Origin of the sequence: Agathobaculum sp. Marseille-P7918 (assembly GCF_900625105.1) — a bacterium.
GTDB lineage: Bacteria > Bacillota > Clostridia > Oscillospirales > Butyricicoccaceae > Agathobaculum.
The window spans coordinates 115,343-173,013 of sequence record NZ_UYYD01000003.1 but is presented as its reverse complement, the minus strand read 5'-3'; the positions used below and the strand labels follow the sequence as shown (position 1 = coordinate 173,013).

Sequence of the window (57,671 nt, the reverse complement as noted above, 5' to 3'; positions counted from 1 at the left end):
GGGCTGATCGCGCTCGACCCGCAAAACAACATCACCGCCATGAACCGCTCGGCGCAAACCATCCTCGGTCTGGCGCCCGGCAACTGGTTCCTCGGCATGCCGATCCGCGAAGTGCTGCGCTCGCCGCAGATTGTGCGGCTGATCAACCGGCCGGACAATTATATTGATGAGATCATTGAATACCATCAGACCCACCTTTCCTTTAAAAAGATCACCATTTACCTGCGCGATGAAGTGGTCGGCTATGTGCTCACCTTTCTCAACGCCAACCAGATCCAGGAAGCCGAGGGCAAACTGCGCGGCAAGATCTATCACAAGGGGCATACGGCCAAATATACCTTTGATACCATCATCGGGGAAAGCCCCGCCATCCGGGAATGTGTGCGCCGCGCCAACGCCTATGCGCAGACCAACTCCAACATCGTCATCTTCGGCGAAAGCGGCACGGGCAAGGAACTGTTCAGCCAGTCCATCCACAATGCCAGCGCGCGGCGCGAGCAGCCCTTTGTCGCGGTCAACTGCGCGGCGATCCCGGAAAACCTGCTGGAAAGCGAGCTATTCGGCTATGTCGGCGGCGCCTTCACCGGCGCGAGCAAGGAAGGAAAGCCCGGTCTGTTCGAGCTGGCGCACAACGGCACCATTTTCCTCGATGAGATCTCGGAAATGCCGCTGGCGCTGCAAAGCCGCCTGCTGCGTGTCATCCAGGAACGCGAAATCATGCGAATCGGCCACGACAAAGTCATTCCGATCGACGTGCGCGTCATCGCCGCCAGCAACCGCAACCTGTATGAGCAGGTCCGCAAGGGCTTGTTCCGCGAGGACCTGTACTACCGGCTGGACGTGCTCGACCTGACCATCCCGCCGCTGCGGCAACGCGGCCACGACATTTCCCTGCTCGCCCATGCATTTTTGAATGAATTCGGCATTGCCCAAAACCGAACCCCGCTTCGGCTGACCGACGCCGCCGCGCGCTGTCTGGAGCAGCAGCCCTGGCAGGGCAACATCCGCGAACTGCGCAACTTCTGCGAACGGCTGAGCGTGCTTTGCAGCGACCGCGACCTGCTGGACGCGGACGACCTGCCTGCATTTTTGCCCAACCACGCTGCATTTGTCGCGGCACCGGCCGCTGCCCCTGCGCCTGCCGGCGAACTTCTGCCGGACAACGATCTCGACCGCATTCTGGCCGCGCTGGAAGCTGCGGGCGGCAACAAAACTGCCGCCGCGCAGGCGCTCGGCATGAGCCGCGTTACGCTTTGGCGTCAGCTGAAAAAGCTGGAAGAAGAGCAGCCGCCCAAAAGATGAGCCGCCCTGACGAGGCTATTTCCGACCGCCGTTTCAACCGTTGCACCGAAACTGTTTCTCCAATTTGAAACATTTGGATATTCTCCCGCACCTGCGCAATATTTTTCGTCAATTTGCAGAAAATAACCGCTGATTTTTGTAAGGAACGCTCCTTTTGCGCCGTCTCCCCTCTCCTTGGCAAGCATCTTGCTTTTGTATAGGGGTGTAACAACATTGCATCCACGGCTTGAAAGGAGAAATACATATGCTCAACTACAAAACCGGTGTGGTCGGCGCGGGACGCGTCGGCGCAGGCATGGCAACGCTGATGGCGGGACACGGCTGCGAGGTCACGATTGTCGGGCTGGACGAGGACGATCTTCAGCGCTGCCGCGGGATTCTGGAGGGCAATCTGGACGAACTGGTGCAGCAGGGGCTAGCCACGGAGAAAAACCGCGCCGCGATCCTGCGCCGCTTCACCCTGACCACCGACACCACAGCTTTAAAGGGCTGCATGTTCGTGCTCGAAGCGGCATTTGAAAACCTGGATGTCAAAAAAGGTATTTACCGCCAGGTGGAAGCCGTTGTCTCGCCGGACACGCTCATGGCGTCCACCACATCGGCCATCTCGGTCGAACTGCTGACCGCCGACATGGCGCATCCCGAGCGTTTTGCCGTCACCCATCCGTTCCAGCCCGCGCACATGCTGCCGCTGGTCGAGCTGGTCGGCGGCCCGAACACCGCCCCTGAAACGATCGACCGGCTGCACGCCTTCCTTGAGGAACTTGATCGCGAGGTCGTCACGCTGCACAAAAGCGTGCCCGGCTTCATCATCAACCGTCTGGCGCAGGCGCTGTTCCGCGAATCGCTCTATCTGGTGGAACAGGGCGTGGTTTCGGTCGCGGATGTGGATAAAGCTATCAAATATGCCGTCGGCATGCGCTATGCATCCATCGGTTTGCTCGAATACTTTGACGACGTCGGCTTCAGTCTGGAACGCGACATCGCGCAGACCGTGTATCCCGACCTGTGCAGCACCCGCGCCATCCAGCAGATCGTGCTGGACGGACTGGCGTCCGGCAAAACCGGCCGCAGCGTCGGCCTTGGTTTGTACGACTGGTCGAAGAAGGACGACGCCGACTATCTGCGCCGCAAGGCCGCGCCGTACTATGCCTGCTTCCATTGGGATATGCCGGAAGCGTAACAAAAGAAAGAAGGATATGTCATGCGTAAAATCGTCATTTTGGACGGCTATACCGAAAATCCGGGCGATCTGTCCTGGGCGCCGTTGGAAGCGCTGGGCGAAGTGACGGTATACGACCGAACCTCCGCCGAGCAGATCATCCCCCGCATCGGGGACGCGGAAATCGTCATCGTAAACAAAACGCCGCTGCGCGAAGCGACGCTCGACGCCTGTCCCTCGATCCGGTACATCGGCGTGCTGGCGACCGGGTACGATGTGGTCGATGTGCAGGCCGCTCGCGCGCGCGGCATCCCGGTGACCAACGTCCCCTCCTACGGGACGGCCGCGGTCGGGCAGTACGCGATCGCCATGCTGCTCGAGATCTGCCACCATGTCGCCCATCACGCACAGGCCGTGCACGACGGGCGCTGGGCTTCCAATCCGGACTGGTGTTTCTGGGATTATCCGCTCATTGAGCTGGACGGCAAAACGCTGGGCGTGATCGGCTTCGGCCGCATTGGCCGTCAGACCGCGCGCATCGCCAAAGCCATGGGCATGCGCATCCTCGCGCACGACAGCTTCCCCTGCGACGAAGGCCGCGCGATCGGCGAATACGTTTCGCTCGACGAGCTGTACGCGCAGAGCGATGTGATCGCGCTGCACTGCCCGCTGTTTCCCGAAACACGCGGCATGATCTGCAAGGAAAGCATCGCCAAAATGAAGGACGGCGTCATCCTGCTCAACAACTCGCGCGGTCCGCTCATCAACGAACAGGATCTGGCGGACGCGCTTGAAAGCGGCAAGGTATACGCCGCCGGACTGGACGTGGTCTCCGTCGAGCCGATTCGGGACGACAATCCACTGCTGCACGCGAAAAACTGCCTGATTACCCCACACATCAGCTGGGCGCCCAAAGAAAGCCGCGCACGCATCATGGACATGGCAGCGGAAAACCTGTCCCAGTGGCTGGCGGGCACACCGATCCACGTTGTAAACTGACAAAGGAGGAACTGCGATGAGCCTGCGCACCGATGCGGAAACCATTTATCAGACAGCCATCCGCGCGTCCCTGCCCGACCGCGCCGTGCAGGATGCGCTGGCTGACTGGCAGCCGCCCGCGGGACGCACCATCCTGCTTGCAATCGGCAAAGCCGCGTGGCGCATGGCGCGGGCTGTGCAGCAAGTGCTCGGCAGCCGGATCGCTGCCGGTCTGGTTGTCACCAAATATCATCACAGCGAAGGCCCGCTCGGCGATCTGGAGATCATGGAATCCGGCCATCCCGTGCCGGACGAAAACTCGGTGCGCGCAGCACAGCGCGCGCTCGAGATGACGCAAGGCCTGACCACGCAGGACACCGTACTGCTGCTGATCTCGGGCGGCGGCTCGGCGCTGCTCGAACTGCCGCGGATCGGACTGGATGAAATGCAGCACATCACACAGGCGCTGCTCGCCTCGGGCGCGGATATCACGGAAATGAACGCCGTGCGCAAGCGGTTGAGTCTGGTCAAAGGCGGCCGGCTGGCAGAACACTGCGCGCCCGCCCATGTGGAAGCGCTGCTGCTCAGCGACGTGCTGGGCGACCGGCCGGACGCCATCGCCTCGGGCCTGAGCGCGGTGGACCGCAACGCCGCAGGCTCCGCGCTGCCGATTGCCGAGCGGTACGGGCTGCCGCTTTCCGCGCAGGCGCGCAGCTGCCTTGCGCAGCCGCTGCCGCAGGCGCTGCCCCATGTGCACAACCGCGTGATCGGCGGCGTATCCGTCCTGTGCCGCCATGCGGCCGAAGCCTGCGCCGCGCTTGGCTACCGGCCCGTGATTCTGACCGAGTCGCTCTGCTGCACGGCGCGCGACGCGGGCGTATTCCTGTCCAACATCGCGCAGCATTACGCGGGGCGCGGCGAAAAGCGCGCTTTCCTTGCGGGCGGTGAAACCGTGGTGCGTCTGACCGGCCACGGCAAGGGCGGCCGCAACCAAGAACTTGCGCTCGCCGCCGCGGAAGGCCTGCGCGGCCTTGCCGGCGCGGCGGTGTTCTCGGTTGGCTCGGACGGCACCGACGGCCCGACCGACGCCGCCGGCGGCTATACCGACGGAACCACCTACGATACGCTGCGCGCACAAGGCATTTCGATCCCGCAGGTATTGGCGGAAAACGACGCGTATCACGCGCTGGCGGCCTGCGGCGGCCTGATTCAAACCGGCGCCACCGGCACCAATGTCAACGACCTTTCGGTTCTGCTGATAGAAGCATGACACCCCTCATCAAAGCCCCGACGCACCGATCCGGTTTTCGGCGCGCCGGGGCTTTTTCTGTCGCCTGAAAAATTTTGGATTATATGCGCGGATAAATTGTCATCCTTTGTGAAATATCGTATAATAGGGACAAGACGATCGGCTTCCCCGCCGCGTGCGTCGCACGGGTCGGCCTTTGCTTGGAAAATAACAAGGAGGATATCCATGAACACCATCAATCCCCAGAGCTGGAAGGCGGATCTGCCCGCTTTCCGCGAAAAGACCGCGGCGTTTTACGCAGGCGAGATCAAAGTCGGCGAATATAAGGGCTTTTCCGGCTACTACGGCAGCTATGCCCAGAAGGGCGGCAAGGCCAGCATGCTGCGTCTGCGCATGCCCGCCGGCCGCGTCACCCGCGACAAGCTGGCGTTTGTCGCACAGATGATCCGCACCTACGCCGTATCGCGCGTACACTTCACCACCTGCCAGACCATCCAGCTGCACGACCTCGGACAGGACACGGTATGCGCCATCATGGAGCAGGCGCTCGACGCCGGCATCGTGACCATGGGCGGCGGCGGTGACTTCCCGCGCAACGTCATGTGCTCCCCGCTCTCCGGCGTGCAGGCGGACGAGTATTTCGACACCCTGCCGTGGGCGGAAGCCGCTGGCAACTACTTGCTGGGCTTTATCAAGGCGGAGAAGATGCCGCGCAAGCTCAAGGTCTGTTTCTCCAACTCCCCGGCCAACCAGACGCACGCGACCTACCGCGACCTCGGCTTTGTTGCCCGTGCGGACGGCAAGTTTGACGTATACAGCGCCGGCGGTCTGGGCAACAACCCGCGTTTCGGCGTCAAGGTAGCCGAAGCGGTCGAGCCGACCAAGATCCTTTATTATATCAAGGCCATGTGGCTGACCTTCCGCACCTACGGCAACTACGAAAACCGCGGCAAGGCGCGCACCCGCTACATGCAGGAAGCGCTGGGCGGACCGGAAAACTATGCCAAGGCGTATCGCGAAAAGCTGGACGAGGTGTTTGCCTCGGGCGAGGATCTGACGCTGTCGGTCGAGCCGCAGCAAATCACCAAAACCGGCGACGGCACGACGGCCAGCGGCCCGCGCGTCCTCACGCAGAAGCAGCCCGGCCTGTACACGGTGGTCTGGCACCCGCTCGGCGGCCAGCCCGCCCCCGAAACGCTCTGCGCGCTGAGCGATCTGCTGGCCGATATGCAGGACGCGGAACTGCGCCTTGCGCCGGACGAGACCGCTTATATCATCAACCTGACCGGCGCGGAAGCGGAAAAAGTGCTGGCCGCCACCGCGGACGGCGCCCGCACGCTGTTTGAGACCTCGGTCAGCTGTATCGGCGGCACGATCTGTCAGGTCGGCATGCGCGACTCGCACGGTCTGCTCGCCGCGTGCATCAATGCGGTGCGCGAAGCGGATCTGCCGGACGGCGCGCTGCCCCAGATGCATGTTTCCGGCTGCGCGTCCTCGTGCGGCACGCACCAGACCGGCTCGATCGGCTTCCGCGGCGCGTCCAAACTGGTGGACGGCAAGCCGCAGTCCGCGTTCACGCTGTTTGTCGGCGGCTGCGACGCACAGGGCAAGGAAATGATGGGCCGCGAGCTGGGCAACATTCTGGAAAGCAAAGTGCCCGCCTTCCTGGTCGAGCTGGGCAAGACGGTGGCCGCTTCCGGCATGGACTTCGCCGCCTGGCGCGAAGCCAACCCCGACGGCATCGACCAAATCGCCGCGCCCTATCTGGCCTGATTGCAAATAAGACACAAAAAAATGCGTTTCCGTAACGGAAACGCATTTTTTATTGCCCGGTCAGTCTATATTCTGGGAACAGATGATGGAAATGCTGGTGCCGATCTGATCCTCCTGCGGACGGACGCCCTTGTGCAGCAGATCGCGCAGCAGCATCAGCGGCAGATACCCCTGCCGGTACATATCCTGCGTGATGGTGAAATCCAGACTGCCCTCCTGCAGCAGCAGCTTGGTGCGCGCGGACAAATCGTGCGCCACCACGCGGATGCGGTCGGTCATGCCCGCCTGCCGCAGCGCATCGGTGCAGCCGGTCACGCTGCGGTTGACCATGTAGATCGCCGCCAGATCGGGCATATCGTGCAGCGCCTGCCGCACCTTGTCGCAGGTCAGGCGGTAATTGTTATAGGTCTCGGTGATCTCAATCTGCGCAGCGGCAAAACCTAGCTCGTGCATGCGCGCACAAAACCCGTCCAGCCGCGTGCGGTGGCCATGGTATTCCAGATTGCCCACCATCGCCAGAATGTGCGCATCATGCGGCACGCACTTGCTGAGCAGCTCGGCTGCGATTCGGCCGCTCTTGGTGTAATCCTGCCCGACAAAGCACAGCCGACGGCTGGCCGGCAGATCGGAATTGAGCGTGATGCACGGAATCCCGCGATCCGCCAGCTCCCCCACCTTGGTTTCGATCAGGATATCGTTGAGCGCGCACAAGGCAATCCCCTGCGCGCCCCACTCTACCAGCGCGTCCAAATGCTCAATGCACTCGACCGGCAAGTCGGTCTCACACACGCACACGCGGATCTCCACATGGTACGGCGCCAGCTCCCGCCTCGCGTCCGCAATGCCCGCGGATACCTCGGTTTTGAACGGACCGGTCCAGTTCGGCAGCAAAACCCCCAGCCGAAGCGGCGGATAGTCTTTGGATTCCTCCTTCGGCCGCGCCTGCCGCACCGGCACATAGCCGGTTTCCTCGATTGCCTGGAGGATGCGCGCGCGCACCTCCGCGCTGACATAGGAACGATTGTTCAGCACCCGGTCCACCGTACCGCGCGAAACCCCTGCCCGCTCGGCCACGGTCTGTATGGTTGGACGTTTTTCTCTCATACCGTCTCACCTGTCGATAAAAATTTCAGTGGATTCATTATAGCACACACTCTGTGCGTTCTGCAAAGGAAATTGGGCTTTCGCACATCATTTTTACATTGTATGTGCTTTTGCACATATCGGGCATATGAACTTATTTTTCTCATTTCAATCTGTTTTCTCCTGCTATTCGATAATTACAGCATTTTTATAACAGTAATCCCTCGTTTTTCGCTGTGTTTTTGTTGTGAAAAACCAACAACACACCCTTTCAAATCTCTCCACCCCTTGCACTTTTTACATTTTTCCATTTTATCGAAACAAATATTGAGATAATTAACCAAATTCATCACTTTCTCGTGCATTTCTCTCTGCACCATTCATTGCCTCACAAATTGACCATTGACTTTTTTCCCCTTTCTCGATACAATAAGCACGCAAACGGCACAGAGCACATAAATGCACACACCAAAAGAGAAAGGATGAAAGACATGACAAAGAAAAATTGGTTTGCAGCTCTGCTGGCAGGTTCGCTCGCACTGACCCTGACCGCGTGCGGCGGCGACGCCAACGAGGCGGCCAACGGCGATTCCGCGGAAACGCCCTACGAGATCAGCATGATCCTCAAGACCAACGCATCCGAGTTCTGGCAGATCATTCAGGCCGGCGCGGAAGCCTATGAGGAAGAGCATCCCGATCTGGTCAAGCTGTCCATCAAAGGCCCTCCGGGAGAGACCTTCTATGAAGAGCAGCTGAACATGATCACCACCGACATTTCCGTAGACTCCTACGACGGTTATCTGATCGCGCCGCTGCAATCCGAAGCCGTGGCCACCGCCATCGCGGGCACGGATAAGCCGGTCGTCGCTTTTGACACCGATATCAACTCGGACAAATGCCTGAGCTTCATCGGCACCGGCAATAAGGAAGCCGCAAAGGAAGGCGCAAAGGCCGCGGTCGAAGCGGCCAAGGCTGCCGGCTGGGACGAAATCAAGTGCATTGAGATCGCCGGCGTACAGGGCGACGCCACCAACACCGCCCGCATGGAAGGCTACCGCGAAGGCATCACCGAAGCCGGCGGCGAGTTCCTGGACGACGAAGTCCAGTACGCCAACGCGACGGCAGACCTCGCTGTTACCTCGATGGAAGCGATCATGAACAAATTCCCCGAGGGCGTCGCGATCATCTGCTCGAACAACGACGACATGGCGTTGGCCGCCGCGCGCACCGCAGCCGACAATCCGGCTTACGCCAACACCATTTTCCTCGGCTTTGACGGTCAGCAGTCCGCCGTGCAGGCCGTTCTCGACGGCGAGCTGACCATGACCGCCGCGCAGAACAACTACGACATCGGCTACAAGGCTGTTGAGACCATGGTGAAGATCCTGCAGGGCGAGGAGTACGACGAAGTCGTCGATACCGGTACCGAGATCATCACCAAGGAAAACGCACAGGATCGTCTGGACCGCTTCGCGGAATGGATGGCCTGAGCGACAAAGTCCTGAATCCCTGATTGTTTATTCTCCTATTCCCCAATTTCCCTATTCAGATACCTCTCACTCTCTTTCATTTCAGAACGCTCCAACGTTCCAAATCAAATCTCAGCACTCTCAACTTTTTGAAACGCTCCAACGTTTTCATTTTACATTCTTCATGATAACCCAATTGCATTCCCCAAAGGAGGACTCTCCATGAAAGTAGGTATTATCGGCGCGGGCCGCATCGGCAAGGTCCATGCCAAGAACATTTCCATGTTTGTGCCGGAGATGGAAATCAAGACCATCGCCGACCCGTTTATGAACGAGCAGACCGAAGCATTTGCCAAGCAGTGCGGCATCCCGAACTGCACCAAGGATGCAAACGACATCCTGAACGATCCCGAAATCGAGGCCGTTCTGATCTGCTCCTCGACCGACACGCACTCCAAGTACATCATCGAAGCTGCGCACGCCGGCAAGCACATCTTCTGTGAAAAGCCGATCGACTACGATCTGGCCAAGGTGCATGCGGCGATCGACGCAGCCAAGCAGGCCGGCGTCAAGCTGCAGATCGGCTTCTGCCGCCGCTTTGACCACAACCATCGCGCGGTTTACGACATGGTGCGCGAAGGCAAGGTCGGCAAGGTCAACATCGTCAAGATCTCTTCCCGCGATCCCGAGCCCCCGTCCATTGACTATGTCAAGGTTTCCGGCGGCATCTTCTACGACATGATGATCCACGACTTCGATATGGCGCGCTTCCTCGCGGGCAGCGAAGTCACCGAGGTCAATGCCATCGGTTCCGTGCTGGTCGATCCCGGCATCGGCGAGGCGGGCGACGTGGACACCGCGCTGGTCACCCTCAAGTTTGCCAACGGCGCCATCGGCGTGATCGACAACAGCCGCAAGGCGGTTTACGGTTACGACCAGCGCGTCGAGGTTTTCGGCTCGGAAGGCTGCGCCGAGGACCAGAACGACACCCCGAACACCGCAGTCCTGTCCACGGCGGACGGCGCAGTGCACGGCACGGCATACAAGGTCATGTGGGACCGCTACACCGGCGCATTCGTGGCCGAGATGCAGGCATTTGCCGATGCAGTCGTAAATGATAAGGAGACTCCGGTTACCGGCGAAGACGGTCTGTATCCGGTTCTGATGGCGACTGCCGCTACCAAGTCCCTGCACGAGGGCCGTCCGGTCAAGATTTCCGAAATTGAATAATGAAACCGCGGGTGGTATGATGGTATTGACAACACCATCACCACCCGCACACCACCCATCAGGAGGACTGATCACAATGGCACTGAGAAAATGCGCGTGCATCGACACGCTGTACACCGAACTGGACTGGCTGGACCGCTTCCAGGCGGCCAAGGACGACGGTTTTGAAGCCGTAGAATTCTGGGACTGGCGCATCCGCGATCTGGATGCAACCCGTGAAGCAGCGGAAAAGGCCGGCATCGCGATTTCGGGTTTCAACGGCGACGCGGACTATTCTCTCGTCGATCCGACCCACAAGCAAAAATACATCGATTATCTGAAGCAGTCGATCGCCGCCGCGAAAAAGGTCGGCGCTGCCAGCGTGACCATTCACTCCAACGCGCTCGGCGAAGGCGGCATCGTGGTGGATCACTATGACAACCTGTCGCACACGGTCAAGCTGTGCTCGATGTACGACATGCTGCTCGACTGCGCCAAGCTCGCGGAGGCCGAGGGCATCAACCTCAACCTCGAGGCGCTCAACATCACGACCGACCACGTCGGCAACTTCCTCGCGACCACCCAGATGGGCGCGGAAATCGTCCGCCTGATCGGCTCGCCGCGGCTCAAGCTACTGTATGATGTATACCACATGCAGATCAACGAAGGCTGCATCTGCGACACGATCACCAAGTACGGCGACACCTTCGGCCACATCCATGTGGCGGACGCGCCCGGCCGTCACGAGCCGGGCACGGGCGAGATCAACTACAAAAAGGTGATCTCCCACCTCGAAGCCTGCGGCTACACCGGCCGCGTCGGCTACGAGCTGTTCCCGCTGACCGACACCAAAACCGCGGTCAAGGCGATCATGGAAAACTGCTGAAAACGAATCAAAAGGCTCCGCTTTTCGCGGAGCCTTTGCTTTCCCCCTGCCCGGCCTGCGCTGCCGGACGGGAAAAGGCCGGGGCGATTGCCCCGGCCTTTTTTATTGCCGTCTTGCTTACTTTGCCAGAATGCCGGACAGAAGCTGAAAGGCCTCTGCGCGGATGATCAGGTTGTTCAGACGGAGCGTGCTGTCTTCGTAGCCGTTCATCTTGCCCTGCGCAACCAGGCCTGCGATCGAGGACTGTGCCCAGGACGGGATGGTGTCGGCATCCGAGAACTTATCCAGCACGGACAGGTCGTCCGACGAGATCTTTGCCGCGCGGGCAATCATGACCGCTACTTCTGCACGGGTTGCGTTATCGCAGCCGTTCATGTAGCCCTTTTCATCGCCCTGCATGATGCCGGCGTTCTTCGCCGCCTGCAGCACGCCTGCCGCCCATGCGGAAGAATTGTCCGCCGGGTCGAGCTTCGCGTCCGCTACCGGCTGGATATCCAGCGCATTGACCAGCAGGGAGGCAACTTCTTCGCGCGTGATGCGGTCTTCCGGCCGCACGCTGCCGTCGCCGTCGCCCTTGATGATGCCCATGTCGATCAACTTCTGGATGGTCTCCGCCGCCCAGTAACCGGACGGAACGTCCCAACCGAGTGTGCCGCTGGGCTGTACCGGATCGACCGGCTTGCCTTCGTCGGCCGTACCGGAGTAATCGTCAAAGTCCGCGGACAGAGCGCGGTAGACATCCGCAGACTGATGGCCTGCGCCGTCGGTGAAGGTGCCCTTCTTCCAATCCGCCCAGGTGTTCCACGAAGTCTCGTTGCCGGCCTTGAGCGTATAGGTGTTCAGCACAGGCAGATAGCTTGCATCCGTGCCCAGATCCGAGGTGAACTTGGTGACGATGCGCATGTAAGCGCCCTCGCCCGCGCCGGTCAGGTCGATCGTGCCGGTGCCGTTTGCCAGCGCATACTGCTTGGAAGCGGAAGCGGTCTTGCCGTCCTGCGAGAACTCAACCGTGGCTTCGATCTTCGCGTCGCCCTCGATCTTCGCGTCATACGCCAGCGATTCGGGCGCGCCGGATACCTTGACCCATTCGGTGGTGTGCGTGCCGGTCTGCACGATGTTGGACGGGTCGAAATCCAGCCAGAGCACCATCTGGTTGCTCTTCGGGCCGGCTGCCGTCGGATTGTCGTGTACGGATGCAACTTCGCTCTCGGTCAGCTTGGTCTGATACAGGCGGGCCTGCGAGATCTCGCCCGCGAGCATGGTGCGGTCAATGCCGCGGCCGCGGTTGGTCAGCAGTGCGCCGGTGTAAGAGAAGCCAATGTAAGTGGAAGCGCCCGGCCAGTTCTTGATCTCGGAATCGAACGCCGGTGCGTCGATATGGCCGGAGTGATACTTGTTCTGGTACGAGTCGCCGCCGGTCGTGCGGTCAAAGCCGCCGACGTACTGCACCCACTCGCCCTTCTTGATGCCCGCGTTGTCGTCCGCGTCATCGTCGTTCCAGAAGAACTCGCCGTTGTCGTTGTCAAAGCCGATGCCGACCGTGACCTTGCCGGTCGCGCGCACCGCCATGCGGTACAGATAGTTGGTGCCCCAGCCGATCGACACACCCTTGGTCATCAGCGGGTTGTGGTCTCGTCCGGTCGGGGTCAGCGTGTCGATGCCGGTGCCCGGGCAGTTCGGGAGCTTGGCCCAAACCATGCCGGTGATGCCGTCGTCGATCGTGAAGTTGCCGTTATCCGGGATCTCCACATAGTCCTTGTCGCCGTCGAGGATGATCGTGCCCTTGCCGTTTTCATCCGTGCCGAGCGTGGGCGCGCCGTGCAGATAGCCGTTGTTGCCCATGCCGGACTTATCCTTGACCATCGGCATGCCCTGGATCGAGCCTTCGATGGACACGGTCTGCACCGCGGAATCGCCGATGCGGACCTTGAAATCGCCGGCCTTTTCAAACTGATAGGTGAACTCGCAGGTCTTAACGCCGCCTGCCTCGATGCTGTACTGCTTGCTCTCGATCGCCTTGTCGTCGATGTAGAGCGTTGCGGTCGCGGTGCCGGCTTCGTTGCCGATGTTGGTCACGTCCGCCTTGATGTGCAGCACGTCGCTGTTGATATCGCTGATCTCACCGTCGCCCATCTTGGTGCGGACGTTGGTGTACGAGAAGGTCGCGGGGCGGAAATTGACCTGCACGGTCTGGGTCTTGCCGCCGACCTTGAGGGTATGCGTGCCGGTCGTGGTCAGCTTGACCGTGCCGCGCAGTTCAATGGACTCGCCCGGATCGATCGTTTTGACGCCGTTGGACTCCACGCGCACCGGCTCGCCCGAGGTGGACACGCCGCTGTCGCTGACCAGCTCGCCGTAGATATACTTCATGGTGCCGTTGTCGTCCACCGGGATGACCGCTGCCGCAAGGCCCTTGCCGTCGTTCTTGACGGTTGCGGAGATCTCAATGTCGCTGTTGCAGGGCACCGGGCCGGACTGGATGGACACATCCGAGTACGACAGCTGCTGCTTGGCAACCGCAGTGACGGTCGTGCCGACGACCTTGCCCTCGGCCATATTGGACGTGGTCAGCACATCGCCCTTGATGGAGTGGGTCATGTAGCTGCCCTTGGCGCTGACCGCACGGGAATCCTGATGGGTCAGGTAGATCGTGCCTGCGCCTACGGTCGGGTCATCGGATACCGCGCGGGCGTAGCTGTGCGTATGGCCCGCGAGCATCATGTCAACGTGGCCCGCTTCCGCAACCGATGCGATATGCATCTTGGTGTACGGGTCGGAGATCGGGTGATGCATGACCAGAATGCGGAATTTCTTATCCTGATTCTTGGCCAGATCGTCCTTCAGCCACTGCACGGACTTTTCGATCTTGTCCGCGGTCGCGGCGTCCATCTTTCCGCCCGAAGTCTCTGCGTTCATCTGGAACAGCGCCCACGGGTTGCTGTCCATCAGATCGAAATGGATGTCGCCGTAATCAAAGGCGATGTTGCCCTCGACCACCGAACCGTATTCCTCGGTCTGGGTGTCGATGACATACATGTCAAAATAATCGCTGAAGTCGTGGTTGCCGCAGGCGTACACAACCGGATAGTTGTGAATGAACTCGCCGCTGTTGAACCAGAACGCATACTGCTCCTTCTGCGTGCCGGTGCCTTCCACCATGTCGCCGCCATGGATGATGAAGGCCGGATCATAATCGGCAACCGCCTTGTCAAAGGTGCTCTTGGTGTCGAACTTGTGCGTATCCGTGATCGAGATATAGCGCACTTCCTCCGGATTTTCCTCCAGCGTGCGGAAGGTGCCCTTGCAGCTCTCGCCGCCTGCCAGCGCTACCTCGTAGTAATACCGCGCGCCCGGCTTCAAATCGGTGAATTTGTAGCGGAAAATGTTGGTCTGCGCGCCGCCATATGACGGTGCGGACGGATCACGCTCCACCGTGATCGGCTCGCCCAGCGCATTGGCGTCCGTGCCCCAACGGATGGTGGTCGCGTCGCCGGTATCCGTCTCCCACACGGCTACCATGCTGGTCGTCTTGGGCGCGAGCAGATATGGCCCGATGACGAATTTGGCGTCCTCCGCTGCGAATGCGGTCGGCAGCATGGCCGCCACCATCACGATGGCCAGCAGCAAACTGAGCAGCCGCTTGGATTGACTGAGTCGTCGCTTCATAATTCTCTCTCCTTTTCCTTGATTTTCTCCGGAAGCCTTGTCTTCCGGGTCAAATGATTTATCAATAATATCTGAAAAGAAAGGGATTTGCAACTCGATTCTTGTGCACTTTTCCGCCGTGCATTTTCAGAAACACGCGGTATTGCACAGGTTGTTCCACTGGAACGCCTAAGGAATGTTGTGCATTACTGCCAGCGCTTTGTGTCGTTTTTGTGTACTTTACAAGAATTTAACATTTCGCCAAAAATTTTTTCTCATCCCACCTTTCGCGCGCATTCACTTGATGACCGCGAGCAGCTCGCCCGCCTTAACCGCGCCGTTTTCCTTGGCCAGCAGCTTGTCCACACGGCCCGCGATGCGCGCCACGACCGAGGTTTCCATCTTCATCGCCTCAATGATGAGCAGCACCTGATTCTGCTCGACCGTATCGCCCTCGTGTACCAGCACACGGGAAACCATGCCCGGCATGGGTGCGCCGACCTGTCCCTTATCCTGCGGGTCAGCCAACTGCACCAGATCCGCGACCGTATGCGCCTGCGGGTCATGGACCGCGACTTCACGGCGCATGCCGTTGAGCTCAAACAGCACGCTGCGCGTCCCGTCCTCGTTCCGGTCGCCCAGGCCGAGATACTTGACCACCAGCGTCTTGCCGTCCTCGATCGTGATCTGGTTGGTTTCGCCGAGCGCCATGCCGTTGAAGAACACATGGCTGCCCATGCGGGTGATATAGCCGTATTCCTTGCGGTGGCGGCAGAATTCCTCGACCACCTTGGGGTATAGGCACCACGACAGCACCGTGCGGTTGTTCGCATGCGGCTGGAACCGCTCGACCGACCGGCGTGCCTCGTCGAAATCCACGGGCGGCAGCAGCGCGCCCGGACGGCAGGTGATCGGTTCTTCGCCCTTGAGCACCAGCTTTTGCAGCTCAGGTGGGAAACCACCCTCCGGCTGGCCCATCATGCCCTTGAAATAAGAGACAACCGAGTCCGGGAAGGTCAGCGCCTCGCCCTTTTCCAGAATATTTTCCGGTGTCAAGCGGTTCTGCACCATGAAAATCGCCAGATCGCCCACCATTTTGGAGGACGGCGTCACCTTGACGATATCGCCCAGCATGAGGTTGACCCGCTTGTACATCTCGCGCACGTCCTCAAACTGGCTGCCGAGGCCGAGCGCCTCAACCTGCGACTGCAAATTCGTGTACTGCCCGCCGGGCATCTCATAGCGATAAATATCGGTCGAGGGCGCCTTGAGCCCGCCGTCAAACGACGCATAACGCAGGCGCACATCCGCCCAATAATCGCTCAGATACTGCAATTTCTCCGAATCCAGACCGGTGTCGCGCTCCTGTCCGTGCAGCGCGGCAACGACAGCGTTCATGGACGGCTGGCTGGTCATGGAGGACAGCGAGTCGATCGCGGTATCCACGATATCCACGCCCGCTTCGGCCGCGAGCAGCAGCGCCGCGACCTGATTGCCCGAGGTATCGTGCGTATGCAGGTGGATGGGCAGGCCGACCTCGTTTTTGAGCGCCGTGACCAGCTTTTTGGCTGCATAAGGCTTCAAAAGACCGGACATATCCTTGATGCACAGGATATGCGCGCCGCGTTTTTCGATCTCCTTGGCGAGGTTGACATAGTAATTCAGCGTATACTTGTCCCGCTTGGGATCGAGAATATCGCCCGTGTAGCAGATGGCCGCCTCGCACAGCTTGCCCTGCTTTAGAACCTCGTCCATCGCGACTTCCATGCCGGGCAGCCAGTTGAGCGAATCAAACACGCGGAACACGTCGATGCCGCTCTGCGCCGCCTCCTTGACGAACGCGCGCACCAGATTGTCCGGATAGTTCGCGTAGCCGACCAGACTCGAGCCGCGCAGCAGCATCTGAAACGGGATGTTGGGGATGCGCTCTCGCAGCAGCTCGAGCCGCTCCCACGGTGACTCGTGCAGGAAGCGGTAAGCCGTGTCAAACGTCGCGCCGCCCCACATTTCGAGCGAGAAGCAGTCGTTCAGGATCTCCGCCGTGCCGCTCGCCGCGCCCAGCATGTCGCGCGTACGCATGCGGGTCGCCAGCAGCGACTGGTGCGCATCGCGCATGGTCGTATCCGTGATCAGCAGGCGCTTCTGCGTCAGCACATAGTCGCGCACGGCTTCCGGGCCCGCCCGGTCGAGCAGCTGCTTGAGCCCTTCGCACCGGGGCGGCGTGCTTTCATACGGCGGAAAACGCGGCGCGTCATACTGCGCGCGTTCAGCCGAGGGGTTAGCCACCTGAATCTCCGCGATGTAGCGCAGCACCTTGGTGGCGCGGTCCTTGCCCTCTTCAAAATCAAACAGCTCGGGCGTTTCGTCGATGAAGCGCGTGTGGCACTGCCCCGCACGGAACACCGGATGCTGCAAAATGTTGGTGATAAACGGGATGTTGGTTTTGACGCCGCGGATGTGCTCCTCACTGATGGCGCGCAGCGCCTTCTGGCACAGGCCGGAGAACGTCTGATCGCGGCAGGTGATCTTGACCAGCAGCGAATCGTAATACGGCGAGATCACCGTGCCTGCATACACGCCGCTGCCGTCCAGCCGCACACCCGTACCGCCCGACGAGCGATAGGACGTGATTTTGCCGATATCGGGCAAAAAGTTGTTTTTCGGGTCCTCGGTCGTGATGCGGCACTGCATGGCATAGCCGCGCGCCTGCACGTCCGACTGCTTGCGGATGCCGATCGCCTCATCGAAAAGCGGATAGCCTTCCGCAATCAGGATCTGCGAGCGCACCAAATCGACGCCGGTCAGTTCCTCGGTGACCGTATGCTCGACCTGAATGCGCGGGTTCATCTCAATGAAATAGTAGTTTCCGGTCTTGTCCACCAAAAACTCGATCGTGCCCGCGGACACATAGCCGACGTGCCGCGCGATCTTGACCGCGTCCTCGTACAGGCAGCGGCGCACCTCATGCGGCACGCTCCACGCGGGCGCGAACTCGATCACCTTCTGATAGCGCCGCTGCAGCGAGCAGTCGCGCTCATACAGGTGCACAATGTTGCCGTACCGATCGCCCAGGATCTGCACTTCGATATGCTTGGGTTCCACCAGATACTTCTCGATGAAAATATCGTCGTTGCCGAATGCCTTGGCCGCTTCGCTCTTGACCAGTGGGAAGTTGATGCGCAGCTCCTCCGCGCTGTCGCAGCGGCGCATGCCGCGTCCGCCGCCCCCGCCCGCGGCCTTGAGCAGCACCGGATAACCAAACTCCTCCGCCAGCGCGGCCGCGTCCTCCACGTCGCGCAGCGGACGGGACGAACCCGGAATCGTGGGCACGCCGCACGCATGCGCGATGGTCTTGGCTGCGAGCTTGTCGCCCATCTGGTCGAGGATTTCGGGCGACGGGCCGATGAACATGATGCCCGCCTGCCGGCAGGCACGGGCGAATTCCGCGTTTTCCGACAGGAAACCGTAGCCCGGGTGGATTGCGTCCACCTGCCGCCGTTTGGCCAGATCGATGATCGCCGGAATATCCAGATACGCCGCCAGCGGACTTTTGTTCTCGCCAATGAGATAGGCTTCGTCCGCACGGGTGCGGTACAGGCTGTAAGTATCCTCCTGCGAATAAATCGCCACCGTGCGCAGGTTGAGGTCATAGCACGCCCGGAAGATACGCAGTGCGATCTCGCCGCGGTTCGCCACCAGTATCTTCCTGAATTTATGGGTTTCCATAGGCAATCATCCTTTCCAAAACGGCAGCTTTGCGCTGCGGCGCTGTCCTATAATTCGATTATACCGTGTTTGTTTGCTTTTTCCAATAGTCGTTAAAGTATACAAAATATATACTATTGTTTAACCATTCTGTATACATCTATCACAAATCCTTTTCACAACAAAACGCGCCGCAGGCTATGCCTCCTGCGGCGCGTTTCGTTAGGATTTTAGGCTTATCTTGTTGTTTGGAGAGGTTTTATCCGCGCAGGTACTCCTGCAGGGTGGCGCGCACGGCGCCCGGGCCGGCAATCAGCTTGCCGAACATGGTTTCGATCTTGTCGGCAAGGCCGTTTGCCACCAGATCGGCTGCAAAGACCGCCTCATTGGACAGGATCGGACGCAGCTTATCGCCGACAGACGCGGGCTTGCCCAGCTCGATGCCCGCCAGCTGCTGCTGGAGGGTTTCGAGCATCGGGTCGGAGGAAACCTCCATCTTTTCGCCCTTGTCGTCCACGCCGAGCAGATAACGCAGCCAGCCCGCAATCGCCAGCGGGATGAACGTCAGGCTCTTAACGTCCAGCTTGTCGGATGCGATATAGCTCTTGATGGTCTCACCGAAGCGGATCGGGATCTTCTGGGAGGTATCGGTCGCGATGCGCTGCGGCGTGTCCGGGATAAACGGATTCGGGAAGCGCTGGCCCACGACTTCCGCGATGAAGTCGGCCGGCTTGATGATGCCCGGGTCGGTCACGACCGGCATGCCTTCGTCATAGCCGATGCGCTCGATCAGGCCCTTGAGCTCGGTGTCCTGCATCTCGGCGGCGATGCTGGTGTAACCCAGCAGGCAGCCGTAAACCGCCAGCGCGGTGTGCAGCGGGTTTAAGCAGGTGGTGACCTTCATTCGCTCGGTCTTGTTGACCGTGTCGCGGTCGGTCATGTAAACGCCTGCCTTCTCAAGCGCCGGGCGGCCGTTCGGGAAGTTATCCTCGACCACCAGATACTGCGGGATCTCCGCGTTGACAAACGGCGCGATAAAGGTGTTGCGGCTGGTGACGATCGGCTCCATATCCTCGATGCCGTCCGCCAGAAGCGCATTTTCCACTTCCTTGGCCGGACGCGGGGTGATCTTGTCGATCATGCTCCACGGGAACGCAACGCGCGTTTCATCCTGCATATAGGCGGCAAAACCGTCGTCCACCAGACCATTATTCTTCCACGCTTCCACGACTTCGAGCACGCTGCCGCGCAGCTTTTCGCCGTTGTGCGAGCAGTTGTCCATGCTGGCCAGCGCGATCGGATACGCGCCCGCTTTATAGCGCTCGTACATCAGCGCCGCAACCATGCTCATCGCATGGCGCGCGCCGGCCGGGCCCGCCTTCATGTCTTCGACGACCACCGGCATCAGCTCGCCCTTGATGTTGCGCAGCGCATAGCCCTTTTCGGTGATCGTGAAGCTGACCATCTGCAAAGAGGGGTTGACGAAAATCTTTCGCAGCTTTGCCATCTCGGCCGCATCCGAGCTGTCCGCGCACACGCTGTCCGCGATGGACGCGACGATCTCGCGCTCGGTCGTGCCGTCTGGCTTGAGACCGACCATCATGGTCAGTTCGTCATGCGGCTTGTAGATCTTCTTGATGATATCGTAGTCAAAGGTGTCGCCCGCGATGATGCCGCAGGTGGCCTCGCCTGCGTTCAGCAGGCGCTGCTGCAGCATCGCCACAAAGCCGCGGAAGATGTTGCCCGCGCCGAAATGCACCCAAACCGGGGTTTCCGCGGTCTGCGCGCGCATGCTCTGCACGTCAAACTGCGGCAGCTTGACGCCAACCGCCTGCCAGCCCGCCTTGTCCTGCAGTGCTTCCAGACAGAGTTTCACAGGGATCATTCCTTTCTGTTCCAACTGTGTGATGTGTTTCGTTTACTTCGCCAGCGCCTTTTCGCATGCCTCAAACAGGCCGTTGAGGTAAGTCGCGCCCAGCGCGCGGTCGTACAGGCCGTAGCCCGGCTTGCCGGTCTCGCCCCAGATCATGCGGCCGTGGTCGGGACGGACATAGCCGTCAAAGCCGGTCTCGACCAGCGCCTTGACGATCTCATACATATCCAAGCTGCCGCAGCTGGACAGATGCGCACGCTCTTCGAACGAGCCATCCTCCATGATCTTGACGTTGCGGATATGCATAAAGCCGATGCGGTTCATAGCGGAATACTTGCGCACCATCTTGGGGATATCGTTGAACTTCGCGCAGCCCAGCGAGCCGGTGCACAGGCACAGCGCGTTGGACGGAGAATCCACGATCGACAGGTAGCGGTCAAGGTTCTTTTCGCAGGTGATGACGCGCGGCAGGCCGAAGATCGGGTACGGGGGGTCGTCCGGATGCAGCGCCATGACAACGCCGCACTCCTCGGCCACCGGAATGACCTTCTTGAGGAAGATCTCAATGTTCTTCCACAGGCCTTCCTCGCCCAACTCGCCGTAGGCGCGGATCAGATCGCGCACCTGATCCTGCGTGTAGCTGGCGTCCCAGCCGGGCAGGTTGATGTCGTCCTTCAAGGGATCGAGGCCCTTCATCTGATCCCAGTACATGACAAGGCTGGTCGAGCCGTCCGGCGCCTTCTTGTCCAGCTGGGTGCGCGTCCAGTCAAAGACCGGCATGAAGTTATAGGTCACGCACTTGACGCCGTACTTCGCGCAGCGGCGGACGTTCTCGCAATACGCTTCGATGTGCGCGTCGCGCTTGTCGGTGCCGAGCTTGATGTCCTCGGACACCGGGATGGATTCGACCACGTCGAACACCAGTCCATGCGCCTCGCACTGTTCCTTCATCTTGGCAAGGCTTTCCTCCGGCCAAACTTCGCCCGGCTTGACATCGTACACGGCCGAAACGATCGAGTGCATGCCCGGGATCTGGGAAATATACTCCAGAGAAACCGGATCGGACTCGCCATACCAACGGAATGACATTTTCATATAGGGGGTTTCCTCCTTATTATCGGTCTAAACCGATATATTTCCATACATTATTGAAGCAGATATCCTCAATCATGCCGCCAAGCAGGTCATAGTCGGCCGGCGCCATGCCGTCGGCCACCCAGCCGCCCACCAGATTGCACAGGATACGGCGGAAATATTCATGGCGGGGATAGGACAGGAACGAACGGGAATCGGTGAGCATGCCGACAAAACGGCTGAGTACACCGATGTTCGCCAGGCTCTTCATCTGAGCGATCATGCCGTCATAGTGATCGTTGAACCACCATGCAGCGCCGAACTGCACCTTGCCCGCCGCAGTTTCATCCTGGAAGCAGCCCGCCGCCGCGGCCAGCTTGTCGTTATCTGCCGCGTTGAGCGGATACAGCACGGTCTTGGGCAGCTTGTCGCGTACGGCCAGCCGGTCGAGCAGCGCCGCGAGCGAAGCCGCGGTGATCGTGTCGCCGATCGAGTCGCCGCCGGCGTCCGCGCCGAACACGCGGTACAGCTTGGTGTTCAGGTTGCGGATCGCGCCCAGATGCAGCTGCATCGCCCAGCCGTGGTCGGCATACTGTTCGCCGACAAAGTCCATCATCAGCGACTGGTAGGCCGCGGTCTCGTGGTCGTCCGGCGTTTCCCCTGCCAGCGCCTTGCGCATGGCTCTTTCCGCCGCTGCCTCATCCCAGACCGTGAAGTCGGGCGAGCCGAACGAATGGTCGGACAGGCGGCAGCCGGCCTCGGCAAAATAGGCGACGCGCTGCGCCAGCGCCTGCTTCAGATCGTCGATCGTGCGGATGTCCATGCCGCAGACCGCGCCCAGCTTGCTGATATAGCCGGCGTATCCCGGATCGACGATGTTCAGCGCCTTTTCCGGGCGGAAAGTCGGCAGCACGCGCACGTCAAACGTGGCGTCCGCCGCCAGCGCCTTGTGCCAGCGCAGATCGTCCGCCGGATCATCGGTCGTGCACAGGGCGCGCACGTTGCTCTCCTGAATGAGAGAACGGGACGAGCCCGCCGGGCTTTGCAGCTTGGCGTTGGCCTTTTCCCAGATGGCGTCCGCGGTCGTCGGGTCGAGCAGGTCGTCGATGCCGAAAAAGCGGATCAGCTCGAGATGCGACCAGTGATAGATCGGGTTGCCGATCAGCCGCGGCATGATCTCGGCGTAGCGGTCGTACTTTTCGCGGCCGGGCGCGTCGCCCGTGACAAAGCGCTCGGGGATCGCATTGGCGCGCATGACGCGCCACTTGTAGTGGTCGCCGCCCAGCCACGCATGCGCCAGATCGTCAAAACGGACATCCTCATAAATCTCCTGCGGATTGAGATGGCAATGATAGTCGAAAATCGGCATTTTCTTGGCATGCTCATGGTAGAGGATGCGCGCCGCTTCGCTTTGCAGCAAAAAGTCGTCGCCAATAAATGTTTTCATCTTCATTTCTCCTTTTCGGATGCGGATGTACCGAAAAAATATCTCGCTGCCTGCGGCAACTTACAGAACGACGTCCTCGAGTTCCGGACGCGCCGCCTTGCCGTCAAACTGCTCGAGCGAGACGTTCTTGCAGTCCTCGCAGCGCACAGCTTCGCCGAAGTCCTCGAGCTGGTCGCCCGCAAAGCGCACGCGACAGTTTCGCAGCGTCACATCGTCCGCGCGGCGCATGTAGAAGCCCGCACTCGGGATGTGCTCGATCGTCTGGCGGATGCCCGGACGCAGGTCGTACAGGCCGCGCTCCCACTTGCTCTTGGCGCGGATGGTGACCTGCACGTTGTCAAACAGCACGTCCTCGATGTGGTTGCCGTCGCGGCCGGAGAGCAGCACGCCGTTTTCGCTGTCACAGGTGATGTTGCGGAAACGGATGCCGGAAATATGGCCGGAAAGCGTATCGTCATCGCGGTTGTGCGTGGTGATCGTGATCGGCTCGGCGCAGCCCCACCAGCTGTCCGCAAAGCGGCGCGTGCCGATGATGATGTTGGAGAACGACACGTTCTTGACGTTGCCGCCGTCGCGGATCTGGATGGACAGACCGCGGTTGGAATCCGAGATGACGCAGTTATCCACCACGACGTTCTCGAAATCGCCCGTGCCCTCGGTGCCAATCTTGATGGCGGCCGAAGTCGAGGTCAGCGTACAGTTTGCGATCACGATATTGCGGCACGGGCCGTATTCCATGTTGCCCGCCGAACTCTTCAGGCAGATGCAGTCGTCCGCGCAGGTGATATGGCAGCCCAGAATGCGCACATTGGAAGAGTGATCGGGGTCGATGCCGTCCGAATTTGCCACATCCAGATCGTTGAGAATGCGGATTTCGGAGATCAGCACATCGTCGCAGCCGGCGGGGTGCAGCGTCCAGAACGGTGCGTTGCGCATGATGACGCCGGTGAACGAAATGTGGTTGCAGTGCTCGACATAGATCAGCGTCGGACGGGGATAAAAGTCACCCGTCACATAATACTGGCTGACCCGGCCGACAAACGCATAGGCGTTGCCGTCGATCGCGCCCGCGCCCGAAATGGCGATATTGTCCGCGTCCTTGGCGTAGATGAACGCATAGGACGGCTTGAGCGTCACCGGCGTGCCGACGCGATCGACGCCGTCGTCCTTCGCGCCGCCGTTCGGGTGGAAATAGGTTTCCAGATCGCTGTGCGCCTTGAGCACGCTGCCGCGCTCGAGATGCAGGTCTACGCCCGGCTTGAGAATGATCGAGCTGGAATAATAGGTGCGTCCGTTTTCCAGCACTACGCGGCCGCCGCCCGCAGCGGAGCAGGCGTCGATCGCGGCCTGGATGGCCGCCGCGTCATTGGTCACACCATCGGCTTTTGCGCCGAAGTCTTTTACATAGTATTGCATGTTTTCCCTCTTTTCAAAACAGATTGGGAAGATGGATTTGCTTGAAACGGCAAATCCGTTTGTACAGCAAAAGAAGCCGCCGCACATGCGGCGGCTTCCCAAGGAGAGAGAACGTCAGCCTTCCTTCAGTCCGGACGTCATAACGCTTGCAATGATCTGTTTCTGGAACAGGGCAAACACAATCAGCATCGGGACCATCGAGATAACGGATGCACACAGCAGCGTGTTCCAGTCGATGGACAGCTCGCCGACCAGGTTGGCAATGGCCAGCTGCATCGTATACTTGGATTCATCACTGATGACCAGCATCGGCCAGACATAGTCGTTCCAACGCCACATAAACGACAGGATCGTCAGCGTGGAGATGACCGGCTTTGCCAGCGGCACCATCATCGTCGCGAAAATACGCACTTCGCCTGCGCCGTCGATACGGGCGGATTCGAGCAGCGAATCCGGCACGCCCATAAAATACTGGCGCATCAGGAAGATGCCCGTCGGCGTTGCAATCGGCGGAATGATCACGCCCCACAGGGTGTTGTACAGGCCGAGCGCGCTGACCACGGTGAACGTCGGGCGCATGATAACTTCGGTGGGGAGCATCATGGTCGTCAGCAGCGCCATGAAGATGAAGTCGCGGCCCTTGAAACGGTATTTTGCAAACGCAAAACCCGCCATGGTGTTGATCAGCAGCGTGATCAGCGTGGAAGCCACGGCAACGATCATGGAGTTGACGAAATAGTGCAGGAAGTTATTCTGCTGCCAGGTGGTCAGGTACGAAGAAAACGAAGGGTTTTTGGGGAACAGCGTGGGCGGGAGAGAGAACAGTTCGTTGCCCGGCTTAAACGAGCACAGAACAATCCACACCGCCGGGAACAGGAACAACAGCGCAACGACCCACATGATGACGTTGCCTGCTACCATTCCTTTGCTTGTCTTTTTGGGTGTCATTCGTTAGACCCTCCCTTCTGGAGTTTGAACTGGAGGATCGCAATGATGACCAGAATGACAAACATGACCATGGATGCTGCGGACGCATAGCCGATATCCGAACGCTCAAAGCCCATCTTGTAGATATACTGGACAATGTTGGTCGTTGCATCGGCCGGACCGCCGCCCGTCAAGGACAGGATCATCGGGTATTCCTTAAAAGAGTTGATCATGCACAGCAGGATGACCATGAAGTTGGTCGGCTTGAGCAGCGGGAACGTAATGCGGCGGAATACCTGCCACGGCTTTGCGCCGTCCAGATAGGCCGCTTCGTAATAGCTGGTCGGGATCGCTTCGATCGCGCCGACAAAGATGATCATAAAGTAGCCTGCCTTGCTCCAGATGGTGGCAATGACAAGCGTTACCATGGCGAGCGTGCTGTCCGTCAGCCACGGCAGGCCGCTGCCCTTGAGCAGCGAGAGCAAATAGTTGACGATACCGCTGTTTTCACCAAAAATCCAGCGCCAGATCAGACCTACGATAACGGTCGAGATCATGGTCGGCCAGAACACCGAGATACGCATGAAATCGCGTCCGCGGATCCAGACACGGGTCAGGCCCATGGCGATGGCCAGCGCGGCGACGAAAACGGTCGGCACGGTCAGAATGACATATAAAAACGTATGCCAAAGGATCTTGTAGAAGGATGCATCGCTGAACAGCTTAGCGTAGTTGGCAAAGCCGATAAATTCCGGCGAACCAAAGCCGTTATATTCCGTCAGCGAATAGTAGAAGCCCAATACGGCGGGAATGATGAAGAACAACACAAAAATGATGCAGTTCGGCAGAATAAACAGGTAACCTGTCCTGCGCTGTTCCGCGCCGAGCTTGGAGGCTTTTTTCATTTTAACGGTTTTTGTGGGCTCCAACAAAATTCACCTGCTTTCCTATGGATAGGGCGGCTGCCGCAGAGAGGCTTCCCGGCGGCAGCCGACACATCATGTTTACTTTGCAGATTGCTTTAAGAAGCGAGCGGGATGCCCATTTCGGTGGAAACTTCCTGTGCGAACGAATCCATCGCTTCCTGTGCAGACATGTCGCCGTTCAGCGCAGCGCAAACGTCATCCAGCAGCAGGTTGCCAACTACGTCCGCGTAGTCCCAAGCGTTATCGCCCGCGCCGGCATCGCCGGAAGCTGCCAGTTCCTGCTCAAAGATCTCGTACATTTCCGGATGTACCGAGTAATCCGGGGTTACGTTGTTCAGGCCGGACATGTAGTTGCCCTTCTCGCAGTAGGTCTTGAAGTTGTCGTAATCGTAGAACCACTTGAGGAACTCCTTAGCCTGCTCTTCCTTGCCGGAATCCTTGATCGCGCAGAAGAAGTTGCCGCCCAGACGGTTTGCACGCTGAGTGCCGATCGGCATGTAGGTTACGCCCCACTCAAAGTCGCTGATGTTTTCCGAGTAGTCGGAAATCTTCCAGGAACCCTGGATAACGGTTGCCAGCTGGCCGGACTTGAACAGTGCGGACGGGTCCTCGGTGCCGAGGAATACGGACTTGGGCATGATGCCGTCGTCATGCAGCTTGATGAAGTACTCGAGGGCCTTCACGGACTCCGGAGAGTTGGCCACAACCGCGGTGCCGTCGTTGTTGACAACCGAAGCACCGAACTGATACATCAGAACCTGATAACGGCGCTGGGTCTTATCGAACGCAAGGCCGTACTGGCAGTCGGAGTTGGCGACAACCTTCTTGACTGCCTCGGTGAACTCGTCCCAAGTCCAGATGTCGTCTTCGCTCTGCGGAACGGAAACGCCGGCAGCGTCAAATGCGGTCTTGTTGTAGATCATACCGGTAACGGTAACGTCGATCGGCAGCGCGATCAGCTCGCCGTCGTCGTTCTGGATCTTCTCATGCAGGGATTCCGGGAACTCGTCGATGGAGATGACGTCGGACAGGTCCATCAGCTGGTCCTCGTAAGCGCCGTAAATATCGGTACGGATCAGGGCCGGAGCATCCTTGCCCTGGATCATGTTCGCCAGCTTGGTATCGCGGTCATCCTTCGGAACCTCAACGATCTCTACCGGGATGCCGGTCTCTTCGGTGTAGCGCTTGGCTGCGTCCGCCATTGCGCCGCCTTCCGAAGTATCGTCGGAAATCAGAATCTTAAAGCCTTCGCTGTCAGAAGCGTTGCTGTCGGAGGAACCGCCGCATGCGGTCAGGCTTGCCGCCATTGCAGCTGCCAGAAGAGCCGCTAAAAGTCTCTTTTTCATACTGTATTCCTTCTCCTTTTCTCTTTTTTACAGTGTTCTTTTCCTATTTCACTACGTACAAAGTTGCCAAACGTGCTCAAGGTTCAGTGTTACTTTGCCGCGTTCTTCATATTTATATTTTTACAACTTGTATGTTAGTATGTCAATACTTTTTGTGCAGGTTTTATGTTTTGCATAAATTTTCCGGCTGTTTTTGTGCAAAATAAATGGTGCATCCCTTTGGATACACCATTTGCACGCCTTTTTCGTTCTTTTTTCGCCTGAACAAATTTTCAGGCCGTGAAATATTCTTTATACTCGAGCTTGATGCCTTCGTTGTTTTGCAGGTTGCCGTTGAGATGCTGATGCAGCAGCGAACGCAGCTCGCTCTGATCATTGTGCTCCATAAACTGCACCAGCTTGCAGTGATCCTGATAGATCTGCCGATGGGAGTTCCCCTCGACCAGGTCGAGCATACGGAAACGCAGATAGCTGGTATTGACCTCCTGGATGATATCCCACAGGTTTTCCCGGTGGCTGCCGGTGTAGATGGTCTCATGGAACGCATTGTCCAGCGCGGTGAACTCTTCCGGATCGATCGCGTCGCTTTGCAGCAGATCTTTCTGATTTTCCAGACATTTGCGCAGCTCCAGCAGCAGCGCTTTGGGCTGCTGGTCGGCAATCTGGCACATCAACGTGCTTTCCACGCACCAGCGCAGATAAATAATATCCCGGATATAATCATAATCCAGCTTGGTGACAAACGTGCCCCGCTGCGGATCGATCACCACCAGGCTTTCGGATTCCAGTTTTTGCAGCACAGACCGCACCGGCGAACGGGATACCCCGAATTTCTCTGCCAGACTGTATTCGCTCAGCTTTTCCCCCGGCTGATAGCGAAATGTTATAATATCGTGCCGCACGTCCTCATATATTCGGTCTTTGATGAATTCACGACGTTTTTTCGTGCCTTCCATGATAATCCCCGCCTCATCTTTCTGATAAATTTATTATAAACTTATCATCATATATCATCACAAATATTACCATCATACTATCATAATGTACCCTCTTTGTCAAATTGCAAATACAAGTATGTCAGGTCAAGCTTTGTCATTATGTAAAATAGCTAAAAAACGCTTTTTTATTTTGTCCTTTTTTGCTGTTGAGTCTGGCAGTCACGCATGGTATACTAACATACAAGTTGAAGGAAACGTGCTCAAACGTTCTCCCGCGTTCATTCTGACTATTTGGTTGAACAAAGGAGGCTCTTCATTATGGCCGGTATTGTCTTAAAAGACATTAAGAAGGTGTATCCCGGCAATGTGGTCGCCGTCCATGAATGCAATCTGGAGATCAAAGACAAGGAATTTGTGATTTTGGTTGGCCCGTCCGGCTGTGGTAAATCCACAACCCTTCGCATGATTGCAGGTTTGGAAGAAATTTCGGAAGGTGAACTGTACATCGGCGACAAGCTGATGAACGACGTTGCCCCGAAGGATCGCGATATCGCGATGGTATTCCAGAACTATGCGCTTTACCCGCACATGACGGTTTACGATAATATGGCGTTTGGCTTGTCCCTGCGCAAAGTACCCAAGGACGAGATCGACCGCGCCGTTCGCGCCGCTGCGGAAGCACTGAACCTGACCGAATACCTCAACCGCAAGCCCAAGGCACTGTCCGGCGGCCAGCGGCAGCGCGTTGCACTGGGACGTGCAATGGTGCGCAATCCCTCGGTATTCCTGCTCGACGAGCCGCTCTCCAATCTGGATGCCAAGCTGCGCACGCAGATGCGCACCGTGATTTCCAAGCTGCATCAGAAACTGGGGACCACATTCGTATATGTTACGCATGACCAGACCGAAGCCATGACCATGGGCGACCGGATCGTTGTCATGAAGGACGGCTTTATTCAGCAGGTGGATACGCCGCAGTATCTGTATGATTTCCCGTGCAACATCTTTGTTGCCGGCTTCATCGGTTCGCCTCAGATGAACTTTATCGACGCCACGATCTCGCAGAAGGGCGACGATTTCTATCTGGATTTCCTCGGATACAGCGTTGCCATCCCGAAGAACAAGGGCGGCAAGGAACTGTTCGGGCCCTACGTCGGCAAGGAAATCGTCTTCGGCATCCGTCCGGAAGATCTGCATAACCAAGCCAGCTTCATCGCAGAGCATAAAGATGCCGCTATCTCGGCGACCGTCGATCTGGTGGAGCTGATGGGTGCGGAAACCTATGTATATATGGATTGCAAGGGCACTCGCCTGATGTCCCGTTCTCCCGAGCGTTTCACGCAGAAGCACGGAGAAACTGCCGAGTTTGCGATCAACATGGACAAAATCCATCTGTTTGACAAGCAGACCGAGCAGGCAATCTGCCACTAATCCTACGTCTTACAAACCGCAGGCGAACGCCTGCGGTTTTGTTTTTTTCGAAACAGAGGAGCATGTTTATGAAGCTGTTTGACGTACTGTACAACCGTACGCACAAGGAAGAAGGACCGCGTCCGCTGAAAACGGGTATCCTGCGCTTTTTCCAGATCATCTGGATCGAGTTCTGGAACCTGATCCTGCTGAATATCCTGTATGTGTTGTTCTGCCTGCCGGTGGTCACCATTCCGGCGGCCACCGCAGCGTTCACCGCCGAGCTGTGCGATATGGTGCGGGATCGCCCCCGCATGCTTGTGCACCGATTCTGGTCGGTGTTCAAACGGGATTTCCGGCAGGCTACCCTGCTCGGGCTGATCGGTCTGCTCCTGTTCGCGCTGCTGATCGGTCTGCTGATCGCCGTGCTGTTTTTCCTGCCGCCGATCTTCACCTATCTGCTGCTGCCCGCAACGGCCATCGTGCTGTTCCTGTGCTGCATGGCGTGGATCTATGTCTATCCGCTGCTCGCGGTCACCGACCTGCCCCTGCGGCATATTGTAAAAAACGCCTTTTCCCTGTCGCTGATGTGCGCCAAGCATGCTGCGGCAGCGGTCGTTGCCTGCGGCCTGCTCCTCTATTATGCGCTGCTCTATTTCCCGATCTCCATCCCGTTCCTGCTGTTCGGCGTTCTGTCCATACTCGGCCTGATCTGCACGTTTGCTGCCTGGGCCGGCATCCGGGATCATGTGGTCGCGGAAGCGCTGCAAAACGCCAAGACCTCGCTTCTGGATGATGCGGACGAATGGGCCGCGATCTGGAACTCTTAAAAAGGGCATATGAAACGGCCTGACCGGATGATCCGGTCAGGCCGTTTTTTCCTGCTTTTCAGATCAGTCCAACCGCCTGCGGCAAACCCAGACTGACAACCGGCACATAGGTGACCAGCAGCAGGCCGATCAGGATGGCCACATAATACCAGAGCATATACGGCATGACCTTGGACAGGCTGGACCGCCCGACCTTGATCGCGACAAACAGCGTGTTGCCGACCGGCGGCGTGATGTTGCCGATGCACAGATTGTACACCAGAATCAAACCGAACTGCACCGGATCCATGCCGAAGGTCCGGACCACCGGCAGAAACAGCGGCGTGAAGATCAGGATCGCGGGCGTGACGTCCATAAACGTGCCCGCAATCAGCAGAATAACGTTCATAATCAGCAGAATGGCGATCGGGTTCTGCGTCAGGCCGAGCAGCGCTTCCGAAATCGCCTGCGGAATCTGGGTGAACGCCATCACCCAGCCGAGGATGTTGGAAACACCGATCAGAAACACGACCATGCCGCTCATCTTGGCGCTGTCCACCACGATATTCCAGAACGATTCGAGCGTGATATTCCGATAGCAAATGCCCAGAACCAGCGCATAGACGACCGCGATGGCCGAGCCTTCGGTCGCGGTGAAAATACCGCCGATGATGCCGCCGATGACGACCACGATCAGCGACAGGGACGGAATCGCCTTGAGCGTGCACACGCCAAGGTTTTTCCAGTCGAACCGGCCAGGCATCCCCCGATAGCCCTTTCTCGCCGCGATAACCATGGCCACCGCCATGCAGCACAGCGCCCACAGGATGCCCGGAATATAACCGGCCATAAACAGCGCCGCAACCGAGGTGCCGCCGGCGGCGAGCGAATAGGTGATCAGCGCGTTGGACGGCGGGATCAGCAGGCCGGACGGAGCGGACGCGCCATTGGTAGCAGCGCATAGCGCCTTGTCATAGCCCTGCTCCTCTTCCCCTTTTTCCACCATGCTGCCGACCGCCGCGGCCGCCGCCGATGCCGAACCCGAAATCGCGCCGAACAGCGCGTTTGCGCCGATATTGGTCACCAGCAGCGCGCCCGGCAGCTTGCCGAGGATCGCCATGACGAAATCCACCAGGCGTTTTGCAATGCCGCCCTGATTCATCAGGTTGCCCGCGAGGATGAAAAACGGGATCGCGGTCAGGCTGAACTTGCTCATGCCGACGAAAATCCGCTGCGCGCCGGTAATGACCGAAACATCCAGCGAAACCGTCTGCAAAATCGCGATCAGCGAGGAGATGCCGATGGCATACGAGATCGGCACACCGATGACCAGCAGCACAGCCAATACGACCAGGATAATCAGCAGAGACTGGATCGCCATACGTTACATCCCCTCCTTTTCCGCATCCGCAGCGGTACCTTTGCAGAGGTCCGCGATGTTCAGGATGGTATAGATCATGTTGAGCACACCGCACAGCGGCAGGACAACGTAAAACACGCCGACCGCAACGCCCAGCGACGAGGTCATCTGCCCCATCGCCAGCTGCGAGATCTGCACACCGCCATACACGAGGATGATCAGCGAAAACGCAAAGGCAACCAGCTCACCGAAAACCGCGAGCGTCCTGCGCCCCGTAGGTCGCAGCCTTTCTACCACGATCGGGATGTTCATATGGCCGCGCTCGCCGGTGACCAGCGACGCGCCCAAAAGGCTCGCCCAGGCAAACAGGTATGAGACCAGTTCTTCCGACCAGGACGAAGGGTTTTGCAGCACATAGCGCGTAAATACCTGCCAGCAAGTGAGTGCAACCATGGCAAGCAGACTCACGCCGGCTAGCGCGCGCAGCAGCTGGGTCAGCACATTTCTCAGTCGTTTCATTGGGGTACCTCCTCAGGACGCAGCGGACGGGTACTGCTCGTTATACTGCTGGATTGCGTCATAGATCGGCCGCAGATCCGGATACTGGGCGAGCATGTCCTCGTGCATGGGCGCGCAGGCCTCTTGGAAGGGCTTGGTATCGGGATAGAGGAACTGCACGCCCTGCTCGTTTGCCGCGCGGTCCTTGGCGGCCGCCACGGCGTCGGTCCACGCCTCGCGCTGCACCTGATTGACCAGCTCGAAGCCCTCTTCAAAGACCGCGCGTTCCTCCTCGCTCAGGCTGTCGAGGAAAGCCGCGTTGCCGATCAGGATATCCGGGATCATCTGGTGCATGTCATAGGAATAATATTTGCACACGTCGCCGTGACCGTTGTCGGTCAGCGCCAGTTCGTTGTTCTCCGCGCCGTCAATGATCTTGCTTTGCAGCGCGGTGTACACCTCGCCAAAGCCCATCGGTGTGGCCGAACCGCCCAGCAGCTGCATCATCTGCACATTGGTCGGCGACTGCTGCACGCGGATCTTGAGGCCCTTGAGGTCGGCGGGCGTCTCGATCGGCGTGTTGACCGTGTAGAAGTTGCGCGTGCCGGCGTCCAGCCAAGTCACCGCCTCAAAACCGGCATCCTTGGTGGACGCAAAAATCGGGCCGGTGATGGCCGCGTCGTCCATCGCCGCGTGGTACGCCTCCGCGCTGACAAACAGGTACGGCAGGTTGAACAGCGTATAATTGGTGCTGAAGGTCTCGAGCAGCGAATTGGACGCGACGCAGAAATGGATGGCGCCGGTCTGCGTCAGCTGCACCATTTCGTTCTGCGACCCCAGCAACTCGCTCGGAAACACCTCTACGTCATATTTGTCGCCGAGCTTGCTTTCAATCCATGTTTCAAACTCCGACAGCGCAATATGGGTGGGGTGATTGGTGGACTGGTTGTGCCCGATCCGAATGATGGTCCTGCCGCCCGCGCGGCCGCCGCAGCCGGTCAGCACCGCCGTCAGCACCACGGCCGCCAGCACGCATGCCAGCCCTTTTGAGAAGTTTTTCATCGTGCAAACGCTCCTCCTGTCTGTGATCTTGCTGGTATGTATGGTGTATCGCTGCGGCGCGTTCGCTTTGCCACGCTTTATCTTGACCAGAGTTTGCATCCATCATACGGCATCGTTCAGATTTTTTCCCCATCATACAAAAACATCCCGGATCGTACCATCGTACGATCCGGGATGTTCCATTGATTCGTAACGCAATGATTAGGGTTGCTCGGTTGGCCGGACAAAGTGGCCGGACTTGCCGCCCGCTTTTTCCAGCAGACAAATATTCTGGATCACCATACCGCGATCCACCGCTTTGCACATGTCATACACGGTCAGCGCCGCCACGCTGGCCGCCGTCAGCGCTTCCATCTCGATGCCGGTTTTCCAGTTGCACCGCAAGGTTGCCTTGATGCGGACGCAGGCCGGTGCTTCGGTTGTAAAGTCGATGGACACCGCCTCGATCGGCAGCGGATGGCACATGGGGATCAGCTCAAACGTGCGCTTGGCCGCCATGATGCCCGCGATCCGCGCGCAGGAGAACACGTCTCCCTTGGGCATTTCGCCCCGGCAGATCCGCGCCAGCGTCTCCGGCTGCATGACGATCTCGGCCTGCGCCACCGCCATGCGGGCGGTCACCGCCTTGTCGCCGACATCCACCATATGCGCATTTCCCTTGTCATCCAAATGCGAAAGCTGCATGCGGCTCCTCTCCCCCTTCTGCAAATCCGCGGCTTTGGTTTGGCTTCTATTGTACCAAAGGGGACGCGAATGCACAAGAGGCTGCGGCACATTTTCCTCTGCTCACGCCTGCCGGCGTACCTTGCGGATCACTTTGGCCGGCACGCCGCCGACCATGGTTTCCGGCGGCACGTCCTTGGTAACCACCGCGCCCGCGGCAACGATTGCACCGTCGCCCACGGTGACGCCCGAAACAATGGTCACATTCGCGCCGATCCAGACATTTTTGCCGATTACAATGGGCGCCGGATGCAGAATATGCCGCAGCGCCGGGTCCTCGTCGTGGTTGAGCGTCGCCAGCACGACGTTATGGCCGATGAGCGTGCCGTCGCCGATCTCGATGCCGCCCTGATCCTGAAAGTGGCAGCCGGTGTTGATGAACACGTTTTTGCCGACGCGGATATTTTTGCCGTAATCCGTGTGAAAGGGCGGGAACAGGCAGAAGGTTTCGTCCTCCGGCTGGCAGATCAGTTCAAAAAACCGGCGGCGCACCTCTGCCGGCTCATAATACCGGCTGTTCAGCTCCATGGTCAGGCGCAGCGCACGCTGCGACGCCGCCCGCATTGCTTCCGGGTCTTCCAGACCCTGCGCGATTTCCTTGCGATCGATGCTATTCATTTGCTCGCTCCTCTGCAATTTTTTGTTTATCTTCATTGTAAGCCGAAGCGATGTGAATAGCAAATACCTATGCGTTTTTCTTTTGTATGCCTGAAACGCATGAAATTTTTATGCCAGCAGGCGCTCCGCGATCCAGATCACGATCGGAATGGATACGACCGACACAATGGTAGAAAAACAGACCTGCGTGACCGCGCTGCGGTAATCCTGCCCGAATTTCTGCGCAAAGATGCCGGTGCTGGTTGCGACCGGCGTCGCCGCCGCGACCAGCGTGATGAGCGCGACCTCGCCGCGCGCAAAGGGCATCGGCAGAAACGCCAGCGCCGTGAGCAGCGGGATGACAAACAGACGCAGCGCGGCCACCAGATAGAGCTTTGCGCCGCAGAACAGCTCGCGCGGCTTGACCTGCGACAGGTAAAAGCCGAGCACCAGCATGGCAAGCGGCGTGTTGGCGTCCGCAATCAGCCCGATCGTGTTGCCGACAATAGCCGGCAGTGTGAAGCCCGTGAGAAACAGGACCAAACCAACCATCATCGAGATAAACACCGGGTTGATGAACACCTTTTTGACGTTGATTGTCTTGGGGTTGCCTGATATAATGACAATACCATAGGTCCATTGCAGCAGATTGAGCATGGACGAGAACGCCACAACGTAAAACGCCGCTTCCGCGCCGAACACCGAGGTGACCAGCGGAATGCCGATGAACCCGGCGTTGCCGAAGGCCGTGCTGAAGTTTTCGATCCGGTGCCGCATGCCGAACGCGATCCACGCCACCGCGATTGTCACGATAAACGCCACGACGGCAATCACGGCGGAAATGCCAAGCGCATACAGCTTTTGTGTGCTGTATTCGGTGATATAGCTGCGCACGATCACGCACGGGATGACCGCATACAGCAGGATGTTGGCCATGTCCTTGCTGCCCTGCTCGGTGATGGCGCCCAAACGGGACAGCAGCAGGCCGAGCAGCATGAGCAGGAACATGATGATTGTTTGCTGAATTAAAATTTGTGTAACCATAATACTGTCATTCCTGTCAGTCAAAAAAATAAAGGAAAGGGATTTGTTTGGAATTATATCAACTGAAGCAATTTGCGGCCGCCGCGGAACAGGAAAACATGACCCGCGCCGCGGAACAGCTCAACATCGCGCAGCCCGCCATTTCCAAAACGATCCATCGTCTGGAAGGCGAGCTGGGGGTAATCCTGTTCGAGCGCACCGGCAAGGGGCTGCGCCGCACCGAACAGGGTGATATTCTGCTGCGTTATGCCCGGCAGATTTTGCAGGCGGAAGAGGACGCCCGCCGCGAAATCGCGGAAAGCGCGCAGCAGGCCGGCAGCCTGCGCATCTGCGCGCTCTCGCTGAGCGAACAGATCGGCGAGATCCTGTCCGGTTTTACACGCAGCTGCGGCGACATCCGCTTCCGCGTGACCACCACACCCGAGCAGAGCGATCTGCTGCTCGATTCCGCCGTCTCCCGCGAGGATATCCCCGCGGACGCGGAACTGCTCGGCAGCGAGGAGATCTGTCTGGCCGTGCCCGCTTCCCACCGGCTGGCCGAACAGGATTCGGTCGCCTTGTCCGAGCTGACTGGGGACTCGTTCATCGTGCTGCGCAACTCGCACTCATTCCGGCAGGTTTCCGAGCATATCTTCCGCTTAGCCGGACTGGACCCCCGCATCGCCATTGAATGCGACAGTGCGGCCCTGCAAAACCGGCTGATCTCGCTCGGCATGGGGGTCGCACTGGTTGCATCAAATGCTTGGCGGCACGCGGAACAGAACGGCGATATCCGTCTGCTGCACATCCGGGATGCCGACTGCCGCCGCTATCTCTATGTGCGGACGCTCAGCCGGTACCAGACGCGCGGCATGCGGGATTTCAAAGCCTATCTCCGCCGCTTTTTCGCGGATATTCAGGATCAGGCGCAGACTTCAAGCGGCACTTTCTCGCCGTCGTAGAACTGCCGCAGGCTCTCGAGCGAGCACTGCACCATATCGAACACCGCCTGATCGGTGAAGAACGCCATATGCGGCGTGACGATCGTGTTCTGGAAGGACTTGAGGATGATATAGTCGTGGTTGGTGACGCGGCTGTTGTAGCTGTGATCCACGCGGATGACGTCGTTCTCACCCTCGAAGCAGTCTACGCCCACCGCGCCGATGCGGCCGGACTCGATGCCGTCGATCAGCGCACGGGTGTCGATCAGCGCGCCGCGCGCGCAGTTGATGATAACCACGCCGGGCTTCATCTTCTCGATCGCCTGCGCGTCGATCATGTGATGCGTGCTCTCATCGAGGAAGGTATGCAGCGTAATCACGTCCGCACGCGCATACAGCTGATCGAGCGAAACATACTCGACGTTCTTCAGATCGGGAGACGGATACGGATCGTGCGCAATGATGTTGCAGCCGAAGCCGGACAGGTTCTCGATGACCGCCTTGCCGATGCGGCCGGTGCCGATGACGCCGATGGTCAGGTTCTGCATCTCCATGCCGCGCGCCGCGCCCGCAGCGCCGAGCGAATAGTCCGCCGTGTGCGAGCGGAACATGATATAGCCCGCCTTGCGGATGCACATGAGAATGAGCATGACCGTGTAGTTCGCCACCGAGTACGGCGAATAGCCCGCGTGCGACACGCGGATGCCCAGACGGGCCGCCGCTTCCAGATCGACGTTGTCAAAGCCGATCGTGCGCAGCGAAACATAGTGCACGCTGTTCTTCGCCAGCTCTTCCAGCACCGGGGCCGACAGGTTGCAGGTGCCCACGCAGGATACGCCATCATATCCCTTGGTCTGTGCAACGTTCTTCATGCTCAGGCCATCCGGCTGATAGGTCAGATCGATATCCAACGTCTGCGACCAATGTTCAAAAAAGGCGCGCTCGTCCGGACGGGCGCTGAACGCCATTACTTTCATTTTCATTTTGCTCACTCCTTGATCCATTCGTGTGTCAGCTTGCCGAGAATTTCAATGCCGCGGACGATCTGCTCATCCGTCGGGGTGGAATAGTTCAGACGGAAGCCGTTGGATATGCCGCTTTCATCCGCGAGGAACGCCGAACCCGGTACGCACAGTACGCCGCGGTTGATCGCTTCGCGCACGAAGGGCTGTGCGTCCATGCCGTCCGGCAGGAACGCCATGACGAACAGACCGCCCTCCGGCTGGCCAAAGCGCACCGACGGATGGAAGGTGCGGCGCATGGTATCCAGCATCAGCTGGCACTTCGCGCGGTAAACCTTGCGCGACTGCTCGAGATGCGCCTCAAAATCATACTGGGTCATATAGGTGTTGCAGACATACTGGAACAGCACGTTGGAATGCACGTCGGTCGTCTGCTTAGCAACGGTCAGCGGCATGGTCAGGCCCTTGTCAAACACCAGAAAGCCCAGACGGAATGCCGGCGCCATGACCTTGGAAAAGCTGCCCGCGTAAATCACACGGCCCTCGGTGTCCATCGACTTGATGGTCGGCACGGTCTCGCCCGCAAAGCGCAGTTCGCCGTACGGGTTGTCCTCCAAAATGGCAATGTCATACTTGCAGGCCAGCTCGTACACCTTTTTGCGCTTTTCCAGCGTGGTGGTGATGCCGGTCGGGTTCTGGAAGGACGGGATGGTATACAGCAGCTTGGCGTTGGGATGCGCCTTAAGCGCCGCCTCCAGCGCCTCAACATCCATGCCGTCCTCCTGCATCGGAATGCCGACGAGCTTTGCGCCGTACGAACGGAAGGTGTTCAGGCAGCCGACAAAGGCCGGCTCCTCAGTCAGCACGACATCGCCTTCGTTGACCAGCACCTTGGTGGTCAGATCGGCGCACTGCTGTCCGCCGGACACGATGAACAGCTCGTTCTTCTCAAAGTCAAAGCCTTCCTTTTCGGCAAGGTACTTCTTCATGGTTTCGCGCAGCGGCACATAGCCTTCGGACAGGCCATACTGCAGCATGGAAACCGGCGCATTTTTCAGCACATCGCTGACGATCTGCTCGATCTCCGCGCAAGGAAAGGTCTCGGCAGACGGATTGCCGCCGCCGAAGGAAATCATATTCGGGTCTGCACCCAGTTTGAACAGCTCGCGGATCGCAGAGCCGTGCACACCGGACATACGGTTGGAAACTTGATATTGCATCTTCAAACGCTCCTGCCTTTGATAATTTGATAGAATAAAAAAGGGTGCTGAAATCCCCTAGGGATTCCAGCACCTTTGCTGATGCATCTAGTATACAAGCAAACCGCATTTTTGTCCAATAGAAAAGCGCTATGCTGATATAACCAAGAGGAATGTCGCAAAAGACAATGCTTTTCTTTCGCATAAAGCAAAAACGGCATCCGCTTTCGCAGATGCCGTTTTTGTTGGTGGAAGTTAACGGGCTCGAACCGCTGACCCTCTGCTTGTAAGGCAGATGCTCTCCCAGCTGAGCTAAACTTCCAAATGGTGACCCGTGCGGGACTCGAACCCGCGTTACCGCCGTGAAAGGGCGGTGTCTTAACCGCTTGACCAACGGGCCAAAGGAAATGGTAGCGGTAATTGGACTTGAACCAATGACCTTCCGGGTATGAACCGGACGCTCTAGCCAACTAAGCTATACCGCCATTCTCGCTTCCCTGTGTCGCCCGTTCGCCGGCGACGATGTATATTATAACCCATGTCCTATGTGGTGTCAAGGGTTTTTTATAGATTTTATGAATTTTCTTTTTCCATGTTGTCGAGCAGCTGTTCATAGAACGTCCGGTCCCAAGTATGGGTCTTTGCCAGCTCGTCTGCCGTCAGCAGAAAGTACTGCCCGGAAACATATTCGCCGCGGTCCGGCACCGGATCGTCAAATGTACAATCGATGAAATACGTCTGCCCATCCAGCCGCACAGCATTCCAGCCGTGGTTCATCTCTTCCGACGCGACGTAGATGCTGTCCAGCCCCGCCGCTTCACACAGCATCCCGTATGCGCGGCCGTAGCCCGCGCACACGGCACGATGGTCGAGCAGCGCCCCATCTGCCGCGAACGGGGCGGACGCGCCGTCCGGCGCCGTCTGCGCCGCCGTATCGGTATCATACTGGCACAGGCGCACCAACGTATCGTGCAGCGCACGCAGTTTCTGCTCCTCCGTCATGCCGTCCTGGATGCATTCCGCAGCCAGCGCTTTGGCATAGCTCTCTGCCTGCGCCTGCCGCGCCTGCCGCGAAATCTCCACCTGCAATTCGGTGGTCTGATTGGGCCGGACAGTCGCATGCAGTGCAAACGCGTAAGGGAACTGCGCTTCCAGCGCGCGGTACACCTCGTCCGGGTCCACGTCCCCGGTGCGGAACAGCACGCCGTCGCCGCCCGCCCGCGCGTCCTGCTCCAGGATCTCCGCCGCCTGATACGGGTTCTGCACCCGTGTTGCCGAAACCATCGGATACCACCACAACGCCGCGCCGCCGAACAGCAGCAGCACGACCCACACTCCGGCCAGGCGCTTCATGTTTTCCCTCCTTATGAAAAAGCGGACGGCCAAGCCGTCCGCCTGCATTGCAATCTCAAAATCACATCAGCTTTACAGTATAGTATACCGCCGTGATAAACAGATATGCCGCCGCAACACCCATGGCGATCAAAATATGCGTGGGTGCAAACAGCACCGCCGCCACCAGCACCGCCATCAGCACCGGCGTGATCGTCAGCATGGTATACGCATTCCGGCTGAACTGCATATCCTTCTTTTTTCCGCGATACATGATTTTTCCGTTTTTGCCGCGCAGGATGCCGACTGCGATCAGCTGCGCCACCGTCAGAACGATCGCCGCGATCAGCGACGCATAGGCGACCCAGACATAGTTGGTCGTATCCAACGCACGGTGAATCAGCCACATCAGGCCAATCCCCACGCCGGTATCCACCGCGATCAGGAAAAATTCCTTTGCATAAGAATGATAGACCAGATAATACACGGCCAGCACCGGCAAAACCACATACAGCACCTTGATCGGGCCGGTACCCAGATACAGCACAGCTGCCATGGCAAGCACCAGCACAATGCTGGCAATCAGCACATTGCGTCCGCACAGGATGCGGCGAACTGCCTGCCGCTTGCCGGCAATCTCACGCGCCAGCAGCACAACGCCGCAGATCAGGCCCAGCACACCGATGCCGAGCAGGATTCTGGATACCAGCATGCCGGTGGACCAGGTATTGGTGTAATCCAGCAGACGCTGCACGACCATCAGCACCAGTACCCCCAGCAGGCATACGCTGAAAACGGTCAACACCTTGTTGGTGGTATATTCTTCCTCACTGATTGGCTTTTTGCCCACATTGCTTTTAGCCAATGCCTACACTCCCTCTTTTTTGTTCTCACATGTTGCCGCCTGCATACAGCACCGCGGCAAGCGCCGCCACCGGCGCCGTCTCGCATCGCAGAATCCGCGTGCCGAGCGAAACGCTCTTCAGTCCCGCATCGACAGCCAGCGCGGCCTCTTCGGGCGCAAACCCACCTTCCGGGCCGATCAGCAGCGAAACCGTTTCGCCCACACCGTCCGCCAGCGCATCGCGCAGGCCGGTCTGCTTTTCGTGTTCGTAAAAAAACAGCGCGGTTTCGCTCTGCGCCGCCTGCGCCGCCGCCTGTTCGAACGGAATGACCGCCCCGACGGCAGGCAGATATCCTCTGCCGCATTGTTTTGCGGCTTCCAGCGCAATTTTCTGCCAGCGCTCCACTTTTTTCTCGGTTTTATCCGGTCGGGACACGCAGTTTTTCGACAGGTACGGCACAATCTCACGCACCCCGAGCTCGACCGCCTTCTGCACGATAAAATCCATTTTATCGCCCTTCGGCAGCGCCATAAACAGCGTCAAACGCTGTTTCGGCTCGGTCTCCGCCGGATGACTGCTCTGCACCCGGCAAACCACCGCATCCTTTTCGACCGATTCGATCGTACAATCAAAATCCGTGCCTTTGCCGTCGCACAGGGTCACCGACTCGCCCGAGCGCAGCCGCAGCACGCGTCCCGCGTGATGGGCGTTCTCGCCGTGCAGCGTCAGCAGACCGTTTTCCGGCTGTCCGGCCACAAAGAATCTCGGCATAACAATCCTATAACCTTTCCTATTCTACCAAAAAAACAGCACTTTGGCAAGTGAACATTCCGTGAATCATCGCTGCGCGGTAAAAGCGCTCCAATCGTCGCTGTGTGCATGCACCAAATCGGTAAAGCCGTTTTGCTCGAGCGCCGCGCGCACTTCGTCCGCGCGTTCGTTGAGGATGCCCGAGCAGATCAGCCGTCCGCCCGGCACCAGCTTGTCCGCAAACAGCGGCGCCATGCCGATGATGACATCCGCCACGATGTTCGCCACGATGATATCATAACCCGTGCCGATCTCCTCGGCGAGCTGCGGATTGCGCAGCGCGTCGCCGCACAGGCCGCGGCCAATTGCGACATGGTTTTTCTCCGCGTTTTCCTGCGCGGTTTTCAGGCAGTTTTCATCGATGTCCACAACAGTTTTGACGTCCGCGCCCAGCATGGCCGCCGCGATCGCCAGAATGCCCGAGCCGGTGCCCATGTCGAGCAGCTTATCGCCGGGCCGAACCAGTTTTTCCAGCGCGGTCATGCAGAGCTGCGTCGTGTCATGGCTGCCCGTGCCGAACGAGGAAGCCGGATCGATCTCCAGGATCTTTCTCCCCTGCGCATCGTCCACGGTCTCCCACGAGGGCTTGATCAAAAAGGTATCGCCCACCGGGAACGGCTTGAAATACTGTTTCCAGCCCCATTCCCAGTCCTCCTGGCGGGTCAGGGCAGTTTCGGTGCACAGGCGGCCCCAAGCGTGCTCTTCATCGCGCGCCTTGAGGTTTTCCAGCGCCGCGCAGATCGCGGCATACTGCTTTGCACCGTCCTCATCATCCGACAGGTAAATCTTCAGGCAGGTTTCCTGCGCGCGCTTCTCGCGCACCAGATCCTCGTCCACATAGTCCCAATAAATCTCGGTATCCTGCAAAAATTCCTCAAAATCCGCCGCGTCTTCCAGCACATAGCCCTCTACGCCATTGTCCTCCAACAGCGCTTCCACCGGGCCGATGCCGGCCGTGGTCGTGTAAATTGTGACTTCTTTCCAGTCCATTCCTGTCCTCCACGCATGTCTGTGCGCTGCCGTGCAGCGCCCTCGCCCATTCGGCCAAATCTTATAGACGAATCAGACCGTATTTTTGTTCCAGATAATGTACCACTTCTTCCGGCTGCTCCCAAGTGCCGTCATACAGCGCAAGGCCGGGATAGACCCTTAGGCCCTGCTCGAGCAGCTCGGCCGACTCCGCGCACAGGCAAAGCGGCCGCGAGATCATATACCAGTATTCCTCCAGCGCGATCACATCATCCTCGGTTTCCAGCACGAGTTTGAGCGCGCCCGAATCATCCTCGGCCTCGATGAGCGCTTCCTCCAGCCGGGGGCCGCACTCGATCTCGTCCGAAATGTCGATCGTCGGGTCGATGAAATGCGCATTTTTGCCGTCCGGCGCCAGAATGAAGTCGTCATGGTCGCGTTCGACCACGGTGCCGCCCGTATGTGCGTCCAGCGCCTCGAGCAGACGCACGGTGTCATCATGCTCGGCCGCCAGAAAGATCTCGGTATTGTACAGCGTGGTCTGCGCACGCAGCCATGCGGAATGTACGCACACGCCCAGCGACAGCCGCGCATACGGCGCGGTCATATCGAGCGCTTCGGTGATCGACTGCGGATCGGGCGCGATCAGAATGACCGTGGTCACCCCGATGCGCTGCAGCACACCCACCGCCGCGCGCACATCCGTGCCGTCGGCCAAGCGGCCTTCGTCATCCTCGATGAGCAGCTCCGCAATCAGCGTGCGGCCGCACAGATCGCCCAGCGCCAGCACCGCTGCGCGCAGCGCGGCAAAGGTCGGCGCGCCGCGCAGATAGTAAAACGCGGCGTCATCATGCAGCTGCGGCCGGAACACCTGCTTGCACAGTTTGATGTACTGCATGGTGATCGGGCGCTCGCAGGTATCCGCATCCGGCACCGGCGGGCAGTCCAGCATCAGGCCGACCGGCAGCGGGTCCAGGCTTTGCGCCCAGGCCGCGCAGGTCTCCCCATCCGGTGCGATCGCGCCGGCAAAGCGTTCCGGCTGCTGCCGACAAAGCGGCAATGCCGCCGGGTCGGTCAGCAGGATCTGCGGTTTATGTTCGATCGGGCATAAAGGAATATCCAATTTCGTTCTTCCTCCCAAGAAGAATACCGGTTGTTAGTTTTTCTTCCAGCTGCCATCCGGCAGCGCAGTATATTGCTGCGGCTTGGCCGCCGCGAGCTTACAAATTTCCAGCGCTGTGTTCAGCTGTTCGTCCAGCTGGTAGGTCTGACCGTCCAGCGTCTGCATCGCTGCATCCAGCGCCTGCAGCATGGCGGGTGAAGCGTAAAGTTCCTCGTCCATCTCATAGCTTGCCAAGAACGACTGCACCGCAGTCATCACCGTGCTGTCAAAGGTATCGGTCGCCTCATCCAGCAGCCCCAGCAGCGCCAACCGTTCGGTCATCGCATAGACGGCATCCGACTGCTCGCCAAACAGGAGGGACGCCGACGTATCGAGCGGCGTAAGGCTTGCCGCATCGACCGTCACCGTGCGGTTGGACACCTGCAGGTCGGGTGTCAGGCCAACGCCTTCCCAGCAGCCCTGCTGCGGCAGTTCGAGCTCCAGCGTGGTGATGACCAGCTTGTCGCCGTTGACCAGATCGATGTGATACTGGCCCTGCCCCTTGCCGTACGTCTTTTCACCGATGAGCGTCGCCGTTCCGGTGTCCTGCAAGCTGCCGGCCAGCAGCTCCGCCGCCGAAGCCGTGCCGCCGTCCACCAGCACCACGATTTTATTGAGCGGCAGCCCGCCGCCGGTCGAGAAGGTCTGTTCCAGACCGCCCATATCCTGCCGCCACTGCACGCCGGCCAGATAAACGCCCTTGTCCTGCGTCATGGCATCGGCCATTTTGAGCGCCACGTCGATCACGCCGCCGCCGTTGCCGCGCAGGTCCAGAATGACCGCGCGCGTGTTCTTCTCATCCAGCCCATTCCAGATCTCCGAAAAGGCCGTCCAATCGTTTTCCGAACCCATCGCGCTGACCTTAATGTACTCCACGCCGTCGGCTACGGTCTGATTCGAGACATACACCTGATTGACCTGCCGCCGCATGCAGGTGACGGTCACTTCGCGTCCCTGCCGGCGCACGGTCAGGGTCACGCTCGTGCCTTCCTTGCCGCGCAGCTTTTCCGCCACGTCGGTGTTCGACCAGCCGGACGCGTCCTCACCATCGACCGCCACAATCACGTCGCCAATCTGCAAACCGGCTTCCTCCGCCGCCGAAAAGCGCATGACCTCGCTGATCTGCACGCCGCCTGCGGTTTCCTGCAGACCGACGCCGATGCCGACAAAGCCCTCGAGTGTGGCAAAGCCTTCCGAATATTCCTCACTCGACAGATACATGGAGTGCGTATCCAGCAGCGACAGAATGTCGTTGATGACGTTGTACATCTCCTCCGGATGTTCCTGCAAATACTTGTTGATGTAGTTTTGCAGGATGTATGGGTTGTCCTCCGCTTTCAGGCCGAACGCATCGATCAGCGCCCAAACGCCGTCAAACCAGGTTTCGCTCTGCCCGTCCTGTGTGATCGCACCGGCCGGCACGATCATCGCCGCAGACAGCGCCAGCGCTGCCAGTCTTTTTGCAATTTTTTTCATAGAAATCTCCATTTTCAGAGAACCAAACGCGCTTTCGCGCTCTCCAAACAGAAAATTCTTCAAAATAAAGAATTTTCATCAAAAGCATGCGCTTTGCCCATGCTTTTGATACCGCGACCCAGCCGCCTTGGGCGGCGTCCAGGGGGTATCAAAACCGGGTTTCTTCGGAACCCGGTTTTGTATATAGGGGGAATTGGATTCCCCCTATACGTTATCACATCGTTTCCGGTGCCTCCACGCCGATCAGGCCGAGCGCGTTGGCAATGGTCTGCCGCGCGGCAAGGCACAGCGTCAGACGTGCCGCGCACAGCTTTGCGTCGTCGCACTTGATGCGGCAGGCATTGTAGAAATGGTGGAACTGCTGCGCAAGCGCCACAGCATACTTGTTCAGACGCGACGGGTCGCGGCTGACAGCCGCCTGCACGATCTCCTCAGGGAACTGCGCGATCAGCTTGATAAGCTGACGCTCATCCGCGCCGGTCAGGACGGACAGGTCGGTACTCGCCGGGTCGGGCATAGGGATGCCGCCCTCAGTGCAGTTCTTGATGACCGAGCAGATACGCGCGTGCGCGTACTGCACATAGTACAGCGGGTTGTCCGAATCCTGCTTGACCGCAAGGTCGAGGTCGAACTCCATCTGGGTCTCGGCCGCACGGGAGTTGAAGAAAAAGCGCGCCGCATCGACCGGAATTTCGTCGAGCAGGTCGGTCAGGGTCAGACTCTTGCCCGTGCGCTTGGACATACGGACGACTTCGCCGCCCTGCATCATGCGCACCAGCTGCATGAGCACAATCTCGAGGCGGTGCGAGCCGTCCAGACCCAACGCGTCGAGTGCGCACTGCAAACGCTTGACATGGCCATGGTGGTCCGCGCCCCAGATGTTGATGACACGGTCAAAGCCGCGCTTTTCAAACTTGTTGCGGTGATACGCGATATCCGCCGCAAAATAGGTGTAAAAACCGTTGGCGCGGCGCAGAACGTCGTCCTTGTCGCAGCCAAAGGCGGTCGTGCGCAGCCAGAGCGCGCCGTCCTCGGTTTCGTAGGTGGCGCCCTTCTCGGTCAGCAGGTCCATGGTTTCCTTAATATAGCCGCTCTCGTGCAGCTGGCTCTCCGGGAACCAGACGTCATAGTGAATCTTATAGCGCTCCAGATCGCGCTTCATGCGCGCGATGTTGGTCGGCAGGCCGTAGCCTTCGATGATCGCAAAGCGCTCTTCCGGCGTTTTGTCCATCAGGCTGTCGCCGTACTGCTCGACCAGGTCATGCGCGAGCACCTTGATGTCGTCGCCCTGATACCACGAGGGGTCAAACTCGATCGCGTCCTCGCCGCGGATCTCCTGAATATAGCGGCCCTCGACCGAGTGCGCAAACTTATCGACCTGATTGCCCGCGTCGTTGATATAGAACTCACGCGTCACGTCGTTGCCCGACCAGTCCAAAACGGACGACAGGCAGTCGCCCAGCACGCCGCCGCGCGCGTTGCCCATGTGCATCGGACCGGTGGGGTTGGCGGACACAAACTCGACCATCACCTTTTCCGGGGTCTTGGTCTGGGTGCGGCCGTAATTGTCGCCCATCTCAAATACGCCCTTGACGGCCTTTTCATACCAGCTCTGGCCGAGCGTGAAGTTCATAAAACCGGGGCCAGCGATATCGACCGTGTCAAAGCAGCTGTCCGCGAGATCGAGGTTGGCCACGATCGCCTCGGCGATCTTGCGGGGCGCCATGCGCAGGGGCTTGGCGCACTGCATGGCAAAGGTGGAAGCCCAGTCGCCGTTGGAGGCGTCCTTCGGGGTTTCGACCGCAACGGGCGGGATATCGCCCTCGGGCAGCTGGCCCGCCGCCACTGCTTTATGGTAAGCCGCCTCGACCACGCGGGTGGCCTCGGCGCGCGCAAATTCATATGCGTTCATCTGTTCACTCTCCGTTTATTTTTCTCAAACCTGTGCCGGCTGGGTGGATACCACCATTTCAAAATGATGCTCGCCCATGAGCGAATGATCCACTTCCACCGTATAATCAATCACCAGTTCGCCGCCGTTTTCCCCCACGGTGTTGCGCACACGCGAGGTATGGGTGGAAACCGTCATTTCCGCGCCGACCGGTGTCTGATACAATCCAACATGCCGCTCATCCTCGGCAAACAGCATGTGCGAAGGAAATGCGCCCGTGCGGATGAGCGCGACCGTCTTGCCGTCCAGCTTGACCGTGGTCTTGGTGCCTTCCAGACCGGTCAGCTCGCTCTCCTCATAGGCGATGTAATATTTGCCGCCGCGCTCATAGAGCGTCGCCGCGGTCACCAAATCGATCCGCTCCTCATCGCAGTCGGCAAACTGCTGCTTGGAGGAAATCGAAAGCCAAACGTCCTTTTTCATAATACACTCCGTCCATGCCTGATATCAATAACTCGAAATATCGACCAATCCCGCGCCGACGTCCACTTGCTCCTGCAAAAACAGACCGGCCAGCTGGTCAAATCCGTCCGGGTCGTCCGAAACGAAATAGCGCGTCTCGCCCGGGCCTTCCGCCGGGTCAAACTGGGTCGAAGCGAGGTTGGCCGCCTCCGCGCCCGAGTCGATGAGCGTCACGTCCGGGCCCATAAAGTCCCCGATCACGTCCTCCAGCAGCGGATAGTGCGTGCAGCCCAGAATCAGCGTATCCACGCCCGCTTGTTTGAGCGGTGCGAGATACTCAGCCACCACGGTTTCGATCACCACGTCCCCGCGCTGCACGCGGCCGTTTTCCACGAGCGGCACAAACAGCGGGCACGCCTGCGTATACAGCGTCAGGCTGCCGTCCGCATGGTGCAGATAGCGCTCGTATGCGCCCGACCGCACGGTCGCGGCCGTACCGATCACGCCGACTTTGCCGTTCAGGGTCTGGGTCATCGCGCGGCGGCACGCGGGTTCGACCGTGCCGATGATCGGGATGTCGTTTTCCCGACTGAGCAGGTCAAGCGCCACCGACGAGACCGTGTTGCACGCGATGATGATGGCCTTGAGGTCGAACTGCCGCAGAAACGCGACGTCCTGCCGCGCGTATTTGATAATGGTATCCCGTCCGCGCGTACCGTAGGGCACGCGGCCGGTATCGCCGAAGTAAATGATGTCCTCGTCCGGCATGAGCGCGTGTAACCGCCGCACGGCGGTCAGGCCACCCAAACCGGAATCAAAAACGCCGATTGCACGGTTATCCATGATGCTCCTCCAGCGCCAGCTCGATCAGACGGTCGAGCAGGTCGGGATAGCGGATGCCCTCATAATCGAACAGCTTGGGATACATGCTGATCGAAGTGAAGCCCGGAATCGAGTTGAGTTCGTTGAACACCACTTCGCCGTCCTTGTGCGTGACAAAGAAGTCCACGCGGGACAGGCCGCGGCAGCCGAGCGCGGTGTAAACGCGCAGCGCATTCTGCCGCACGGTTTCCAGCTGCTCCTCGGTGATATGCGCCGGGATGTACAGCTTGGAGCTTTCATCCTTATATTTGGCGTCGAATGTATAAAATTCCTGCGTCGGCGCGATCTCGCCCACCGTGGACGCGACCGGACGCTGGTTGCCGAGCACCGCGCACTCGACTTCGTGCCCGTCGATGAATTCCTCGACCAGCACCTTGCTGTCCAGCTTGAACGCCTCGGTCAGACCCGCGGCCAGCTCAAGCAGATCGCCCGCCTTGGCAACGCCGACCGACGAACCCTGCGAGCAGGGCTTGACGAACACCGGGAACGAGCCGAGCGCCTCGGCCGCAGCGCGGACAACGCCTTCCGCGCTGCGCTCAAAGTCATGGCGCAGGGCAAGATAATATCTTGCCTGCCGCACGCCGGACGTCTCCACAATCGCCTTGGTGATCGACTTATCCATCGAGTTGGCGCTGGCCGCGACGCCGCAGCCGACATACGGGATGCCCGCCAGTTCCAAAAGGCCCTGCATCGTGCCGTCCTCGCCGCCGACGCCGTGCAGCACCGGGAACACGCAGTCCATCCGGACCGCTTCGGTTTTCCCCTCGTGCAGCAGAAGCAGCCCATGTACCCCGCGGTCCGGCGACAGCACCGCCGGCACCTTGTCCGCCATGCGCTCCCACGAACCGTTTTCGATGCGGTCCGCGTCGCAGGTCGGACAGTAATACCACTTGCCCTCCTGCGTAATGCCAACCGCGTAGATCTCATACTTGTTTTTGTCCAAATTGCGCAGAATGGACGCAGCGGACAAGCACGAAATATCGTGCTCACTCGAAATGCCGCCGAATAATACAGCCAGTTTCATATTTCCTCATTCGCCCCTTCTTGTGATTGCCTTCTACTCATACGGATAACATTATACGCCATTTGACGCGCAAATACAATGCGGAAACGCGCTTTTCCGCGCACCGTTCCTACAAAATTTACAATTCCTTCACACCTTTTTTTGAAATGCCAGTTGACACGCTATATTATATCTCATATAATATTGTTGCAAACACAAAAGAGAGGTGATTTCCCATGTCATATCCCATCGCCTCCTCCCTGCTCGACGGCATTGTGCTCGCGGTGGTCGAGCGGGAGAGCACCTACGGCTACCGCATCACGCAAGATGTGCAAAAAGTACTGGAAATTTCCGAATCAACGCTGTATCCCGTGCTGCGCCGCCTGCAAAAGGACGGCTGCCTGACTACCTACGACGAAGCCTATGCCGGACGCAACCGGCGATATTACAAAATCACCGAGCACGGCCGCGCCCGGCTGCGGCAGCACCGCATCGACTGGCAGAACTACCGCAACGGCATCGACGCGATCTTTTTTGGAGGGGATAGCCAATGAACAGAAGCGAATATATGGCTGCGCTGCGGCGGGCGCTTTCCGTCCTGCCCGAGGAGGAACGCGCCAGCGCCCTGCGCTATTATGAGGAATATTTTGACGACGCCGGACCGGAAAACGAGCAAAAGGTCATCGCCGATCTGGGCGCGCCCGAGCAGGTCGCCGCGCAGATCCTCGCGGATTACCGGGAGCTGACCGCTGTGCCGTCCGCTGCCGACGGTGCGGCGGCGCAAACGGCCAAACGCCGCTGGCGCGGCGTCAGCCCGTGGCTGCTGCTCGTGCTGGTGCTGCTGGCGATCCCGGTCGGCATCCCGCTCGCGGGCGCGCTGCTCGGCGTGATTGCCGCCGTGCTCGGCGTGCTGCTGTCGATCGTGCTGATCGCCGCGGCGTTCATCATCGTTGTGCCGCTCTGCCTGCTGGCCGCGGGCGTTGTGCTGTGCGGGTTTTCGTTTGTTCTGTGGGCCATGCCTGCCAGCGCGGTGATGACGCTCGGCTGCGGCCTTGCGCTGTTCGCGCTGGGCATTCTGGTGACCCTGCTCATGATCAAGCTGTGCGTCCTGTTTGTGCCGCCGCTGTTCCGTCTTTTGGTCGCGATCCTGCGCTGGCCGATCGACAAAATCCGCGGCCGCACCCGGAAAACCGGAGGTGAAGCGAAATGAAAAAACTGATTCTCGCCTGCTGCGCGGTCGTCGGGATCGGCGGCTGCATGATGCTGGGCGGCTGGGCCGCGGGCGGCCAGCTGTACGGCTCGTATTACAACGGCGCGCTGCATCCGGTCAGCGAAACGCTGCGCGCCGCGACCAACTTTGTGCAGGACCGTGTCTCCTACCATGTTTGGTGGGAAGATGGCGTCCGGCACGCCGGCTGGTTTGATGACGACACATTTTCCGACCAGATCGAGGCCGCAGTGAACGACAAGGTCGATGATGTCCTCAACGAGTTCGACACCGACTGGGTGGACGACTGGCTGGAAAAACGCCATGAGACGATCGCCAGCGATATCACCATCCCGCGCAGTATGGACGCCATCTCCGCGCTGAACTTTGATTTTTCCGGTGTTTCGGATGGCAGCAGCACGATCAACATCGTCAGCGATACCAGAACCTTTGACGTATCCGGCGCGGATATCGAAAGCAGTACAATCGACGGCAGCACCTGGTCGCTGACGCTCACGCCCAACGGCGCGGAGCAATGCGTGATTTATGTGCCGTATACCCTGTCCTATTCCCGCATATTCCTGAATGTGGGCGATCAGACGGTCGATATTTCCGGTTCCGGCGCCTTCGCCGCCGATCATCTGGAAATCCAGATCGCAGACGGCACGCTCAACGCGGAAAAGCTATGCAGCGACAAGTATACTATCACGGTGCAAAACGGAAAGTTCTCCGCGGATCAGCTGAAAATCGGTCAGATGAGCGAGGACGGCACGCTGGATATCTCGCTTGGCGACGGCAGCATCGCCGCGACTCTGGTCGGGGGATATACGGACCCATCCGTGCTGCGTTATCAAGTGGATGCGGCAGGCGGCACGATCCTGCTCAACGGCAAGGCCATCGCCGGCGGCAACGCAGGCGCGACCCACGCGTCCCAGCCCGGCAAGGAACACGGCTGCCCGCAGCTGCGCGCTGAGGTCAGCAGCGGCACGCTCGACCTGCTGCTGGAAGATACCAGCGGAGTGCCCATCGGTTTTTGACCCAACCGTCCCTTTGACCGGCTCCCCCTTGACGAACCTTCAAAAACAACGTATGATAGATGAAAAGGAGTTTTTACTATGAATGGCAAGAAATTGTACCGCAGTGAGTCCGACCGCATGCTGTGCGGCGTATGCGCGGGTATTGCCGAGTATTTCGGCCTTGACCCCACACTCATCCGCCTTGCCTGGGCATTTCTCTGCTGCTTCGGCGGCACCGGCATTTTAGCCTATATTCTCGCCGCCATCATCATCCCGACGCAGAGTTCTGTCCAGTAAAACCCCTCCCAAACGAGAGGATGTGCCCCCTATGAGCGAAAACCAGCAGCCGCTGACCGAAGAACAGGCCGAGCCAGTGCAGTCCGTCCCGGCAGAAGTGGAAACCGTTTTGGAAGAAAACGAAGCATCCGCGCTGACCGCGGAAACCGACGACAGCGAAGCCATCCAAGCCGCGGACGACGATACCGAGGCGCAGCCGGAAGAGACGGAAGAAGAGGAAGAGGACATCGATCCCGCCGACGTCAAGATCTTCGGCATGCCGCGTGTTGTCTTCCACTACACCGCTTTCGGCGTAGCGATCGGCTATATCCTGTCCGGCGTACTCGAAATGGCGCATTTCAATCCGCCGAACGCCACCATTCTGGCCATTGCGTTTGCCGTGGTCGGTTACATTATCGGCAGCCGGCTGTACAAAAAGCGCAAAGCCGAGCGCGACCGCGCGAAGGCCGATGCGGAAAACAATGCAGAATAACTCACAAAAAAGCAGCGGATCATGCGTCCGCTGCTTTTGTTTTGTGATATACTATGATTAACAATATTCTGATTCTCTGACGACAACAAGGAGTGTATGTCCCATGAAAACCGCCGTTGTCTATTTCACGCTCGGCGGCGCGACGCGGTCGTTCGCCCGCGCGGAAGCGAATGCACGCGGCGCCGACCTGCTGCAAGCCGTGCCGGTGAAAAAATATAACATGCTGACCGCCTTCACCCGCGGCTGTCCCGCTGCCATCCGCCAGAAGTGCGTGCCTCTGCAGCATTCCCTCGATCTGTCGGGTTACGACCGCATCGTGCTGATGGCGCCGGTCTGGGCCGGCTTCCCCGCCCCGCCGTTCAATACTGTGGTCCATCTGCTGCCCGCCGGCAAAGAGGTGGAGGTTCTGCTGGTCTCCGCCAGCGGCAGCAGCGACAAAAGCCACGACAAAGTGCGCGCCCTGATCGCCAGCCAAGGCTGCAAGGTCGTCGCCCAGCGGGATATCCGCTCGCACCAATGAACAATTACACCTATATCCTGCGCTGCGCGGATGATACGCTGTACTGCGGTTGGACCAACGACCTGACCGCCCGTCTGGCCGCGCACAACAGTGGAAAGGGCGCAAAATACACCCGCGGGCGCGGCCCGGTCACACTGGTATACAGCGAAACCTTCCCGACGCAAAGCGAAGCCATGCAGCGGGAAGCCGCCATCAAAAAGCTCAGCCGCGTGCAAAAGCAGGCACTGATCAACGCACAGAGCAGCGGCGAGCTGCTCACGGTATATGATGCAGACGGCCGCCCCTGCGGCGAGCGCCCGCGCGCGGTTGTCCATGCCCAGGGGCTGTTTCACCATGTCTGCCACCTGTGGACGGTCGGCGTCCGGGACGGAATCCCTGGTCTGTGGTTACAGCAGCGCCAGTTTGACCGCCCGCTCTACCCCGGCGGTTTTGACCTGTCCGCCACCGGCCACATCGATCCCGGCGAAACACCCGAAACCGCCATGCTGCGCGAAGCGCGCGAGGAAAGCGGCCTGCTTTTGCGGCCGGACGAAATCCTTCCGGCGGGCAGCTATCGCCAGCAGTATGCGCGCGGCGAAGACGGCGGCTTTGACGACGAGCTTGCCTTCGCTTTTCTCGCCCGCATCGACGGCATTCCGCCGTTTGCCCCCGGCAGCGAGGTCGCGGACATGGTGTTTGTCACGCTTTCGGATTTTGCCGCCGCGCACAATGAGGCGCGCGATCTGCCCGCCCGCCGCATGGACGGCAGCGCACGCACCGTCCCGCACGCCAGCTTGTGCTGTCTGCACCAAACCGAATGGGAGGGCGTGCGGTCTCTGCTCACACAGCAATTCGCCTGAGCGCCGATTTTGTCACAAAAATGCCGCCGCACGGTCGTTTCCGACCGCACGGCGGCTGTTTTTTACCTGACAAGCCCAGCTGCTCGTCTTACGGCCGGGTGCGCATGATGGTGAAGTGAAACAGGTCGCTGCGCAGGTAATCCAGAGAATACAGCAACGGATTGCCGCGCGAATCATAGTGATACTGCCGGAAGCCAAACGCTTCGCGGCCCTGCGGCAGCCGCAGCAGCGCCCGCAGCGGATCGTCCTGCGGCGGGATGAACAATTCGGTCAGCGCGCGGCTGATGCGGATGCCATGCGCCCGCTCGAGATACGCGAAAATCGAGGGCGGGATCTGCTCGCGCAGCTCCTGCGCATACTTGAGCGGCAGATAACTCCGGCTGGCCGAAATGATGCCGCAATCCGCGTGGCGCACCCGCTGAAGGATGAAAAATTCCTCATCCACTGGCGCTTCGAAAAAGCGGGTGACGTCCGCCGGCGCGCGGCCGACCGCCCCTTCCACATGCGACTCATTCTCATGGATGCCCGCCGCCGCGATCATTTTGGTCATGCTTTGCAGCTGGGCCAGATCATTGGCAATGCGGCGCGGCCGCTCGAGCAGATAGGTGCCCGAACCGTGCTTGGAAACCAGCAGCCCATCGCTGCGCAGCAGACTCAGCGCCTTGCGCCAGGTTTCCCGGCTCACGCCCAGCCGCTCCGCCATATGGACCTCGGACGGCAGCTTGCCGCCCGGTTCAAATTCCCCCGCTTGATACAAGGCCAAAAAAGCCTCTTTTGCGCGTAAGGCAGAAGATTTTTGCTGCATGTATGGTTCCTCCCCCTGTCGCACGCATTGCCCAGACAAAACCGCGCCGTTTTTTGGATATGTACTATTATATATGATTTTGACAAAAGTGCAAGCCGCCCATTGTGAGCACCCAGTTTTTTACTGTTCATATTGGATAAGTTTGTTCCTCAAAAAACGTCGTTTCGACAAATTTTTATGAGAGGTATTTACAACTTTGTGGGCTTATGCTATAAAGAGAATGTAGGTTGTCTATACCACTTAATGAGGGATGAAAGGAGAAATCTTATGGTATCAGGACAATATGCGGTACTTTTTGTCATAGGCTTTTTTGTATACATCGCACTGATGATACTCATTGCCTATCTGACCAGCAAAAAGGGCAGCACACAAGGCGAAGACTACTTGATGGGCGGCCGAAATGTTGGCCTGCTTCTGCTGATCTGCACTGCGGCGGCAACAGCAGTCGGCACGGGCACTTCGGTCGGCGCCACGGCAAACGGCTTCCGCGACGGCTGGCTGGGCGCGGTGTATCCGCTGGCCAACGCAATCGGTCTGGTGACCGTTGCATTCTGCTTCTCGCACGTTCGCAAGCATAAGTTCCGTACGCTCTGCGAAGAGCTGCAGTTCTACTACGACGGCAGCCCGTACATGCGCAAATTCATGTCGGTCGTCATCTTCATCGTTTCGATCGTATGGGTCGGCAGCGCCATCAACGGCGGCGCCAACTATCTGGCATACCTGATCGGCATGGACATGATCCCGGCAAAAATCATCACCGTTCTGGCCTTCGGCGTTTACGTTTTCGTCGGCGGCTACATGGCCGTTGTCTGGACGGATGCCATTCAGGCAGTGCTGCTGTTCGGCGGCTTCGTTCTGATCGCCATTCTGGCGATTCCGGCCGCAGGCGGCTTCGACAACATCCGTGCTGCGTATGAAGCAGCAGGCAACCCGGGTGCGATGACCGCGTTCGGTCTGGGCTCCAAGGGTGTGCTCGGCGTGCTGGCCGTGGCGCTCGCTTCCTATTACGGCGCAATGGCAGGCCCGACCGCACACATGCGTGTCTACACCGCCAAGACCCCTGCGACGGCCCGTAAGGCCATCCTGATCGCGGCGGCAGTCGTTGGCTGCTTCTCGATCCTGCCGGCCATCGTCGGCATGTCCGGCTTCACCATCGCCACCAACACCGGCGCGGAAAGCGTTCTGGCCAACCCGGACTTCACCTTCGCTTACATGGCGACCACGGTATTCCCGCCCGCCATCGGTCTGGTCTGCCTGATCGCCGGCCTGTCCGCCATCATGTCCTCGGCAGACTCGGACGCCATCGCGGGCGTTACCACCTTCCTGACCGACGTGTATGCCCTGATCTTCAAAAAGCCGGTTGAGGACAAGGATATCCCGAAGTATTCCCGTATCATTCTGGTCATCATGCTGGTTGGCGCGTTCGGCATGACCATCTTCGCCAACGACATCATGAGCTACATCAACAACGTTATCGGCTCGTTCACGCCCGGCATGGCGGTCGCGCTGCTGGTCGGCCGCTTCTGGAAGCGTGCAACCTGGCAGGGCGGCGTTGCCACCATGGCAAGCGGCATCGTATTCGGCGTGATCTATCTGGTTTACCAGCCGTTCAACGCCTGGATCACCGACACCTTCGCCGGCCCGGCGCTTCCGGTAACGATCGTGACCTTTATCTTCTGCATCGTTGTCAGCCTGATCACCCCGCCCTCCACGCACACCGAGGAGGAGCGCGTGGCGCTGGTCATGGCTGAACGCAATCAGGAAAAGACCGCATCGGTCCGCTAATCAAAGAATCACATGGGTGGTCCGGCAACCGGGCCGCCCATGTGTCTGTTTTCCACGGAGGAACATTATGGAACTGTACTTTTTAAGCGTCGGTTACGGCGAGGCGATCGTCCTTCTCGACGGGGCGCACTGTCTGGTCATCGACGGCGGCCCGGGCAGCAGCGATGCGGCCTATGACCAGCCCGGCACCATCCGTCTGGCGGACTTTCTGCATCAGAAGGGCGTGCGACAGATTGACTGCATGATCTGCACCCACCTGCACAACGACCATCTGAGCGGTCTGGTGGAGGCGGCGGAGCAATTCCCCATCGGCGCATTCTGGGTCAACTGCTGGCCGCGAACCAGCGCGGAGCGCGCCATTGCCGCGGCGCTGCCCGAATGCCCGGACGACCTGAGCCTCAGGCTGTTCACCACCGGTTTGCAGCATTTGGAGCAGCTGCGGCAGATCCTTGCCGCGCGCGGCGTGCCCGTGCGCGAACGCGCCGCGACAAACGCTTACGAACCCCTGTGGCCGGGCTGCGAAATCCGCCTGTTCGGCATGGATGCAGCGCAGATCGAGCGTCGCCGCACGGAGTACGAGGCGTTCTGCCGCATGGACGCCCCCGCCGCCCAGCGCGATGCGATGCGCGCGTTTGACAAGGTGGAAAACACCTGCAGTCTCGCGTGCAGCCTGCAATGCGGCGACTGGCGCGCCATGCTGACCGGCGATCTGTGCAGCGGCTGGGATGCGCGCTGCGCCGCCGCGGATTTTCCGCGCGCACAGGTGCTCAAGCTGACCCACCACGGCCAGAAAGACGGCATGCCGCAAAGTCTGGTCGATGCCTGCGACCCGCAGGTGTTCCTCATGTGCGCGGACGAGGCGCGCACCTTTACCAGCGCCTGCGATGAAGTGCAGGCACGCGCAGC

At 59.2% G+C, this 57,671-nt stretch carries 50 protein-coding genes and 3 tRNA genes (2 of these 53 running past the window's edge); 20 read left to right on the top strand and 33 right to left on the bottom strand.

The window, feature by feature from the left end:
• The 5 genes from EJL02_RS06970 to EJL02_RS06950 all read left to right on the top strand — a co-directional run.
• Nucleotides 1-1,302: the 3' portion of a sigma 54-interacting transcriptional regulator gene (locus EJL02_RS06970; RefSeq protein WP_125115698.1), read on the top strand. It extends 651 nt beyond the left edge of the window; the window shows 1,302 of its 1,953 coding nt (coding positions 652-1,953); the start codon falls outside the window, past its left edge; the stop codon is at nt 1,300-1,302.
• Nucleotides 1,303-1,546: 244 nt separating this feature from the next.
• Entirely contained in the window at nt 1,547-2,485 is a 939-nt protein-coding gene (locus EJL02_RS06965) for a 3-hydroxyacyl-CoA dehydrogenase family protein (RefSeq protein ID WP_125115697.1), read from the top strand.
• A gap of 21 nt (nt 2,486-2,506) precedes the next feature.
• Nucleotides 2,507-3,463 (top strand): D-2-hydroxyacid dehydrogenase, encoded by a 957-nt coding sequence (locus EJL02_RS06960; protein ID WP_125115696.1) that lies wholly within the window; start codon nt 2,507-2,509, stop codon nt 3,461-3,463.
• Between the two features lie 16 nt (nt 3,464-3,479).
• Nucleotides 3,480-4,712, top strand: coding sequence for a glycerate kinase type-2 family protein (locus EJL02_RS06955; RefSeq protein WP_125115695.1), 1,233 nt, complete (start codon nt 3,480-3,482; stop codon nt 4,710-4,712).
• A gap of 204 nt (nt 4,713-4,916) precedes the next feature.
• Nucleotides 4,917-6,464, top strand: coding sequence for a nitrite/sulfite reductase (locus EJL02_RS06950; protein ID WP_125115694.1), 1,548 nt, complete (start codon nt 4,917-4,919; stop codon nt 6,462-6,464).
• Between the two features lie 60 nt (nt 6,465-6,524).
• On the opposite strand, the gene EJL02_RS06945 is transcribed toward EJL02_RS06950, so the two are convergent.
• The gene (locus tag EJL02_RS06945) at nt 6,525-7,568 is read right to left on the bottom strand and encodes a LacI family DNA-binding transcriptional regulator (protein WP_125115693.1); all 1,044 of its coding nucleotides are present in this window, start codon (nt 7,566-7,568) and stop codon (nt 6,525-6,527) included.
• A 470-nt stretch (nt 7,569-8,038) separates the two neighbouring features.
• On the opposite strand from EJL02_RS06945, the gene EJL02_RS06940 reads away from it, so the two are divergent.
• The 3 genes from EJL02_RS06940 to EJL02_RS06930 all read left to right on the top strand — a co-directional run bounded on the left by EJL02_RS06940 (nt 8,039) and on the right by EJL02_RS06930 (nt 11,111).
• Complete coding sequence (locus EJL02_RS06940) at nt 8,039-9,037, top strand: sugar ABC transporter substrate-binding protein (RefSeq protein ID WP_125115692.1); 999 nt, start codon at nt 8,039-8,041, stop codon at nt 9,035-9,037.
• Nucleotides 9,038-9,238: 201 nt separating this feature from the next.
• Complete coding sequence (gene iolG, locus EJL02_RS06935) at nt 9,239-10,246, top strand: inositol 2-dehydrogenase (protein ID WP_125115691.1); 1,008 nt, start codon at nt 9,239-9,241, stop codon at nt 10,244-10,246.
• Nucleotides 10,247-10,322: 76 nt separating this feature from the next.
• Entirely contained in the window at nt 10,323-11,111 is a 789-nt protein-coding gene (locus EJL02_RS06930) for a TIM barrel protein (protein ID WP_125115690.1), read from the top strand.
• Between the two features lie 117 nt (nt 11,112-11,228).
• On the opposite strand, the gene EJL02_RS06925 is transcribed toward EJL02_RS06930, so the two are convergent.
• The 10 genes from EJL02_RS06925 to EJL02_RS06880 all read right to left on the bottom strand — a co-directional run bounded on the left by EJL02_RS06925 (nt 11,229) and on the right by EJL02_RS06880 (nt 28,426).
• The gene (locus EJL02_RS06925; RefSeq protein WP_125115689.1) at nt 11,229-14,777 is read right to left on the bottom strand and encodes an S-layer homology domain-containing protein; all 3,549 of its coding nucleotides are present in this window, start codon (nt 14,775-14,777) and stop codon (nt 11,229-11,231) included.
• Nucleotides 14,778-15,053: 276 nt separating this feature from the next.
• Complete coding sequence (locus EJL02_RS06920) at nt 15,054-18,482, bottom strand: pyruvate carboxylase (RefSeq protein WP_125115688.1); 3,429 nt, start codon at nt 18,480-18,482, stop codon at nt 15,054-15,056.
• 238 nt (nt 18,483-18,720) lie between these two features.
• A complete protein-coding gene (locus EJL02_RS06915) occupies nt 18,721-20,346 on the bottom strand; it encodes a mannitol dehydrogenase family protein (RefSeq protein WP_442858005.1) in 1,626 nt (541 codons plus the stop codon).
• Nucleotides 20,347-20,379: 33 nt separating this feature from the next.
• On the bottom strand, nt 20,380-21,429 hold the full coding sequence (gene uxuA, locus EJL02_RS06910; RefSeq protein WP_125115686.1) for a mannonate dehydratase: 1,050 nt from the start codon (nt 21,427-21,429) through the stop codon (nt 20,380-20,382).
• A gap of 19 nt (nt 21,430-21,448) precedes the next feature.
• Nucleotides 21,449-22,855 carry a glucuronate isomerase gene (gene uxaC, locus EJL02_RS06905; protein ID WP_125115685.1) on the bottom strand — a complete coding sequence of 469 codons (1,407 nt, stop codon included), beginning with the start codon at nt 22,853-22,855 and terminating at the stop codon, nt 21,449-21,451.
• Between the two features lie 60 nt (nt 22,856-22,915).
• Nucleotides 22,916-24,271 carry a glycosyl hydrolase family 28 protein gene (locus EJL02_RS06900; protein ID WP_125115684.1) on the bottom strand — a complete coding sequence of 452 codons (1,356 nt, stop codon included), beginning with the start codon at nt 24,269-24,271 and terminating at the stop codon, nt 22,916-22,918.
• Between the two features lie 114 nt (nt 24,272-24,385).
• Complete coding sequence (locus EJL02_RS06895) at nt 24,386-25,219, bottom strand: carbohydrate ABC transporter permease (RefSeq protein WP_125115683.1); 834 nt, start codon at nt 25,217-25,219, stop codon at nt 24,386-24,388.
• Complete coding sequence (locus tag EJL02_RS06890) at nt 25,216-26,127, bottom strand: carbohydrate ABC transporter permease (protein WP_206426955.1); 912 nt, start codon at nt 26,125-26,127, stop codon at nt 25,216-25,218. The genes EJL02_RS06895 and EJL02_RS06890 overlap by 4 nt, the downstream gene beginning before the upstream one ends.
• Before the next feature lie 92 nt (nt 26,128-26,219).
• Nucleotides 26,220-27,470 carry an ABC transporter substrate-binding protein gene (locus EJL02_RS06885; protein ID WP_125115682.1) on the bottom strand — a complete coding sequence of 417 codons (1,251 nt, stop codon included), beginning with the start codon at nt 27,468-27,470 and terminating at the stop codon, nt 26,220-26,222.
• A gap of 272 nt (nt 27,471-27,742) precedes the next feature.
• Nucleotides 27,743-28,426: a GntR family transcriptional regulator gene (locus tag EJL02_RS06880; RefSeq protein WP_125115681.1), complete on the bottom strand. Its 684-nt coding sequence runs from the start codon at nt 28,424-28,426 to the stop codon at nt 27,743-27,745.
• Between the two features lie 300 nt (nt 28,427-28,726).
• On the opposite strand from EJL02_RS06880, the gene EJL02_RS06875 reads away from it, so the two are divergent.
• Nucleotides 28,727-29,839: an ABC transporter ATP-binding protein gene (locus EJL02_RS06875; RefSeq protein WP_125115680.1), complete on the top strand. Its 1,113-nt coding sequence runs from the start codon at nt 28,727-28,729 to the stop codon at nt 29,837-29,839.
• A gap of 68 nt (nt 29,840-29,907) precedes the next feature.
• The gene (locus tag EJL02_RS06870; protein WP_164510329.1) at nt 29,908-30,648 is read left to right on the top strand and encodes a YesL family protein; all 741 of its coding nucleotides are present in this window, start codon (nt 29,908-29,910) and stop codon (nt 30,646-30,648) included.
• 58 nt (nt 30,649-30,706) lie between these two features.
• On the opposite strand, the gene EJL02_RS06865 is transcribed toward EJL02_RS06870, so the two are convergent.
• The 6 genes from EJL02_RS06865 to EJL02_RS06840 form a co-directional block, all read right to left on the bottom strand.
• Complete coding sequence (locus EJL02_RS06865; RefSeq protein WP_125115678.1) at nt 30,707-32,008, bottom strand: TRAP transporter large permease; 1,302 nt, start codon at nt 32,006-32,008, stop codon at nt 30,707-30,709.
• A 3-nt stretch (nt 32,009-32,011) separates the two neighbouring features.
• Complete coding sequence (locus EJL02_RS06860; RefSeq protein ID WP_125115677.1) at nt 32,012-32,506, bottom strand: TRAP transporter small permease; 495 nt, start codon at nt 32,504-32,506, stop codon at nt 32,012-32,014.
• A 12-nt stretch (nt 32,507-32,518) separates the two neighbouring features.
• A complete protein-coding gene (locus EJL02_RS06855; RefSeq protein ID WP_125115676.1) occupies nt 32,519-33,547 on the bottom strand; it encodes a TRAP transporter substrate-binding protein in 1,029 nt (342 codons plus the stop codon).
• 201 nt (nt 33,548-33,748) lie between these two features.
• Complete coding sequence (gene moaC, locus EJL02_RS06850) at nt 33,749-34,231, bottom strand: cyclic pyranopterin monophosphate synthase MoaC (RefSeq protein ID WP_125115675.1); 483 nt, start codon at nt 34,229-34,231, stop codon at nt 33,749-33,751.
• Between the two features lie 102 nt (nt 34,232-34,333).
• The gene (locus EJL02_RS06845) at nt 34,334-34,888 is read right to left on the bottom strand and encodes a sugar O-acetyltransferase (RefSeq protein WP_442858004.1); all 555 of its coding nucleotides are present in this window, start codon (nt 34,886-34,888) and stop codon (nt 34,334-34,336) included.
• A gap of 108 nt (nt 34,889-34,996) precedes the next feature.
• On the bottom strand, nt 34,997-35,911 hold the full coding sequence (locus EJL02_RS06840; protein ID WP_125115673.1) for an AEC family transporter: 915 nt from the start codon (nt 35,909-35,911) through the stop codon (nt 34,997-34,999).
• 47 nt (nt 35,912-35,958) lie between these two features.
• Here EJL02_RS06840 and EJL02_RS06835 point away from each other — a divergent pair, with 47 nt between their 5' ends.
• Nucleotides 35,959-36,852 (top strand): LysR family transcriptional regulator, encoded by an 894-nt coding sequence (locus tag EJL02_RS06835; RefSeq protein ID WP_125115672.1) that lies wholly within the window; start codon nt 35,959-35,961, stop codon nt 36,850-36,852.
• Here the strand turns inward: EJL02_RS06835 and EJL02_RS06830 are convergent.
• The 15 genes from EJL02_RS06830 to EJL02_RS06760 all read right to left on the bottom strand — a co-directional run bounded on the left by EJL02_RS06830 (nt 36,813) and on the right by EJL02_RS06760 (nt 49,845).
• Complete coding sequence (locus EJL02_RS06830; protein WP_243114418.1) at nt 36,813-37,814, bottom strand: D-isomer specific 2-hydroxyacid dehydrogenase family protein; 1,002 nt, start codon at nt 37,812-37,814, stop codon at nt 36,813-36,815. The two genes, EJL02_RS06835 and EJL02_RS06830, sit on opposite strands and share 40 nt — an antisense overlap.
• 5 nt (nt 37,815-37,819) lie before the next feature.
• The gene (locus EJL02_RS06825) at nt 37,820-39,013 is read right to left on the bottom strand and encodes an aminotransferase-like domain-containing protein (RefSeq protein WP_125115671.1); all 1,194 of its coding nucleotides are present in this window, start codon (nt 39,011-39,013) and stop codon (nt 37,820-37,822) included.
• A 225-nt stretch (nt 39,014-39,238) separates the two neighbouring features.
• Nucleotides 39,239-39,314: transfer RNA gene (locus tag EJL02_RS06820), tRNA-Val, on the bottom strand.
• Nucleotides 39,315-39,317: 3 nt separating this feature from the next.
• Nucleotides 39,318-39,392 (bottom strand) — tRNA-Glu (locus EJL02_RS06815).
• A gap of 8 nt (nt 39,393-39,400) precedes the next feature.
• Nucleotides 39,401-39,477 (bottom strand) — tRNA-Met (locus EJL02_RS06810).
• 88 nt (nt 39,478-39,565) lie between these two features.
• A complete protein-coding gene (locus EJL02_RS06805; protein ID WP_125115670.1) occupies nt 39,566-40,345 on the bottom strand; it encodes a transglutaminase domain-containing protein in 780 nt (259 codons plus the stop codon).
• A gap of 61 nt (nt 40,346-40,406) precedes the next feature.
• Nucleotides 40,407-41,189 carry a hypothetical protein gene (locus EJL02_RS06800; RefSeq protein WP_125115669.1) on the bottom strand — a complete coding sequence of 261 codons (783 nt, stop codon included), beginning with the start codon at nt 41,187-41,189 and terminating at the stop codon, nt 40,407-40,409.
• Nucleotides 41,190-41,214: 25 nt separating this feature from the next.
• Complete coding sequence (locus EJL02_RS06795) at nt 41,215-41,940, bottom strand: 16S rRNA (uracil(1498)-N(3))-methyltransferase (RefSeq protein WP_125115668.1); 726 nt, start codon at nt 41,938-41,940, stop codon at nt 41,215-41,217.
• A 66-nt stretch (nt 41,941-42,006) separates the two neighbouring features.
• Nucleotides 42,007-42,969, bottom strand: a complete 963-nt coding sequence (prmA, locus tag EJL02_RS06790; protein WP_125115667.1) for a 50S ribosomal protein L11 methyltransferase — start codon at nt 42,967-42,969, stop codon at nt 42,007-42,009.
• A 61-nt stretch (nt 42,970-43,030) separates the two neighbouring features.
• On the bottom strand, nt 43,031-44,071 hold the full coding sequence (locus tag EJL02_RS06785) for a hypothetical protein (protein ID WP_125115666.1): 1,041 nt from the start codon (nt 44,069-44,071) through the stop codon (nt 43,031-43,033).
• Nucleotides 44,072-44,104: 33 nt separating this feature from the next.
• Nucleotides 44,105-45,586, bottom strand: coding sequence for a S41 family peptidase (locus EJL02_RS06780; RefSeq protein WP_164510328.1), 1,482 nt, complete (start codon nt 45,584-45,586; stop codon nt 44,105-44,107).
• Nucleotides 45,587-45,800: 214 nt separating this feature from the next.
• Nucleotides 45,801-47,498: an arginine--tRNA ligase gene (gene argS / locus EJL02_RS06775; protein WP_125115664.1), complete on the bottom strand. Its 1,698-nt coding sequence runs from the start codon at nt 47,496-47,498 to the stop codon at nt 45,801-45,803.
• A gap of 24 nt (nt 47,499-47,522) precedes the next feature.
• Entirely contained in the window at nt 47,523-47,960 is a 438-nt protein-coding gene (locus EJL02_RS06770; protein ID WP_125115663.1) for a DUF1934 domain-containing protein, read from the bottom strand.
• 24 nt (nt 47,961-47,984) lie between these two features.
• Nucleotides 47,985-48,782 (bottom strand): glutamate racemase, encoded by a 798-nt coding sequence (murI, locus tag EJL02_RS06765; RefSeq protein WP_125115662.1) that lies wholly within the window; start codon nt 48,780-48,782, stop codon nt 47,985-47,987.
• Nucleotides 48,775-49,845: a D-alanine--D-alanine ligase family protein gene (locus EJL02_RS06760; protein WP_125115661.1), complete on the bottom strand. Its 1,071-nt coding sequence runs from the start codon at nt 49,843-49,845 to the stop codon at nt 48,775-48,777. Before EJL02_RS06760 ends, murI begins: the two co-directional genes overlap by 8 nt.
• Before the next feature lie 215 nt (nt 49,846-50,060).
• Between EJL02_RS06760 and EJL02_RS06755 the strand changes: the two genes are divergently transcribed.
• The 7 genes from EJL02_RS06755 to EJL02_RS06725 all read left to right on the top strand — a co-directional run bounded on the left by EJL02_RS06755 (nt 50,061) and on the right by EJL02_RS06725 (nt 54,175).
• The gene (locus tag EJL02_RS06755; RefSeq protein ID WP_125115660.1) at nt 50,061-50,378 is read left to right on the top strand and encodes a PadR family transcriptional regulator; all 318 of its coding nucleotides are present in this window, start codon (nt 50,061-50,063) and stop codon (nt 50,376-50,378) included.
• Nucleotides 50,375-51,034, top strand: a complete 660-nt coding sequence (locus EJL02_RS06750) for a DUF1700 domain-containing protein (protein WP_125115659.1) — start codon at nt 50,375-50,377, stop codon at nt 51,032-51,034. Before EJL02_RS06755 ends, EJL02_RS06750 begins: the two co-directional genes overlap by 4 nt.
• Nucleotides 51,031-52,068, top strand: a complete 1,038-nt coding sequence (locus tag EJL02_RS06745; RefSeq protein WP_125115658.1) for a DUF4097 family beta strand repeat-containing protein — start codon at nt 51,031-51,033, stop codon at nt 52,066-52,068. The genes EJL02_RS06750 and EJL02_RS06745 overlap by 4 nt, the downstream gene beginning before the upstream one ends.
• A 78-nt stretch (nt 52,069-52,146) precedes the next feature.
• The gene (locus tag EJL02_RS06740; RefSeq protein WP_125115657.1) at nt 52,147-52,344 is read left to right on the top strand and encodes a PspC domain-containing protein; all 198 of its coding nucleotides are present in this window, start codon (nt 52,147-52,149) and stop codon (nt 52,342-52,344) included.
• A 31-nt stretch (nt 52,345-52,375) separates the two neighbouring features.
• Nucleotides 52,376-52,816, top strand: coding sequence for a hypothetical protein (locus EJL02_RS06735; protein WP_125115656.1), 441 nt, complete (start codon nt 52,376-52,378; stop codon nt 52,814-52,816).
• A gap of 103 nt (nt 52,817-52,919) precedes the next feature.
• A complete protein-coding gene (locus EJL02_RS06730) occupies nt 52,920-53,336 on the top strand; it encodes a hypothetical protein (protein ID WP_125115655.1) in 417 nt (138 codons plus the stop codon).
• Nucleotides 53,333-54,175, top strand: coding sequence for a GIY-YIG nuclease family protein (locus EJL02_RS06725; RefSeq protein ID WP_125115654.1), 843 nt, complete (start codon nt 53,333-53,335; stop codon nt 54,173-54,175). Before EJL02_RS06730 ends, EJL02_RS06725 begins: the two co-directional genes overlap by 4 nt.
• 88 nt (nt 54,176-54,263) lie before the next feature.
• Here the strand turns inward: EJL02_RS06725 and EJL02_RS06720 are convergent, their stop codons facing one another.
• Nucleotides 54,264-54,938, bottom strand: coding sequence for a GntR family transcriptional regulator (locus EJL02_RS06720; RefSeq protein WP_164510327.1), 675 nt, complete (start codon nt 54,936-54,938; stop codon nt 54,264-54,266).
• Between the two features lie 309 nt (nt 54,939-55,247).
• Here EJL02_RS06720 and EJL02_RS06715 point away from each other — a divergent pair, with 309 nt between their 5' ends.
• Both EJL02_RS06715 and EJL02_RS06710 read left to right on the top strand, forming a co-directional pair.
• Nucleotides 55,248-56,765, top strand: coding sequence for a sodium:solute symporter family protein (locus EJL02_RS06715; protein ID WP_164510326.1), 1,518 nt, complete (start codon nt 55,248-55,250; stop codon nt 56,763-56,765).
• Nucleotides 56,766-56,832: 67 nt separating this feature from the next.
• Nucleotides 56,833-57,671 carry the 5' portion of a ComEC/Rec2 family competence protein gene (locus EJL02_RS06710; protein WP_125115651.1) on the top strand. Its footprint extends 175 nt past the window's final position, so only the first 839 of its 1,014 coding nucleotides appear in the window; it begins with the start codon at nt 56,833-56,835; its stop codon lies beyond the right edge, outside the window.

What these genes read in the sequence shown, in the direction of transcription:
- EJL02_RS06965 (WP_125115697.1), top strand. Translation starts at nt 1,547, where the DNA reads ATGCTCAACTACAAAACCGGTGTGGTCGGCGCGGGACGCGTCGGCGCA.
- EJL02_RS06960 (WP_125115696.1), top strand. Translation starts at nt 2,507, where the DNA reads ATGCGTAAAATCGTCATTTTGGACGGCTATACCGAAAATCCGGGCGAT.
- EJL02_RS06955 (WP_125115695.1), top strand. Translation starts at nt 3,480, where the DNA reads ATGAGCCTGCGCACCGATGCGGAAACCATTTATCAGACAGCCATCCGC.
- EJL02_RS06950 (WP_125115694.1), top strand. Translation starts at nt 4,917, where the DNA reads ATGAACACCATCAATCCCCAGAGCTGGAAGGCGGATCTGCCCGCTTTC.
- EJL02_RS06945 (WP_125115693.1), bottom strand. Translation starts at nt 7,568, where the DNA reads ATGAGAGAAAAACGTCCAACCATACAGACCGTGGCCGAGCGGGCAGGG.
- EJL02_RS06940 (WP_125115692.1), top strand. Translation starts at nt 8,039, where the DNA reads ATGACAAAGAAAAATTGGTTTGCAGCTCTGCTGGCAGGTTCGCTCGCA.
- iolG (WP_125115691.1), top strand. Translation starts at nt 9,239, where the DNA reads ATGAAAGTAGGTATTATCGGCGCGGGCCGCATCGGCAAGGTCCATGCC.
- EJL02_RS06930 (WP_125115690.1), top strand. Translation starts at nt 10,323, where the DNA reads ATGGCACTGAGAAAATGCGCGTGCATCGACACGCTGTACACCGAACTG.
- EJL02_RS06925 (WP_125115689.1), bottom strand. Translation starts at nt 14,777, where the DNA reads ATGAAGCGACGACTCAGTCAATCCAAGCGGCTGCTCAGTTTGCTGCTG.
- EJL02_RS06920 (WP_125115688.1), bottom strand. Translation starts at nt 18,482, where the DNA reads ATGGAAACCCATAAATTCAGGAAGATACTGGTGGCGAACCGCGGCGAG.
- EJL02_RS06915 (WP_442858005.1), bottom strand. Translation starts at nt 20,346, where the DNA reads ATGATCCCTGTGAAACTCTGTCTGGAAGCACTGCAGGACAAGGCGGGC.
- uxuA (WP_125115686.1), bottom strand. Translation starts at nt 21,429, where the DNA reads ATGAAAATGTCATTCCGTTGGTATGGCGAGTCCGATCCGGTTTCTCTG.
- uxaC (WP_125115685.1), bottom strand. Translation starts at nt 22,855, where the DNA reads ATGAAAACATTTATTGGCGACGACTTTTTGCTGCAAAGCGAAGCGGCG.
- EJL02_RS06900 (WP_125115684.1), bottom strand. Translation starts at nt 24,271, where the DNA reads ATGCAATACTATGTAAAAGACTTCGGCGCAAAAGCCGATGGTGTGACC.
- EJL02_RS06895 (WP_125115683.1), bottom strand. Translation starts at nt 25,219, where the DNA reads ATGACACCCAAAAAGACAAGCAAAGGAATGGTAGCAGGCAACGTCATC.
- EJL02_RS06885 (WP_125115682.1), bottom strand. Translation starts at nt 27,470, where the DNA reads ATGAAAAAGAGACTTTTAGCGGCTCTTCTGGCAGCTGCAATGGCGGCA.
- EJL02_RS06880 (WP_125115681.1), bottom strand. Translation starts at nt 28,426, where the DNA reads ATGGAAGGCACGAAAAAACGTCGTGAATTCATCAAAGACCGAATATAT.
- EJL02_RS06875 (WP_125115680.1), top strand. Translation starts at nt 28,727, where the DNA reads ATGGCCGGTATTGTCTTAAAAGACATTAAGAAGGTGTATCCCGGCAAT.
- EJL02_RS06870 (WP_164510329.1), top strand. Translation starts at nt 29,908, where the DNA reads ATGAAGCTGTTTGACGTACTGTACAACCGTACGCACAAGGAAGAAGGA.
- EJL02_RS06865 (WP_125115678.1), bottom strand. Translation starts at nt 32,008, where the DNA reads ATGGCGATCCAGTCTCTGCTGATTATCCTGGTCGTATTGGCTGTGCTG.
- EJL02_RS06860 (WP_125115677.1), bottom strand. Translation starts at nt 32,506, where the DNA reads ATGAAACGACTGAGAAATGTGCTGACCCAGCTGCTGCGCGCGCTAGCC.
- EJL02_RS06855 (WP_125115676.1), bottom strand. Translation starts at nt 33,547, where the DNA reads ATGAAAAACTTCTCAAAAGGGCTGGCATGCGTGCTGGCGGCCGTGGTG.
- moaC (WP_125115675.1), bottom strand. Translation starts at nt 34,231, where the DNA reads ATGCAGCTTTCGCATTTGGATGACAAGGGAAATGCGCATATGGTGGAT.
- EJL02_RS06845 (WP_442858004.1), bottom strand. Translation starts at nt 34,888, where the DNA reads ATGAATAGCATCGATCGCAAGGAAATCGCGCAGGGTCTGGAAGACCCG.
- EJL02_RS06840 (WP_125115673.1), bottom strand. Translation starts at nt 35,911, where the DNA reads ATGGTTACACAAATTTTAATTCAGCAAACAATCATCATGTTCCTGCTC.
- EJL02_RS06830 (WP_243114418.1), bottom strand. Translation starts at nt 37,814, where the DNA reads ATGAAAATGAAAGTAATGGCGTTCAGCGCCCGTCCGGACGAGCGCGCC.
- EJL02_RS06825 (WP_125115671.1), bottom strand. Translation starts at nt 39,013, where the DNA reads ATGCAATATCAAGTTTCCAACCGTATGTCCGGTGTGCACGGCTCTGCG.
- EJL02_RS06805 (WP_125115670.1), bottom strand. Translation starts at nt 40,345, where the DNA reads ATGAAGCGCCTGGCCGGAGTGTGGGTCGTGCTGCTGCTGTTCGGCGGC.
- EJL02_RS06795 (WP_125115668.1), bottom strand. Translation starts at nt 41,940, where the DNA reads ATGCCGAGATTCTTTGTGGCCGGACAGCCGGAAAACGGTCTGCTGACG.
- prmA (WP_125115667.1), bottom strand. Translation starts at nt 42,969, where the DNA reads ATGGACTGGAAAGAAGTCACAATTTACACGACCACGGCCGGCATCGGC.
- EJL02_RS06780 (WP_164510328.1), bottom strand. Translation starts at nt 45,586, where the DNA reads ATGAAAAAAATTGCAAAAAGACTGGCAGCGCTGGCGCTGTCTGCGGCG.
- argS (WP_125115664.1), bottom strand. Translation starts at nt 47,498, where the DNA reads ATGAACGCATATGAATTTGCGCGCGCCGAGGCCACCCGCGTGGTCGAG.
- EJL02_RS06770 (WP_125115663.1), bottom strand. Translation starts at nt 47,960, where the DNA reads ATGAAAAAGGACGTTTGGCTTTCGATTTCCTCCAAGCAGCAGTTTGCC.
- murI (WP_125115662.1), bottom strand. Translation starts at nt 48,782, where the DNA reads ATGGATAACCGTGCAATCGGCGTTTTTGATTCCGGTTTGGGTGGCCTG.
- EJL02_RS06760 (WP_125115661.1), bottom strand. Translation starts at nt 49,845, where the DNA reads ATGAAACTGGCTGTATTATTCGGCGGCATTTCGAGTGAGCACGATATT.
- EJL02_RS06755 (WP_125115660.1), top strand. Translation starts at nt 50,061, where the DNA reads ATGTCATATCCCATCGCCTCCTCCCTGCTCGACGGCATTGTGCTCGCG.
- EJL02_RS06750 (WP_125115659.1), top strand. Translation starts at nt 50,375, where the DNA reads ATGAACAGAAGCGAATATATGGCTGCGCTGCGGCGGGCGCTTTCCGTC.
- EJL02_RS06745 (WP_125115658.1), top strand. Translation starts at nt 51,031, where the DNA reads ATGAAAAAACTGATTCTCGCCTGCTGCGCGGTCGTCGGGATCGGCGGC.
- EJL02_RS06740 (WP_125115657.1), top strand. Translation starts at nt 52,147, where the DNA reads ATGAATGGCAAGAAATTGTACCGCAGTGAGTCCGACCGCATGCTGTGC.
- EJL02_RS06735 (WP_125115656.1), top strand. Translation starts at nt 52,376, where the DNA reads ATGAGCGAAAACCAGCAGCCGCTGACCGAAGAACAGGCCGAGCCAGTG.
- EJL02_RS06730 (WP_125115655.1), top strand. Translation starts at nt 52,920, where the DNA reads ATGAAAACCGCCGTTGTCTATTTCACGCTCGGCGGCGCGACGCGGTCG.
- EJL02_RS06725 (WP_125115654.1), top strand. Translation starts at nt 53,333, where the DNA reads ATGAACAATTACACCTATATCCTGCGCTGCGCGGATGATACGCTGTAC.
- EJL02_RS06715 (WP_164510326.1), top strand. Translation starts at nt 55,248, where the DNA reads ATGGTATCAGGACAATATGCGGTACTTTTTGTCATAGGCTTTTTTGTA.